Source organism: Bernardetia sp., assembly GCF_020630935.1.
GTDB lineage: Bacteria > Bacteroidota > Bacteroidia > Cytophagales > Bernardetiaceae > Bernardetia.
The window spans coordinates 6,590-61,947 of sequence record NZ_JAHDIG010000016.1 but is presented as its reverse complement, the minus strand read 5'-3'; the positions used below and the strand labels follow the sequence as shown (position 1 = coordinate 61,947).

The window sequence follows — 55,358 nt, the reverse complement described above, 5'->3', positions numbered from 1 at the left end:
CTGAACTTCCACCATCTACTTGCGTACCTACGATAGAAACGTTTCCAGAAGCATCCAATTGAACTGTAATGTCTTGACAAACAGCTACTGGAGGAGCATCGTCTAGTACAGTAACTATTGCAGTACAAGTAGATGAGTTTCCATTTACATCTGTTGCAGTAAGCGTTACTGTATTTGGTCCTATATCGGCAGTAGTAAAAGTACTAGGACTGACTGAAAGCGAAGCAATGGCACAGTTATCTGAACTACCATTATCTACTTGTGATGCTGTAATAGACGCATTTCCAAAATCATCTAACAAAGCAATTATATCTTGGCAGATAACTATAGGAGCTTCTGTATCTGTTACTGTTACATTAAAAGAACATAGACTTGTATTGCCTGATACATCTGTGGCTGTATACTCTATAGTTGTAGTACCTAAAGGAAATGTTGAACCAGAAGAGAGACCTGTTGCATCTGTTTGTACAATTACTGCACCACCTCCACTAACTAATTCGATATTTACTTGACCATTTCCTGTATTTGTAACTCCTACTAAATTGTTTGATAGGGCTATTGGACTAACAAAAGAGCCACCACCACCACCAGCGTAGTTTAAGTAGTAGTCTCTACCACCACCACCACCAGAGTAGCCACCGCCACCACCAGCACCCATATTGTCAGAGCCGCCTCCGCCTCCGCCACCAAAACCTCCATCGCCACCTTGGTCGCCTCCCCAGTCAATCCAACGAATACCACCAAAGCCTCCTTCTAAAGGTCTGCGTCCACCTTGAGCACCTTCAATACCTGGAGTAAAATCATAATTAGTTGCGTTGTTTCCACCCGTTCCATTTGTAAGCCAACCAGTACCTGCACCAGCCCAATAACTATTACCTCCAACATTATTTGTACCTCCATTGCCTAACGTACCTCCATTACCTAATAGGTCGGCAGATTCGTTGCCTTCAGTTGTTAAGTTTGCATCTGCTCCAGCATGAGTTTGGCGTCCACCACCTCCGCCACCACCAGCAGCGACAAGAAGTTCTCCTGTAGTAACATTCCAAACAAAGCTACCACCACCACCACCAGGGGAAGCATTATCTTCGGTCGTTACACGTGTGTCTTCTCCCATTTGACCTACAATAATACGTATTACATCACCTGCTGTTAAGCTAAACTCTCCTTCTACTTCTGCACCCTTTCCACCAGGAAAACCAATAGAATATCTTTGTTTACCTCCTGCTGCACCGATAGCATTAATCAAATATGTTCCTGTTGTAGGTACAACAAACTCTTGAATACCTCCAACTGAAGTTACAGTTCCATCTAAATAGCTACCAGCATAAGCAGCATCAAGTTGTGCTTGTGTTGGTCCTGAAATTCCTACAGCACCTGCATTTGTGAAATTAAGTGGTGGAATGATGACACCCTCACAATTATCAGTTACTGTCAGTGGTATCCAGTTTATAACTGCTCCACATACACCATTATCATTATTTACTGAAATATCAGAAGGACAGTTTGCAATAACAGGGGGAACATTATCTGTAACAACCACATCAAAAGAACAAGTGCTAGAGTTTAAAGCAGCATCTGTAAAGGTGTATGTTACTCTAGTAGTTCCTACAGGAAAAAGATCACCAGGATTATGTGAACGTACTAATGTAGGTGTACTACAATTATCTGTAGCTGTAGGTTCTGTCCAAGTTACAGCAGCTTCACAGGTGGTAGCTCCTACTGCTGTTGTACCAGTTATTGTTCCTGTAGGGCAACCTGAAATGACAGGTGCTTCTGTATCAATTACTGTTACAGTTTGTGTTGCTGTTGTAGTATATCCATTAGAAAATATAGCAGTCCAAGTAATTACTGTAGAACCAAGAGGTAGTGGGTCTGGCGCATCATTCGTCAAGCTAGTAATAGTACAGGTAGCTGTAGTAGTAGGTGTACCTAAAGCAACACTACTAAGTTCTGCTCCACAACCTAATGTAGTAGGTATATTATTTATGTCTGCTGGAGCTGTGATAGTTGGATTTTCTACGACAACTGTAGCTGTGGTAGAGTTTGTACAACCACCTACTACAGTTGCTTCATAAGTTACTGTATAAACACCAGGTGTTGTATAAGCATGAGAAACAGCTCCTCCACTTGTATCTATAGGGCTACCATCCCCAAAATCCCAAGAATGTGCAATTGTACTAACTACTTGATTAGCAAAAATATTATCCAACCCCCAGTTATCAAAACCAGTTCCTGAGTGGTTTGGTTGTATCCAACGAAACATGGTAGAGGTTGTGTGTGCAGCAGGTGGAATAGCTATATTCATTAATACCCAATCATAACCTATTGCTCCACCTGAAATATCTGCAGGGTCAAAGTATTGAATATCAGTCCAATTTGAACCTCCATCAGTAGAATATTGAAGAAATACTCCTTCAGTAGCATCTACATTTTCACAACCAGGTTGAGGGTCATCATCTCCAAAATCAATTTCAAAGATAAGACTTCCCCCTGTCGATACATCTATGGCATTAGTTCGTACAAAACGAGGAACACCCGCTCCACCTGCAGCCGACCAAAAATAATCTGTGCCATCAGGTGCTGGATTAAAACAAGGCTGACCAAGTGTAAAAGCAGAAGCTACCCAACCTGTAGGAAAAGTAGAGCCATTGAAGTCAAAAGCTGTAGCTACACCTAAACCTGAACCTGTAAAGTTTATCGCTTCGTTAGGGCAAGCTGTACCTGTAGGAGTTATAGAAGTGATTTGTGCATTACATTGTGCCTGTGCTTTTTGTGTAGTGCCAATGCTACAACAAAGAAAAATTAGGCTTGTAAGAAATATAAAAAGTTTATTTATAGAGTACATTTGTTTCAAAAATATTTTGTTTAGAGAATGAAAACCTTAAAAAACTCAAGTGTAATATTTGTCAGAGCTGTAGGAACAATTTTACCACGTTGTCCTGTAAAACGATAGTGGAGTGCTAGAAAGCTTCCTTCTTTTGCTGTTGGTAGATATCCTTCTGTGTGTTGTCCTGCTTTTATGATAAGCCCTACATGATGCTCACCACTTTTAGGGTCATAAATCTCTGTGCCATTGTTATACTTTAAACGATAATCCCAATTTACAGCTACATCATGGGAATTAGTGTTTTTTACACGCAATACATAATATTCAGATTGATTTTGTTGATGGTTACGTATTTGATACTCTACACGAACACCTTCTGTTTCTTTGAGAAGTCTCCAATCTGGTTGTTGAGCATAGGTGTGGGTAATAAAAGCTATAAATAGCAGTATACTGAAAGTTAGGTTTTTTTTCATAAAATATTTATAAGATGGATGTTTAAGGAAATCTAATAATAGATGTAATTAGGATATGGCTTTTGAAATTAAATAGCTTACTTTAAAGAATGTAAAGGTTGATGTATTTTAAATGTGTATACTTTGTAATTTTCTTTGTTTTAAATTTTATTTTTTTTGTTATTCTTGTGATAATTTAATAATTAATTCAACTCTTGAAAGGGATTGGTAAATGTAATTTTTTACTGTCAAGGTGCAAAGGTATGAAAAAAAATGTGATTAAGAGTTAAAATGTGAGATATTTAAAAGTATTACCTTTAGTATTTACAGATTACTCAATTATAAGTGTATGAAGTACTTAGTAAGTTTTTTTACTTATTTTTATTTTCGAAATTCAGCTGAAACACTAATTTCTATTTAATATTAGGCAAGGATAGAGTTAGGTTTATTTTTTATAATTTCGCCTTAATTTTTACAAGTAAGTACTCAGATTAAATATAAAATAGTGGTGTCTTTGTAATTAAGACGTAAGAAGTTATATTATACGGATTCTTGAAACGCTTTTTTATTTTGCATATCAAAGTGATAGTGTTTTGTAAATATGCTAAATAGTAATAAGCTATAAAGACACAGGTGTAAAAATTAGAGAAAATCCATTTTTATTTACAAAATTCTAATCCTATTTTTGTCTGAATTATGTCCTCAATCTTTTTTTTAGCCCAATCCTCTCATAAAAAGTGAATCGTCAAGAACTTATCTCTCAAATAAAAACTAAAAAATCGTATCTCTGTGTTGGTTTAGATAGCGATATTCAAAAAATTCCCGCTCATCTTTTGAATGCACAAGACCCTATTTTTGAGTTCAATCAGCGCATTATTGATGCAACAGAAAAGTATGCAGTGTCTTACAAACTCAATACAGCATTTTATGAAGCCTTAGGAACAAAAGGTTGGGAGAGTCTCCAAAAGACGATTGAATACTTGCCAAAAGATGTTTTTATAATTGCTGATGCCAAACGTGGCGATATTGGAAATACATCTTCACAATATGCTAAGGCTTTTTTTGAGAACTTGAATAGCGATGCTGTTACAGTTGCTCCTTATATGGGTGAAGATTCTGTAAAACCGTTCCTAGAAATAGAAAATAAATGGACAATTTTGCTTGCTCTTACTTCCAATATAGGAGCGCAAGATTTTGAAATGCTAGAACTCAAAAATGGCAAGAAACTCTATGAAGAAGTCTTAGAAAAAAGTCAGCAGTGGGGGACAGAAGACAATCTAATGTACGTAGTGGGTGCAACAAAAGCAGAATATATTGCCAATATTAGAAAAATTATTCCAAACCATTTTCTTTTAGTTCCAGGGGTAGGAGCGCAAGGAGGAAGCCTAGAAGAAGTTTCAAAAGCTGGAATGACAAAAGACTGTGGACTTCTCATCAACTCTTCTCGCCAAATTATTTATGCCAGCAAGGATAGAGATTTTGCAGAAATGGCTGCCCAAAAAGCAAAGCAAATGCAGCAGGAAATGGCTTTACAGTTAGCAGTAACCAGTTAGCAGTAACCAGTTTTATGACTTGGTCGCCATTGTATTTTTCATTCATCACTAATCACTAAACACTAATCACTAATCATTTAAAACATTACCAAATTGATAAAGAGAAATGGGACAAATGTATTTCTAATTCAAAAGAAAATGTTGTTTATGCTTTTTCGTGGTATTTAGATTGTGTTGCCCCTAGCTGGGAAGCTCTTATTTTAGAAAAAAATAACGAATACGTAGCTGTATTGCCTTTGCCTGTTCGAAAAAAGTACGATATTTCGTTTTTAGAACAACCTCTTTTTGCCCAGCAGTTGGGTGTTTTTTCTACTCAAAAACTTTCTGATTCGGAATTTGAAATTTTTCTAATTTTACTCAAAAAGAAATTCAAACTTGTTTCAAATTACCCTTTCAGTATTTCAAATTATCAAGAGTATAGAAACTCATTTGATAAAATCTTTGAAAAGCAATCATTAAAAAAATATTGTACGCATCATCTTTCTTTGCTACAAGAGTATGCCCAGATTCGTCAGAAATATAGCCGAGATACAAAGTACAGAATTAATCAAGCTCAGAAACAAAATTTTGAGGTTTTGGAAAGCAGTGATATAGATTTACTTTATACCTTTTTTGAAAGAAGCGTTTTTTTAGAAGATGGAATTTCTAAAGAAGCAAAGCCAATACTCAAAAATTTGTTTGATGTTTTAAACAATAAGAATATGACAACCTTATGTTATGTCAGAAACCAAAATAAGGAAATATTGAGTGGCGTTTTGTTTGTAAAAGATAAAACGATATATCAAAATAAAACCATTATAAAGTGGATTTATCTCTTCAACGCAGCTAATACTAATATAAAAGAAAGAAATGAGAGCAGAAGATGGTTTTTAGACAAATTTATTAGAGAAAACAGCTATCAAAAAGATAATTTTGGAAGCGAAAAAGTCAATAAGGAGAATATTTTAGATTTTGAGTCAGCACAAGAGCCAAAAGTAGCTCGTTTTTATGCGAGTTTTGGAAGTGAAGAAAAAGTGTTTTATGTTTTGAACTACAACAATCTGTCTGCCTTTATTAAGATTGCTCAAAGAATAGTTCAATTTATTAAAAATAAAATACTATAATAAAGATTTTGCAAGATTAATTTTTTAACTTTTTTCATATTTACTCATCTTTATTACGCTTTACACCTTTTTTTTTCTATTTTTGTAGTGGTTCAAATCAATATCTACTTTGCCAAATTCTTTGGCTATTCCCTTAGTTTACGTGCTGATTAGCCTATGAACAAAAATTTTACTTGTCTTTTATTTCGTGAAAAATAGTGTATCAGAAAATAATATTTTGTCTAACTAAAGAGTGATACCTTTCAAGTAAAAAAGATATGATGAGGCTTAGTCCCTTCAGCTTTCAAAACTAAATATATATTTGAAATTTTATTTTATAAAACTAAATAATTGTATGCAAATACGTAAAGTTCTTGCAGCCATTTTAGGTTGCTTTGTAGTGAGTTTTCTCTACTCCAATTATAATACTTCATTAGCTCAAATTGGCTTAGATTCTACTGGTCGTAGAGTAATCACAACGGCAGTTCCTATCCTACTTGTAGGACCTGACTCTCGTGCTGCTGGTATGGGCGATTTGGGCGCAGCTACTTCTCCAGATGCAAATGCAGCACATTGGAATCCTTCAAAATTAGCTTTTATAGAAAATGACTGGTCGTTTGGCGTTTCATATTCTCCATGGTTACAGAAATTGGTAAATGATATGTGGTTAGGTTATGTGAGTGGTGTAAAACGCATTTCCAAAACACAGACTGTAGGAGTTTCTTTCCGTTATTTTGATATGGGAAATCTTCAGTTTACAAATGATAGAGGTGAGCCTTTGCAAGATTTTAATCCTCGTGAAGCAGCCATTGATGCCACTTTTGCACAACAGCTTTCTAAAAAATTAAGTATTGCTGGTACGTTTCGTTTTATTCATTCCAATTTAGCAGGAAATGTAACCAATGGAACGCCTAACACAAATACTCGTCCAGCCAACACAGGTGCAGTAGATGTTTCGATGTTTTATAAAAGCAAACTTAATTTTAAGAGCTTTGAAGGCGACTGGGCATTGGGTGCAAATATCTCAAATATTGGTGCGCCAGTTACTTACAACGATGCCTCACAACAAGACTATTTACCTGCTAATTTGCGTATCGGAACAGCTTTCAACGGACAGTTTGACGAGTTTAACAAACTTACTCTAGCCTTTGATATAAGCAAACTCCTTGTACCAACACCTGAAAATACGGCTTCAAATGGAGCAAACGACCCTGTTTTATCTTCTATTTTTAAATCTTTTGGAGATGCGCCAGATGGATTTGGTGAAGAAGTAAAGGAAATGATTTTTGCTGTGGGTGCTGAATATTGGTATGCCGATTTGATTGCTCTTCGTGGTGGTTATTTTCACGAAAACCAAGAAAAAGGAAATCGTCGTTATTTTACAGTAGGTTTAGGCTTGCGTTACCAAGTATTTGGTTTTGATTTCGCTTACCTTATTCCAAACCAACAACAACATCCTTTGGCTGACACTATTCGTTTTTCTCTTTTATTCAATATCAATAAAGGAGATAAAATAGATACTCCCGAAGACGGAGCTGCTAACTAAAAATGATACAACCAAGTTTCTATCTTGATAGAAACTTGGTTTTTTCTATCATAGAACTTGTTTAAGAATGATTTTCCAGTGCAAGATTTCATCTTGTGCTTACTTTTTCGTCAGCATATGCTGACAAAAAAGTGTATCCAAGCATAATGCTTGAACGATAAACAATAAAACAAAACCCATTCTATACCTAATTAAAGGTACTTTTTCTATTGGCTTCGCCGACTTTCAGGTCTTAAACAACTTTATAAAAAAAATCAACATTCACAGTCTATGAATTAAAATTTACTTGAATTATAAAAAACAACTTCCGAATTATCATAATCAACCCTTTCGTCTGATTAATTCATTTTTTTATTTCTGATTTAAGTAAATTATGCAAGCAATTAAAATTTGGTGTATTCTTTCTATTGTATTTTTTCTCTCTATTTTCCTTGAAGTGAAAGCTCAAGTAGTTACAAATCCAACCAACCAGCAAATTATAACTGCTGTTCCTTCGTTATGTTTCTCCCCTGATGCTCGTGCCAGTGGAATGGGAAATACAGGTATTGCAACCTCTGCTGATATAAATGCTACTTTTTGGAATCCGTCAAAACTAACTTCTCTTGAAAAAGAGTGGAACTTTGGAGCTTCTTATTCGCCTATGTTAAGGCGTATAGTGGATGATATTTGGTTAGGGTATTTTTCAGCAGCCAAAAAACTAAATGAGAAACAAACTATTGCCATTTCTTCTCGTTATTTTGGAAAAGGAGATATTATTTATAACAATTCATTAGGACAGACACAAGAGCTTTCATTAGGGCGTGACTTAGCTATTGATGCAACTTTTGCTCAAAAAGTATCTAAAAAATTAAGCCTTGCAGGAACATTCCGATATATCAATTCTGAACAAGCTATATTTGATACACAAGGAAATCCTTCTGTTGAATCACATCATACAGGAGCAGTAGATATTTCGGCTCTTTATGAAAGTGGATTTACGATAAAAGAAAAACAAGTAGATTGGAATTTTGGCGTAAATATTTCAAATATCGGTGCGCCTATCGTAGTTCAATCTGTTGTGAAAGAATACCTGCCTGCTAACTTAGGTATCGGAACAGCTTTTACCAATCATCTGAATCAAGATAATCTACTCACGTTTACGTTTGATGTAAATAAGCTGTTAGTCCCTACACCAAATCCTTCTAATCCAACGCCAACACAAAGTGTATTTTCTTCTATTTTTAGTTCTTTTTCTGATGCGCCCAATGGCTTTAGAGAAGAAATGCAAGAACTTATTTTGTCTTTAGGAACAGAATATTCTTACAAAGATAAATTAAAACTAAGAGGTGGATATTATCAAGAAAGTAGAAACAAAGGCAACAATCGTTTTGTCAGTTTGGGAACTGGTTATGAACATAAATTTATCGAATTAAATGTTTCTTTTATAAAAGCAACAACAGACAATTCTATCTATGATGAAACGTTTCAAGTTTCTATGATTTGTTCTTTTGATTCAAAAAAGAAAACACTATAAGCTCAAATACCATACTACTAGGTAAAACGATAATGTTAAAACGGTCTGCCCTTTGGGACTGACCTATTTATTCAGAAAATGTCTGGTAGTATGTTCAAATATATCAAAAAAGCCATTTCTAATTGCTAGAAATGGCTTTTTTTAATTTTGTAGAATACAAATATCTATCTCAAACGGTCTGCACTGCGTACCATATCTTCATCTCTTTTGATAGCACGAATCGCCATCCAGTTGAGCAAGATTGCACCAACAGGTAAGAAAAATCCATAAGCAAAATTACCACCTACTTCTGGAGCAAAAGCTGCTTGCCCTTGAAAAGTTAAGAATACTTCAACAGCAATAAAAACTGCAATGAGAAGTGTACAGAAAAGACCAATTTTCATTTGAAAACGACGATTTTTAAAATTAAAAACATTCCAAAGAGCTAAGAGGGCTGTCAGTCCTGCAATGATGGCAAGATAAACGGTCGTTTGTTCTGATACTACTTCTCCTGAGGAGAGTTCTACCATGTGCATTGTATCTATTTCAATTCGGTTTGTGCCGTCTGATTTTCCCCAAAGTGGTAAAAAAATAGTAACTCCCATCAGAATAGAAACTAAAAACAAAAAAATACTTTGAATACGCTGAATCATAATTTTATGAATTGATTATTAAATAATTTACTTTTGTGGCTGCAAAATTACAGAACTTACCCTTAAAAGTAGTACCTAACCTCAAAACTTTGCCATTTTGTCGGTAAAACTATTCTTCTGAACTATAAAAACACCTTTACTTTATGACTATCAAACTTTTTGAACGAAACCCATCAGAAAACCTAGACGCAGCCTTTTCTATTCGCAGAACTGTTTTTATTGAAGGACAAAATGTTCCAGAAGAAGATGATTTTGATGGATTAGATGAAATAGCAACTCATATTTTAGCCATAAATGAAGAAGACAAAGCTGTCGGTACGGCTCGTTTTAGAGTAACAGAAAAACATAAAGATAGTACGCCAAAGAAAATAAAACTAGAGCGTTTTGCTGTTTTGGAAGAATACCGAGGGCACAAGATAGGACAAAAAATGGTAGAGTTTGCACTTCAAAAAATTAAAGAAAAAGAAGAATACAAGACTGTAGAAAAAATCTATTTACACGCACAACTTGCAGCAGTTTCGCTCTATGAACGTTGTGGATTTGAAAAAGAGGGGGATGTTTTTGAAGAAAGTGGTATTATGCACTACAAGATGATATACAAATTATGATTTGAGAGTTTGTTTAGAAAAAATCGCCTAAAAAACATCTATTCTACTCATCTTTACTTGAATAGAAAAGTAAGCCATTGTTGAATCTTTTGTTGAAAGGGTAAACTTAGTCTCTAGTGGGTTGTGAGACCTTCTAACCATTTCTATAAAGCCAATATTTCCTCCGTAACGTCCATCATCACGAGTAGCACGACGCTGCGAACGATAAAAACTTCTTAGTTTTTTACTATTGAGAGAGTTGATATGTTCACAGTGTTTTTTCATTTTTTCTATTTTGCTGGTCTTTATTTTATTAGCTGCCGTAAAAATATACTCTGTATCTGTTTTTTGTACCACCAACATTCCACAGCCTACTTCTCTTCTGTCAGCAATAGAAAACTCTCTTTTTTCAGAATAATGATTGATATTTTGTCCTAATTCTATAATGATTGCAAAAAGACGTTTACTAATCAAATAATCTTCTTCTGTCTCACGCAAAGGCAACGCCATGGTAGCCAAGATAGTTTGAGACATAGCACCTTGATACATCAGAATAACGTCTTTTTGTGTTAGAGAAGGGTATAAATCAAGCATTTTTCAGTGTTCAGTTAGCAGTAATTAGTTACCAGTGAAAGATGTGTAAGCTAGAAGAAATGTATTTATTTTATGTTTAAAGTATTTTTCATTCATCATTTATCACTAACCATTGACCATTATCAATTATAGTCTAATTCCGATAAGAGTAATATCATCTCTCTGTTTTTGATTTCCTTGATGACGAGCCAAATCTTCTTCTAAAATAGTTTTTTGTTCACTCATATCAAAATCTGCATTCTGATTTAAGAGCTGATGTAGTCGTTTCGAACCATATTTTGCTCCTGCTACATTGTTTTGGTCAGTAATTCCATCAGTAAATAAATAAAGTGCATCGCCTTTTTTAGCTGTCATTTGTAGTTGGATAAACGGACGTTTTTTGTTTTTTCTCCATCCACCAATAGATTTTTTATCGCCTTTCAAAATATGAGATTCACCTCTGCTTACCCAAACGGCATGGCGTTTTGCTCCTGCAAAAACAATTTCTCTTTCTAGGGTATCTTCCTCTAAAGCATCTATTCTACATAGAGAAACATCCATTCCATCATCGTTTTTAGAGTCTTCTTGCTTGAGAGCATTTTTTAGGCGCACATGCAATTCATCCAAAATTTTGGCTGGTTCTAAAACATTGGCTTCATTAATAATTTCATTTAATAATCTACTTCCAATCATTGACATAAATGCCCCTGGAACGCCATGTCCCGTACAATCCACAGAGGCAATAAAAGTACGACCATCAATTTCTCTAAGCCAGTAAAAATCTCCAGAAACAACGTCTTTAGGCTGAAACATAATGAAAGAATCATCAAAATTGTTCTCAAACATATCTTGTGTTGGCAAAATTGCCTCTTGAATTGTTTGAGCATAGCGCAGACTGTCCATAATGCGAACACTACTTTCTTGAATCAAATTTTTAGCCTCGCCCAGTTCAGAATAGTTGTGAATATTGTCTAGTGCAATAGAAACATACGAAGCAAGCCCTTTTAGCAATGTCAGATGACGGTCTGAATATGTGTTTTTTTGTAATGATTGTACGGTCAAAACTCCCACAGGACGGTTTTTGATTGCCAAAGGCAGATAAATCAATGATTTTGGAATGGTATTTCCCACAGCCACCACTTCGCCAGCAACATACTTGGCGTATTCGCTTTGCAAATCTCCTATTTTTACTTCTTTTTGGTTGCGAATTGCCCAAGCAGAAAGTAAAGTCTTGTCTCTCGCAGCATTAAAATCGTAATTGAGTTGGCTTCCTTCAACAGAATATCCTCTAAATTCAATAAGATTACTCTTTTCATTCAAAACACCAATACCAAAACCTGGAGCATCCATTAATGTATTGACGTGCTGATAAAGAACAGACACCATTTGGTCAAAATCTAAGGTTGCCGTAACTTGCTGACCAATATCTGAAAGTACACGAACATTCTGATACGAATTTTCTATTTCATTTCTTTGCTTTGAAAGGTCGTCTCGTTGTGCCATTACTTCGGCTTGTTTTTGCTTCAAAACGGCATTCATATCCAAAATCTGACGGCTTTGGCTAGATATTTCATTATAAGCAATTTGTAATTTTTCTTTTTCTTGCTCTAGCTCGTTGGTTCTCTGATGTACTTCTAATGAAAGACGACTTTTTTGCTTTTGCATTTCTCCATTTCTCCAAAACCAAAACGAGGCTATCGCACTCATAAAAAGCATTGCTAAGGCAATTTTAAACCATATAGCTTCCCAGTAAGGAGGTTTTATATAAATGCGTAAGGTTGCGCCACTTTCATTCCAATAGCCATCACTATTTGCAGCTTTTACCCTCAAAATATATTCTCTTCCTTCGGGTAAATTGGTGTAAGAAGCTGTATGATTTCTATATGAAGTATAGTGCCACTCATCATCGAAACCTTCTAGTTTGTACATATAGACTGTCTTTTTAGGAAGACGATAATTTAGAGCAACAAAATCTACTGTAAAGCTATTTTGTCCATGAGAAAGGGTTATCATATCTGTTTGAGCAATATTTCTACTCAAAATGCCTGTCTCGTCGTTAGCACGAATATCTCTTCCCAAAATTTTGAGATTTGTAAGATAAACAGGTGGAATATAGTTGTTGTCTTTGATGCTATCTGGATGAAAGACTGTAATTCCGTAGGTTGTTCCAAAGATAAGTTCTCCATTTTTTGTTCTCTCTACTGCATTATGATTGAAACGATTACTAGGTAATCCGTCGTTGGCATCGTAGTTTCTAAATACTTGTGTATCGATATTAAATCTTGAAAGTCCTCGGTTGGTACTAATCCACAAATGACGACTATTATCTTGTTCGATAGCATAAATAACACCATCAGGCAATCCGTCTTTTTCTGTATAATGCGTAAAATTATCAGCTTCTTTATGAAAACGGTTCAGACCTCCTCCGTGCGTACCAGCCCAAAGCACGCCTGTTTCATCTTCAAAAAGCGTAACAATATAGCCATTGCTCAAACCACCCGTATTATCATTAGCTTGATTATAGGTAAGAAAATCATTGCTTTGCTTTCTAAAACGGTTTAGTCCATTACTTGTTCCTACCCAAAGAATACCATAACGGTCTTGTAATAATGCCCAAATTGAGTTATCACTCAAGCCAGAACCATCTCTTTCAGTATATTTATGAACCTCTTCCGATTTGTCTTTTATGGCATATAATCCATTATTTGTTCCTACCCAAATATCGTTATACGTATCTTGCATCATTGTCCAAATACTATTTTCTGCCAGTTGAGGGTCAGTCTTTGAAGGTTTGTTAGCAAGTTGAGTGAGGTCAAAAGGAATTGCTTCAGAGGTAGAGTTACCAGCCGAACCAAGCGATTTGAGAGAATATTTATACAATCCATCTTGTAATGTCCCTATCCATAAATTTCCTTTTTTATCTTCTAAAAGACTAAGAATATGTTTGCCACGAAGTCCTATTTTATCACTAATCTTGATAAGTTCCCACTGAGTAGATTCAGGTTTGGGCATGTAAACATACAATCCATTTTCTGTTCCTAGCCATGTATTGCCCAAATAATCTTGTTCTATTGCCCATATTTCTTTCTGTAAATTGTGAGCTACATACTGCAATGGAATAGGATAATTGTAGAAAACTTCTTTTTCCTCATCATATTTATTTAATCCATCATACGTTCCTATCCATATAATTCCACTTCGGTCGTGATAAATGGTTTGTACAATATCATCACTCAACGAATATTGTTCAGCATCATTTTTTTGAATATGTATAACCTGATTGGTTTTGGCAACAATACGATTGATTCCTCCTCCGTACGTGCCTATCCAAATATCTCCTTTTTGGTCTTGTGCTATTGTTTTTACAATATCGTTGCTAAGAGGATATGGAGTAGTTTTGGTAGAATATTTTTGGAATTTTTCTCTTTTTGCATCCAGTCTGAATGCTCCTTCTTGTGTTCCAATCCAAAGATTTCTCTTTTTATCTTCAAAAAAAGTATAGACAGGAAATTGTGTAATTTGTTCATCATTGATGAATACAGAAGTAAATGCTCTACGTTTTCTATCTAGTTGGTAAAGTCCACTTTCTGTACCTACCCAAAGCGTACTGTCATAATCTTCATAAAGAGCCAACACAGGAGCATCTGTCAAGCCATTATATTCTTGAGAATATTCTATGCTATTATTCAGTTTATCATAAATCTTGATTCCATTTTCTGTTCCTACCCAAAGAATGCCATAACTATCTTGAAAGATACTTCTGACAGTACGCATATTCAGATTAGAAATTCTACTTTCTTTTAGTCTATATTGTACAAAACGGTCTTGAGTGAAGTCATATTTATTAATTCCATTTGTTGTACCAACCCAAAGCACTCCGTTAGCATCTTGATGTAGAGCTGTTACCATTCCACCCGAAAGAGAGGAAGAATCTTCTGCAACGTGTGTATAATTTTTGAACTCATATCCATCATAACGACTAAGTCCATCGCCTGTACCTACCCACAAAAAGCCACGAGTATCTTGCAATATAGTTGTAACATTGTTTTGAGCAAGTCCATCATCGGAATTGAATTTCTTAAAGCGCAAGTTCATCATGGCTTGTGCCTGTTGCATTTGCTGAACTTGAAGGTTTTGAGAAGAAAGTTGTTGAGCAAATGAGAAGGTGCTATTTCCAAAGAAGAAAAATAGTATAAGGAAAAAATATTCAGCAGATAAAAATAATAGAATGCTATTAAAATGCTTTTGTAATTTTATAGAAGAAGATAGCAATTTCATGATTCAAATAATTAGTTGCGAGTAGGCTCGTAGGAAATAGGATATTTAGTATCTTTTATCCAGTACTTTTCAAACTTATAGCCATAAAGACACCATACAATCTATATGCTCGGTAAATAATCTGAAATAATCGACGAAAAAAAAGACGATAACTATTTGTAAACTAGCTACTTTTTACAAGTTGCTTCCCTAAAAAGGCAAGTTATTTGCTACAATTTGATTATATCATTAATATACAACAAATTGAGCAAAACAGCGTTCAATAAACAAATTTCATATACTTACAATTTGTTATGGAGTTTTTATGTAATTTTGCAATGCTAGTGTTTGCAATCATCAGACTCAAACTAAAGATATTTCATACTTCTAAAATTCTACTCCTATGAAAATTACTTCAATCAAAAATCTTCGCAGAGCTTCAGCAATCATTGGTTGTCTTTTAGTAATTACGGCTAGTTCTTGTGCTTCTTACAAAACATGTCCTACTTATGCTAAAAAAACAACTACAACTGTTCAAGATTCTGCAATAAATAGCTAGTCTTATCACATTAGCTTACAAAATACAATCGAAAATCCTTGCTTTACAAAAAAGTAAGGATTTTTTTATTGTCTTATTTTTAGGCTATGTGACTGACAAAACGACATTTTAAAGGAGTGTTTTTAACACTATATTTTATAATCCGTCTTAAAAAATGACTGCTTTTTGTTTATTTTTATTAGCGATTCTTAGAAATTGTTAATCTGTTTGGCAGTATTTGGAATTAGTACGACTTTAGCAATACAGACAGTGAATTAAGTAACTTAATTAGTTAATTTCAGAACTAAATATACGTAAGGCAGTTAATAGCAAAATAATCTACTGTCCAAATTTATACATCTATCAATTAAAAAATTTAAGTAAACTAACTAAAACATTATGAAACAAATAGGATTATTCTTTCTAGCTCTGCTTTCTGCCATTGTGGGTGGAGGCGTTGCTTTAGGTGTTTATTTGAGCTTTTATGCACCAGAACAGCAAGTCAATTTTACGACGACAAACCAGCCAGTTGTTCAGACAGGATTTGGTAATCCCGACCCTGTTAGTCCGACGTTTTCTCCTCAAAGTATCAATTTTGTAGAAGCTGCCAAACGAGCTACACCAGCCGTAGTACATATCCAGACTTTTGGAAATCCTAGTCAAATGAGTAACCGTCAGCAACAGTCTATGGAAGATCTTTTTAGAGACTTTTTTGGAGAACAAATGCCAGATAGAAACAGAAATAATAGTGGAGAAGTAAGAATGGGTTCTGGTTCGGGAGTAATTATTCAAGACAATGGATATATCGTTACCAATAATCACGTAGTAGAAAATGCTACTCGTATTGATGTTGTGATGAATAATCAACAAAGTTATACTGCCGAACTTATCGGTACAGACCCAAGCACTGATTTAGCACTTTTAAAAATTGAAGCAAACGAGAAATTACAAAGCGTAGATTTTGGCAACTCTGATGCCTTGCAAGTAGGCGAATGGGTACTTGCTGTGGGAAATCCGTTTGACCTTACTTCTACTGTAACAGCTGGGATTGTGAGTGCTAAAGCGAGAAATATCAATATTTTGCGTCGCCGAGATGGATTAGGCATTGAAGCATTTATTCAGACAGATGCTGCTGTAAACCCAGGAAATAGTGGAGGCGCACTTGTAAATGCAAAAGGCGAGCTTGTTGGAATCAATACAGCGATTGCTTCTACTACTGGTTCATTTGCAGGTTATTCATTTGCTGTTCCGACAGCTATTGTTAAAAAAGTAGTAGCTGATTTGAAAGAGCATGGTATTGTTCAGCGTGGACTTTTAGGTGTTCAGATTAGAGATGTTACAGCAGAACTTGCCAAACAAGAAGACCTCTCTGTAGTACGTGGAATTTATATTGCTGGTGTAACAGAGAATAGTGGTGCAATAGAGGCTGGCTTAGAAAAAGGAGATGTAATCATTGAAGTAGATGGCGTACAAGTAAATACTTCAGCACAGCTTCAAGAGCGCATTGCACGTAAGCGTCCAGGAGATAAAGTAGAAGTAGTTTATCTTAGAGCAGGAAAAGAGAAGAGTGCAAATGTAGAACTCAAAAACCGTTTGGGAACTACCGAACTGGTTACTAATGAGGCAGGAAAACTTATGAAAATTGAAACTTTAGGCATAGAAATTCAAGATATTTCTGCTGAAGAAGCTACTGAAATAGGAATGAATGGTGTGAAAATAGCTTCTATTAAAAATGGAAAGTTTCAAGAAGCAAGAGTGCCAGAAGGTTTTGTGATCACGCATATAGATAAAGAAAAAGTAGATACTTCGGCAGATGTAATCCGTCTGTTAGAAGGAAAAACAGGAGGTGTTTTGATTGAAGGCTTCCATCCAACAGGCAGAAGAGGATTTTTTGCGATTGCGATGTAAAGTTTAGTTTTTTATCTATAAGAATAAATCTCCTACTTAATGACTTTTAAGTAGGAGATTTTTGATTATGTAATAGTAGTATTTCAGTTACTTAAACTGAGTTTTTCTATACTTTTTCCAACAACGTTGATACTTTCCATATTTTGAATTGTTAGTTTCGTATCCGTGTGGAAAACAAAAAGAACAACCTCTGGTATTACCATTTAGTATGCGTGATATTCTTACATTTGATATTTTGATAGGATAATCAATCATTCCAAATTCGTTGATTCCAAAGGCTTTTTTGAGTGATTTTTTATTTTTCATAATGCTATTGTATTGGTTTAGAACTCAATACAAAGCACCTTTTAAGTAGTTGAGTAGTACAATTTAGTTTATAAAAACTATTGTCAAGGTCTGTTTTTTTCTTCGAAAAGATCCTTGACAAAGTTAAAATTCAACTTTTTATAAAATTGCACTAGCTTTTGAAAATAACAAAATTATACCAGCTAACTACTTAAAAGGGAAAAAGCTGATTTCATATTTTTTAGTGTATGCTATCCCCAACAGAGACTATCACAAAACAGTTCAGTATCATACTCTACTCAATCCTCCCACGTTCTTCTTCGGTAGCCGTCTTATGCTTTCTAGCAGACTTTACTTACTTGCTACCAAAGTTGTAGCTCAAATTGATTCTGAACTGACTAATTTATTTTACATTTTGTAACATTGATAGCTTTTCGAATAAAAAATTGTTTTTTGATAACTTGTATCCTCACAGGCTTACAAAGCAAACAAAAAACTCTTTCTAAATCAATAGAAAGAGTTTTGTAGTAGTAGCATATCTTTTAAAATAAGAGTGCTATAATTTTTATTTCTTCACAAGACGTTTCCACGTATCAGTACGTCCAAACATAGACACACCAATATAACCACGCCCATCTACAATGTCAGTATTTTTCTTGTCCATTGTCATTTCAAAGCTATAATCAGAGCCATTATTAGGGTCATAAATGCTTCCATTTTCCCACTTTAGCTCATTAGCAGTACCTGTAAACTCTAAATCTCTCATGTTTGTCATACCTAATATTTTTTGAGAGCGTTTTGATTCGTCTGGGTTATTTACGTCTAAACGAGGAGTTCCGTCATCATTATTTTTTTCTTTGAGCCATACGATACGACCATAATATTTGTCTGGAGATTGTCCTTTACCTTTATCGCCTTTTGAGATACGAATAACAGAACGTCCATTGCTTGGCTTCCAGTTACCCACTAAAATATCACCTGGACTTTCGTCGCCTGTTGGTGAGTAGTATTCAACGGCTGTCCAGCTAGTCATAACAAACAAAGAAGCAAAAAGAGCGATGAATAAGATATGAAGTTTTTTCATAATGAGATTTAAAATTAAAGTGTTGTCTGAATAGGTTTTAATTAAAAACAGTATTTAATAAACTGTATAAAGTAATAATTTAACTGATTTATATATGAAAAATCCAAAAACTGTGCCGTTACGAAAAAACACAGTTTTTGGTAAAATAAATTATTATAAATCAAGGACTTACAAAGTTAAGACCAATACGGAAATACATTGGTAAGCCTAAACTTCCCACAGAAACTTGGTTGCCATCGTTACTACCATCATCTTCCAAATCGAAGCGATAAGCTGGAGCTACACCTGCTTGTAAATTTAGGCGAATAAAGCTAGAAAGAGCTTGGTTGAGCATAATACGACCACGAATTTCAGACTTTCTAAGTTCGTAGTTGTTTGTTGGGAAAAGGTCTGATGCACTAGGAGAGTTTTGTAATAAATAGCTTTGTCCTTCCAATTCATATCCGAAGTTGATAGAAGAAAGAGCAGAGAAGTTGTAACGAATACCACCACGGGCAGGTAACAACAATTCCATTCCCCATTTTTTGTTAAAGGTTTTGTTCCAAAGGAAAATAGGAATATGTAGCAGACGTCCACCACGATACGTACGAGTAATACCAATAGCAATATTTTGATTATCACTTTTCTTCCAACCATAAAGAACAGAAGCTGTATATTTCATCTTGCCAAAGTCTGGCTCAACTTCTCCGAAATCATAAGTTCCGAAAGTATAATTTCCGTTGAGTGAAGTAGCTGCTTGAAAAATCAAGAAGTGTTTTTCATCCAAAGGTTTGAAAGCCAAAAGTCCTAAGGTAGCCGTACGAAGACCATTATTGTTCAATGCAACAGCTAGAGGGTCTCTTCTATCTACGGTTTCAAAATCATAACGACTTTCCCAGTAAGAAAAAGTTGCATTCAGAATGATATTACTTTTAGAAACTAAAGGAACATTAGCATCTAAACGAACGCCATGATTTAAGTTGATAGGAGAATTATAAGTAAATGTGCTGTCGCTATCATCTGAGTTGGTAGATTCTAGTTCTGCACCAAACATAAAATCATAACTCAAACCAATAAGTGTAGTCGGATTGAGGTTATTGATTTTGTTGTTACAAAAAACTTTGATTTCAGTATCGTCAGCCTCTTCAAAGCCTTCCATGTCAAACTCGTCTAGCTCATCGTCAGCTTCAATAACGTCGCCTGTATCTACTTGAGCAGTTGCTATAAAGGGGCTGCTCCAAAAACAAAAGCAGCACAAAAAGGCAATAGCGAAAAAACGGTATCTTTTATTCATTTTTATAAGGTTTGTGTGTAATTTTGTAATAATTAAAATAAGAACTTGTTTAAGAATGGTTTTCTAGCGCAAGATTCCATCTTGTGCTTGCCGTTTCGTCAGCATATGCTGACGAAAAAGTGCGTCCAAGCAGAATGCTTGAACGAGAAATAATAAATAAAATTTACTCTATACTTCATTCAAGCTACTTTTTTCCATTCTTAAACAACTTCTAAGTAAGAACAAAACTCATTTCAGAATTAGTAATTATCTCACTAATATATTAACATTTCTTTAAAAAACTACTACTAAAAATAAAATTTCGCAAAACGTGTTTCTAGCCAAACAACAAATCAATAGATTAAGATAGGATAAATGAATCATTGGTAGAGACACTGACAAGAGTAGAAAACAACAACAGAAAAACAAGGAAAATCTGTTACTATACAGAGTTGAAATTATTCATTTTTAAATTATCCATCATTCATTGAGTACCATTTTTATAATCATCTTTACGCTTTCTCTTATCCTCATCAATACACTGGTGGGAGTCTATGTAGAGCGAAAAGTTTCTGCTTTTATACAAGACCGTATCGGACCTACCGAAACAGGCAAATTCGGACTTTTACAAACGTTTGCTGATGTAGTGAAGCTGCTTTTTAAGGAAGATGTTATAAGCAAAAATACAAATCGTTTTTTGTTTAAGTTTGCCCCTATTTTGGTTTTTATGGCTGTTTTTGCAGGGTTTGCAATTGTTCCTTTCTCTGTAAACTCTGAAAGTAAAATGCCACTAGGAATTTTGATTTGGCTAGGCATTGTAGCTTTAGATGTAATAGGAATTTTGATGGCAGGTTGGGCTTCTAGCAATAAATTTTCGCTCTATGGTGCTGTACGTTCGCTTGCTCAAATGGTTTCTTATGAGTTGCCTCTAGGTCTTTCCATTCTTTGTGTGGTAGTTTGGAATGGCTCTTTAGACTTGCAAGAAATTAGCCTTAGGCAAGGCATTTTTTCAGACATCACAACACATTTATTTGGTATTTCATTTTTAGGAATAGAAACACAAACTATTGGAGGAATTTTGTCTTGGAACATAATCTCTATGCCTTTTTTCTTTATTGTATTTCTTATCTTTTTTATCTCTGGACTGGCACAAGCCAACCGAACACCTTTTGATATTCCAGAAGCAGAATCGGAATTAGTGGCAGGTTTTCAAACGGAATATTCGGGTATGCGATGGGCATTTTTAATGTTGGCAGAATACGGAATGATGCTTTTGATAGGACTTTTGACAAGCATTCTGTTTTTTGGAGGATGGAACAGTCCTTTTCCGAATATTGGAAGTTTTGAGTTAGCGAATTACACCACTGGAGAAGTCGGACATTTTTCATCATATCTTTGGTCGTTTTTTTGGCTGATGAGCAAAACCTTTATTTTTATCTTGATTCAGATGTGGATTCGTTGGAGTTTTCCTCGTTTGCGTGTCGACCAACTGATGACGATGTGTTGGAAATATTTACTTCCTTTTTCTCTTGGAATGCTTCTTTTGACGGCTTTTTGGAAAGTGTTTTTATAAATACATAGTAGATACATTTTCAATAATAAAAACTAAAATTACAATGCCTATATCAATTAAAGACCATTTCAAATAATTTATTTTTACTTTAAAAATTAAAATTCCTAGACCAAGTCCTATTGAAAACAATATTGCTGAAGTAAATAAAACTGTATCAGGTAATCTTACTATAAAACATATGAAGTGGGGACTAAAATGGTATTTATAAAATAAGTGAATAGTATGTGTCAAGAAAAATAGATTACAAACCACCATAGAACTACCTACAATCTTAGGAGCATACTTTTTAAAAAATATTTCTGTATTTATCATTACTTAATAATTTAAAACTTTACTTTCGTATAGAATAGCTTTTGTATCATAAAAAACGTTTATCACGTTTATAATGCAAGAACTTTCTAATTTTTTTTGAAGAAGAATAAGAATTACTTGATAAAATATGAAGCAAATAATAGTTTTGATTATACTATTTTGGGTAACTATTCCTTTTTGTATTGCACAAATAGGCTACGATGAAAAAGAATATTTCTTAAATGGAAAAGAAGATTATAAAACAGGAAAATATAGAAGCGCACTCTACTATTTTGAAGAAATAAAATCTAAAAATACATCTAATCAAGAAGCAAAATATTATGCTGCCCTCTGTAAATTGCATTTACATTTACAAGAAAAAGCCTTAGAAGAACTTAAAGATGTAGATGCGTCTGAACTCAAGGAAGATGCTCATTATTTTTATTGGCTCTCGGAAGCCTATTTTTTAAACGAACAGTTTGGAAATACCTTAGACGTATTGAAAGTGTATGCTAACGAATACTCTAAAAATAGAATTAAGACATACGATAATCTTCTTACAAACTTGAGAGTTGCTTTAGAGCTCTATCAGACTCCTGCAAATTATATAGTTAGAAATTTAGGACAACATATCAATTCACCCTTTCACGATTTTGGGGTGAGTAAAATACCTTCTTCAAATCATTTGTTGTATAGCAGTAACCGACTAACATTTAAGGAGAAAATCACTGACCGTTACAACACCGAAATTTTTACGCTCTATAATGCTAAAGTAGAAGATAATGGAGCAATAAAAGAGATAGAACAATGGAACAAATCGGAGTCTTTAGATTCGCAATTTAGCGTATTACAGATTTTGAAATATGAGCTTACCAGTAGTGATAAAACATTTCTAATTTCGCAAAATGGCAATTTAAAAATACTGAAACGTAAGAAAGGGGTTTGGCAAACACCAGAGCTCTTTTCACAAACTTTGAGCAATGAAAAAGGTATTCAAGAGTATGCTTACTTATCTAAAGATAAAAAAATATTGGTATTTGCTTCCGATTACAAGTCAAAAGGAAATTATGAATTGTTTGTTGCTACAAGAGAAGATGAAAAAAGTGATTTTGACGAGCCAAAAATCCTGTCTAAACTCAATTCAAAATCAAGTGAAATAACCCCTTTTTTAGATAGAAACAATACACTTTATTTCAGCTCAAATAGAGAAAATACAGCAGGAGGTTTTGATATTTTTAAGGCTGAATACGATACAGCTTCTAAAACGTGGACAGAACCTGTGCTTTTACCCTATCCAATAAATAGTGTTGCAGATGAGTTGTATTTTAGTATTGATGAATCAGAAAGCAGAACCAATCAGTTAGGGTATTTTGTCTCTAACCGTATTGGAGGACAAGGTGGAGATGATATTTATGAAGTGTTCTTTTTTGATTCAGTAGAAGTACAAGGACAGTTTAGTGAGCGTACATTGGAAAAGAATCCAATACAAGATGCAACCATTATACTTAGAAGTAAGAATTATAAGGCAGATAGTACAATGTTTCAAATAAAAACAAATGCTGAAGGTAAATATAGTGTTAATATTCCAATAATTTTGAAAAACAAAGCTAATTCCTATTCTCAAAATTCCTCTAACTATTTGACAGGACAGAATAAAGAAACAGTTTTTGATATGGAAATTCGTTATCAAAACAGATTAGCGTATCAAGACCAAATTGCATTGAATCCGTATTTTTTAGCGCAACGAAATACTAGGAATTATATAATTAATGCTTATTTGTATGTAGAAGAGGAAGGAGTTTACAATGAAAATGAATCTTCTGTCAATAAGAAATTACTACAAAAGTTAATAGATAACTCTAGTAAAAGCATTGTCTTGAAAAATATTTATTTCGAAGCGGGTAAAGCTATTTTGAAGCAGGAATCATATAAAGCATTAGAAAATGTGGCAGCATTTTTAGTAGAAAATAGAAATATTTCACTAGAAATAATTGGGCATACAGATAACATAGGAACAGCAGCTGGAAATCTTACACTTTCTAAGCAAAGAGCGCAATCTGTTATAAATTTCTTAGTAGAAAAAGGAGTAAGTAAAGATAGATTAAAAGCGAATGGTTATGGACAAGAGCGTCCGATTGCCAGCAACGATGACGAAAAAGAAGGGAGGGAATTTAATCGAAGAATTGAAGTGAGAGTATTGGACTAATATAAAAACTATTTTGTTCTGTTTCGTCAGTCTGCTCTATGAGGCTGACCGATGCGATTTTTAGATGTAGTTTACTTTTTATTTTGGTATTATATCTTTCCTTGCCTAATAGAAAAAGTAAAGGTCGTACCTTCTCCTTCTTTGCTTTCTACCCAAATTTTGCCGTTTTGTTTTTCTACAAACTCCTTACAAACCATCAAACCCAAGCCAGTTCCTTTTTCATTGGCTGTACCTCTAGTGGTAACGTGTTCTGATTTGACAAATATTTTTCTTGCTGTTTCTTCGCTCATTCCAACCCCCGTATCTTTGACTGAAATATGAATCATTTTATCGGTTTTGGTATCAAGTTTTGCGCTTACTGTTACTGTGCCTTGTTGTTCTGTAAATTTTATAGCATTACTGATAAGGTTGCGAAGAATAAAATTGAGCAAGTTAGGGTCTGCTTCGGCAATAAGCTCTTCTTTGATTTCAGAAACCTGTAAGTTTATTTTTTTATTTTTTGCTGTGGGTAACAACAACTCAATATTTTTCTGAACATAATCTGTAATCAAGAGAGGTTGTAGTTCTGTTTCCAGATGTCCCATTTGCGCCCTAGACCACTGCAACAGGTTTTCTAAAAGGTCACCTACATTACTCAAAGACTTATCAATATCTCTTGTTACTTTGTTTATTTCTTCTTCTGTAAACGCATTTCTATATGAAATAAACATCTTTAAGAAATTTTGTAGAGTAGCCAAAGGAGAACGCAAGTCGTGAGAAATAATTGAAAACATACGGTCTTTTATGCTATTAGACTGTGAGAGTTCGTTTTCAGATTCTTTTAATAATGAGTTAGTGTTTTCTAAGGCTTCGTTCTGATGAGTTAGTTTTTTAGTTTGTTTTTTTACTTCTAACTCTAGTTTCTGTCTTTGTTTTTCTAAAGAGTTGGTTCGCCAACGAACATAGCTTACCAAAAGCATAAAACCTAAAAATACTAGAAAAACTATAAACCATGTTCTTTTCCAAATAGGTGTAGCAATAGAAAATGAGTAAGTAGCTGGCGTACTAGCCCAAATTCCATCATCATTAGTTGCTAATACTTCAAAGTCGTATTCGCCGTCTTCTAAATGAGAATAATAAGCAAAAGTTTGGCTTGTTGTTTCTGACCAGTTTTTATCAAAACCATTTAATCGGTATTTGAACTTTACTTTTTCTGGATAACGAAATGTAATGGTTTTAAAATCAAAACGTAAGCTATAATCTTCATAAGGCAATACTAAGTTTTCTTCGAAATTACGTTCTTCTCCAAAAATACGAAAACCACTCAAAACAACTTTTGGACGAACTAAATTGATATGGTCGTTTTGTCCTATGTAATGGATAAGTCCTCTAGTTGTGCCAAACCACAAATCGCCATTCATATCTTTTTCTACTGCACTTCTGTTGGCTTCTGTTCCTATAAGCCCATCAGATTTATGATATATTTTTGCTAAGTCATCTTTTGGACGTAACCTCGTAATTCCTTTTCTTGAACCAATCCAGATATTGTAATTTCTGTCAGCAGCAATAAAATAGGAATAGTTGGAAGCCAATCCGTTTGCTGTTGTATATTTTTTTATTGCTTGAGCAGAATAAGCAAACACACCAGAGCCTTCTGAGCCAATCCAAAGGGTGTTTTCAGCATCTTCTGCAAAACAAGTAGCTTTTACTTGGCTAAACTCTGGAATAGCATCCAAAACAGTAAGTTTGTCGTCTTTCCAATAAGAGAGTGTATAGTCTGAAGAGGCTATCCAAATACGATTTTCTCTATCTTTATAAATATTTTGAATACGACTCAACTGTACGGTTTTGGTAGGAAGAATTTGTACGAAACGTTGTTCGTTCTTAACATATTTGAAAAGCCCCCAAGAATTAGTAGCTATCCAAATATTGCCATCATCATCGGCTGTGATTTTATTGATAGTCTTGTCAGGAACATCTCTAACAGAAGACAAAGAATTGGTAGTAGGGTTGTAGATAAAAAGTCCTCTTTTTTCTGTACCTATCCATATTTTCCCCAAAGAATCTTTATATAAAGTTCGGACAGAGGCTTGAGATAGAGAGCTAAGGTAAGGGGAAAAAGTAGTTGAATCTTCCTGTGTTGTAAAAGAAGTAATGCCTTGGTCTGTGCCTAAAAGAAGACTTTTTTCGTTTAGACGAAGAATAGATAAAATATTTTCACTTTTTAATCCGTGTGTATAAGTATAAATTTCAAACATTTCATTGAGCATCTGAATCAGTCCATCGTTTTCTGTACCTATCCAAATACTGCCCTCATAGTCTTGCAAAATACAAGAAATAGTAGAGCTAGGCAGTCCGTTTTTTTGTGTATAATGTTCAATATTTACAACTTTTTCCTCTTTTTTTGTTGATTCTACTCTAAAAAGTCCATCATTTTTTGTTCCTATCCATAGTTTACCCCGTTTATCTTCCAAAATGGAGGTAATATCTGCATTACTAATTTCTTCTCTATTTAAAAACGCCTTTGTTACATCGTTGGCAGAGAAAAAATTATAAATTCCGTGGTTTTTTGTGCCAATCCAAAAACCAATTTGATTTTGTTTTTTTCTTGTAATGGAATGGACTTGAATACCTTTTAATTCTGGAATGTGCTGTGTGAAAATAAATTTTTCGTCTTTGACAGAAGCAACAAAAAGACCACTGTCTGTACCTACCAGAAACTCATTATTAGATAGTTTCTCAAAGACATTACATCTTTCTGTATGAGAGTTTCCTAAAGGAAAATAGGAACTTTGATACTCAAAAGAAGAAGTGTTTTCTTGTGGACTTTCAATATTATTTTCTATATCGTCAAAACTGATTCTGAAAACGCCCTCTCTCTCCGTCAAAGCCCACACTTGCTTTCTATCCACACAAATTTGTTGAATCCTGCTGAGTAGGTTTTGTGTTGGCAAATTGATAATTAGAAGAGAATCGTTTTGTTTGTTGTGATAGGAGAGCAATCCTTGTGGATGTCCGAGCCATGTTCCATTTCTAAGGGAATCTGAGGCGATAGCAGTAATGAAATTATCTGCCAATCCATCGTTTTGAGTGAAAGGTTGCATATCGTGTCCATCAAAACGAGAAAGCCCATTTCCTGTAGCTATCCATAAAAAACCATCCTCATCTTGTGTAATACCATAAATATCTCCTTGTGGAAGTCCTTCATCTACATCATAATGACGCAAACCAATAGACTGTCCATGAGAATATTGTACAGAATTGCAGAACAGTAGTAGAAAGAGAAAGACAAAAGAATGTTTCATGTATTGATATTTAACACAACTATCAAAACTATTCATTTTTTATTAAAATGCAAATACTATTTCTACATAAACATCACATTATAAAATATTACATAACTTTTGTTACTAATTAGTTCTGATATAGCCCCTTAGCTTCTTGAGGTTTTCTATGGAAGAGGCATATTTAAAAATACCATGTCTTTGTTCAAAAGGTAATTCTAAAATAGTAGAGTAGTCTAAATATTCTATTGAAGTAATGATTTGTTGGTTGCCTTGCTCTGGGTCAGAGCCTATTTTTAGCTCTCCTCCAACAGCCCGAACAGCAAAAAACAATTCTACTGCGTGGATAGGCAAATGCACATGCTCATACACACACATAAAATAATCAATTTGGATATGAAGTCCTGTTTCCTCCAAAAATTCTCTTTTGAGAGCATCAGTAGCTGTTTCGCCGAGTTCTACCCCACCCCCAACAGGAGCATAAAAAGGCTGGTTTTGTTCTATACTAGAACTAATACCCCTCATATTTACAGTCAGTAAGTGCCCCTTTTCATTCACACAAATTCCACAAACTCGTGTTCTGACTTTGTTGCCATACAGTTTTTCTAAAGAAGAATCCATTTTTTTATTAGAATTACGAATTTTTATCATTGACTGACTAAAGTTCAAAACAATTATTTCAGAGTGCAATTCCTCACTAATCACTAATCACTAATCACTAATCACTAATCACTAATCACTAATCACTAATTTTACTTCTCCACAACAAAAATCATTCTTTCAGAAATATCTTCTTCAAACTCAGATAAGTCATAATCTCCAAAAATACGTGCTACTGTAAGCCCTGCATCACGAAAATAGCGTAAAAAATCATTTGCTGGAATAGCTTTTACTCGTTCTTGGAAGTGGAAGTTTTTTCCTTGGTCTTTAAATTTAATGTCTTTTACAATAAAGCCGTTTTCAATAGATTTAGATATTTTGAAAGTAATGCCTGCAATTACTTTTTCTTCGTATTCTACAAGCGTTTCAATTACTTTTTTTGTGTTGAAAAAATCTAATACAATTCTACCCTCATTTTGTAATCCTTTTGCCATAGCTGTAATGGCCTGTTGGTTTTCTTTGTCTGTCGGAAAGTATCCAAAACTGGTGAAAAAATTAAGAATGAAATCGAAATGATTGCTTTTATAGACTTCTCTCATGTCGTGTTGTGTAAATTTCAATCTTTCGTTTTCAAATTGTTTGGCATATTGAATGCTCTCCTCCGATAAATCTATTCCTTCTACTGAAAGTCCTTTCTGATTTAGATAAATAGAATGACGACCTTTTCCACAAGCCAAATCCAATATTTTATCGTTTGGCAAAAAGTTGAGGTACAGACTAATATTGTCTATAAACATACGAGCCTCTGTGTCGTCTCTGTCTTTGTAAAGAATGTGGTAGTAGTGAGAGTCAAACCACGTTTTGAACCACTCATTAGAAGAATTGTTTTTATCTGAATTATAATTTGACACGTCTATAAGATAAGTATAAAATAAAGGGTATATGTTTTTCTATTTTTATGTCAATCAAGTAAAAAGAGGCAAAACATCCTAATGAATCATCTCAATATTATATTCCATTGATTACATATTTGTTTGGGAATTGTGCTTTTGTGTTTGTTTTTAGGCAAAAAACAGTTAGTTTAGACTATATTTTTCTAGTGTTTATTTGTCAAGGGGAAAGTAGAAAAAATAAAACGCTGTTCTTTCATTTGGTCAATACTTTTTCACGAGTATTGATACATTTTGCAAATTTATATGAAACAAACCTATCCACCAATAGTTTTTTTAACTTCTACCACTGAAAAATCAGCTTTTTTGGCTGCTGATGCTTCGCTATCTGCACCTCAACGTAAAGGGACGTGCGAACTCATAATGGCATCAGAGAATATTTTTTCAGAAGTATTTCAGCGTTTGGATGAGAAAGAATTTAGTGAAAGGCTATTTATTTTTCACTGGGTAGGTGATTTTAATGATTCTACTTTTATAGAACAACTGATTCGCCGTCTTTCAACGATGCCAAATTTGGCGTGTTTAGTTTTAGAAGATATTTTAGTTCCTCCTTCGGCTACTATCGCACATTTGTTGCCCATTACGATTGCTATTTCTAAAAATCAAGATAACGACGAGAATGCCATTTTTAGCAGTTATTTTTATGAACAACTAGCACAAAACAATTCTATAAAAGAAGCCTATAACTACGCATCACGAAAACTTCCCAACACAACTTCGACAATGTTTGTCAAGCCAAGTGCCGAACACACACTTGATTTTACATTTCTACAAACAAAGAAAGAAGAAGAAACTCCCAAAACACCAGAACAAGAAAAAATTGAACGTTTCAAAAAAATTATATCACAAAAATCTCGTTTTTCAGCCTTTTCTAAGCCAGAACTATTACTTTCTGAAAGAGAAATAAAACTCTTTGAAGAATATAAATTTGAGCTTGCTCCACTTTCAGATATAGAAAATCAGCTTTATCATAGAAGTGTTAAAAAACTAAATCAGAAAAAAAGACAAAGAAGGTATTTATACAGAACTATCTTTTTCTTAACATTTTTTCTAATGCTTGCTGGACTAGGATTTTGGTTACAACATAGAGAATACCAACGCCAAGCAGAGGCATATAAAATACAAACACGACAACAACAAGCCAATTTTCTGACGTATTTGGGAGACAATATGCAAAAAGAAGATGCCACAAAGGCAATCAGAATGATAGAAAAGGCTGTAAGAGAATACCCAACTCATGCAGCACAAGGTGCGCTATATTCTCATTTTTATACACCAAGCCTATATTATTCTGCTAGAGTTGTTATTGATACTACTGATCCATCAAAAAATGGAGACGCAAATCATACTGTTTCTTCAGACGGACAGTGGTTAGCATATTTTGAGAATGGAAAAGAAAAAAGTGCAATTTTTATACGTTCGTTGCAAGGCGATGTAATAAAGAAAATAGAGAGAAATATAGGAGTAGAAACTATAACATTTTCAAATAGTCTTCCTTATCGTTTGGCTGTGGGGTTTGCAAGTGGGAAAGTAGAAATTTTAGATGTTTATGGGAAAAATTTGTTAGAAATGCAGGCGCATAAAGATACTATTTCTAAGATTTCTTTTTCTAAAGATGATACAAGACTGATTTCTGCTGCCGACACAATGGCTCTTATTTGGACAACATCAGGAGAAGTTTTGGATACGATTAGTGGAAACCGTAGCAAAATTTTGAAAATGCGATTTTCGCCCAACCAAAATACTCTTTTTACAGAGTCGAAAGACAGTGTAGTGGCTGTTTGGGAAGGCTCAAGTTTGCTCTCTACCTTTGAAGGAACACATGCCAAATGGCTTTCTGAAAACTATCTACTTCTTAAAAGTATAGAAAAAAAATCAACTGAAAGGACACTGAAAAAATCAGAAGAAAGTAGTTCGGAGAATAATTTAAAATGGAAAGTTTGGGATATTTCTAACAATAAAATTAAAAAAGAACTTCAAAATCCAAAGAAAATAATTCCTCAAGATTCGACTTCTTTTTGGGTAATCGATGATAAAAATACGCTTACAAGACATTATTTTGAAAACGATTCGGTTACGTTATGGCAAAGAGACGTAGCTTATTTTGCAATGCACAAGGGCGTTGCTACCAACAAATGGGCTACTATTTCTGAAAAAGGGTTGTGTACCATGCATTTTTCTGATGGTAGTGAAATAACAACGAAACTAGAAGATTTACCTCTGAAAGAACCTTATTTCACACAAGATGGAAATTATTTTATTACTCAAATGGTAGATAATATTACTTTTTGGAGAGCTGTTTCACCACAAATACGTTTTTCAGATAAGGAAAGAGGAGAAAAATGGATAGCTGAAAATGCTACTCCAAAGATGCAGAGCAACGCAGAAAAAGATGTACAATTAGTATATTATTCTGGCAATATTTATCGCTTAACTGACCAAAATGAAAATGCAAAAGCCGAGTTTGCAGCTGATAAAGTATTTTTACACCCTTCTCAAAATTATGTTTTGAGTATAAAAAATCTTGTCGTTACGTTGGATGAATTTGATAAATCTAACTTGGCTTTTAAAGACAGACCTTTCAAAATCAAGAATTTGTTTACTACAAAATCGCAGTATAAAAATGCAGGTTTTGCAGAACAAGGAAGTTTTATTTGGGCAATTACAGAAAAAAATGAACTTCATTTGTTGGATTTGCAGGGAAAAATTGTTCATCGCCAAACAGTAAAGCCAAATACAGAGGTGGTTTGTTCTCAAGATGATAAGCATTTAGGATTGGCTCAAAATATAGCAGGCAGTCTGAAACCTTATAGAATCTTTCATATAGAAACTCAACAAGGTTATGAGTTGGATACTCGCTTAGAACGTGCCAATATCACGTCTCTTTTCTTTTCTCCTGTACAGAATGGGCAGCCTCCTTATTTGGTTTCTGCTTCTGATTTTTGGACAGACTTTTGGGATATGAAAGGGCGTAGAATGAAGGCTCTAAAAGGTGGAAATCCAATCTATGGAAAGGAAATGATTCTGACATCATCGGAAGATAATTTTTATATTGCTACTTTGGGAGTAGATAGAGTGTATCATCAAAAAATAGAAAATCTTCAAAAAGCAGTATTAAGTCCAGATAAAAACTATATCATTTTGCATTTTGAAGATGAGTTGCAAATTTGGAGAACATCGCCTTTTGGAATCATTAAGTGGCTAGAAAAAAACAAAATTTATCAACTCTCTACTCAAGAAGAAAAACAATTATTGCTTAGATAACGTATATAATTGTATGAAGTCAGTTTTTTAAATTAAAAGTAGAAAGCTAGGTTTTCAAATTTATTGATTTCTTTCATTTTTTAAACTAAATACATAAAATGCTTACAGTTTTTTTAGCAAATGCCCTCAATGTTTTGAGTAGTGGTGTAGGTGGTATATTATCACTTCTTCACCTTATTTTAATAGTATATTGTTTTTACAGAGTTTGGACTTCTGCTAGTGCTATGAGTACGAAGGTGCTTTGGTCTTTAGCTATTTTCTTCTTACCTCTTCTTGGTCCAATACTTTATCTTTTACTAGGAGACTAAATCAAAATAAAAGTCATTATATTCAAAAATGCCCCAAGTTAAGACTTAGGGCATTTTTTTTACATAAAATGTTTGTGATTGAACTATATCTATTTTTGCTCAATAGCTGGCACAACAAAATTGTTCATTATCTCATCTGTATAGTTATGGGCATTTCGATTGCCATAATTTTTTGTTGTGATGACTACACTGATATTAAGCTCTGGCAAGGCTAAGATTTTTTGTCCTCCATTTCCAGACATATAGAAAGATTTATACAATTTATCTTGTCCAAAACGTTTGAGCCAAAAGAAATATCCATATTCCATATTTTCGAAAACTTGTACTTTGGGTGTAGTGGCTTTTTCTAACCACGATTTTTCTATGATTTGCTGATTATTCCATTTTCCTCCATTCAAACACATCTGAATAATTTTTAAAAAATCTCTACTTCTATATTCGCTTCCTCCTGCTGTGTTGAGTGTGTTTTGTGGTGTATAATGTAACGTATAATTTTCAATGCCTAAAGGGGCAAAAAGATGTTTCTTAGCAAATATATCTAACTTCATTCTTATGCTAGATTGCACAACTTCTGCCATCGTTGCTGCACCAGCCGAACAGTAACTAAACGACCTTCCGTAAGGCTGCTCTTTTGGTTTTGGGTTGAAAGTATAGGCACGAATAGGTAAGTCAAGATAAAAACTTGTCCAGTCCTCTATCAAATACATTCTCTCTTCGTTGCCTCTTGAAAAACTATTAAAATCGTTGCATTCTACTACCGAACTCATCGTCAAGACATCTTCTATTGTGATATTTTCTTTTCTCTTGTCTGGATTCTGAACAGGCAACTTGTGTTTGAGATACTTGAAAATCTTATCTTTTTCTGATTGAATATAGCCATTTTTTATGGCAATACCTGTGAGCAGAGTAGCCATTGTTTTGGTAGCCGAACGAGTATTATGAGTGGAATTAGAATCAGAACCATTATAGTATTTTTCAAAAATAACTTTTCCATTTTTGGCTACCAATATGCTTGTGATTTGCTCGTACTTTCCTGCTAAAATAGTGCTATCCAATTTTGAAAAATAAGAACTAGAACTAATATGTTCTGCTGAAAAATCTAACTGGGCAAACAATGCTTGAATAATAAAGAAATAACAGAATAGAGTTACAATACTTTTGTACATACAGACTTTTATTTGATGATAACTGATTTAAAACTGTAAATCTAAAGGCTTATTTTTAGACAAAATAGAACCAAATTAACATCCAAAAATTTTATTATAAAATCTGTTTGCTAAACTGATGAGGAGTGCTGTTCAAATACATTTTAAAAGTACGTATAAAATGACTTTGGTCTGAAAAGCCACACAAATAAGCAATTTCAGTAAGAGAGTATTGTTTTGAGAAAATCAAACCCACTGCTTTTTTTATTTTCTGCCTTCGAATATAATCTCCCAATGAGCTTCCAAAATATTTAGGAACAGCTCTTGAAATATGAACTGGGTGGATTCCTAATTTATCAGACAAAGAAGTAAGACTAAGGTCTTCTGTATCTTCGTTGAGGATTTGTCGTAGTATATCAATCCAATTGGGTTGTTTTGTCTTTTCAGAAAATTCAATTTTTTCTATGCTTTCACAAAGGTTAAGCACCAAAAGCTCAGTAGAAAGTGGGGAGTATTTATCTCCACATTTAAACTCAAAATAGAGTTTGGCAAGAATATGATGTGATGTTGGATTGTTTATGAGCCTACTACCTTCCCAAAGGTTGTGGTCTAGTTTTTTTTGCTCAAACCAAATTCTAGGAAATTCTATATGAAAACCTCTTGCTTTTGTAGTTGCTTTTTCGTTATAATGCGTTTCTTGCCAGTTATGGAAAATAAGACTTCCTGCTTGGCAATGTGAAGTTCTCTTTTTATTTGTGTCGTACAGATTACCTTGCAAGACGTACATAAAGTACGGGTTTTCGTGGTAGTGCCAATCCGTACGAGCAGACAAATAATCGTATTCTGACAAGATGAGCTTACTGATATTAATTTCAGCTTCTTTTGCTCCATAATATTTGCCAGAAGTTAAGATTTTCATACATAAAGATACGAGTTATGCCTCAATATGTTATTTGTTACTGTAGAGGAAGATAAAAATACGTTTCTCTTTTGCACAAACCCTATTATTTTCAGACTTTTGTATAATAATTCTACATTCTAAAATCATAAATCACAATTTATGTCCTCTCGTTATGCACAACGTGGCGTTTCTGCCCAAAAAGAAGATGTACACGCAGCTATTAAATCTGTTGATAAAGGAATTTTTCCAAAAGCATTTTGTAAGATTATTCCAGATATTTTGGGAGCAGATGAAGAGTATTGCAACATTATGCACGCAGATGGTGCAGGTACAAAGTCATCTTTGGCATATTTGTATTGGAAAGAAACTGGTGATTTGTCGGTTTGGAAAGGAATTGCACAAGATGCTGTCATTATGAATGTAGATGATTTGATTTGTGTGGGAGCGACAGATAATATTTTACTTTCTTCTACCATCGGACGTAATAAAAATCTCATTACAGGTGAAGTCATAGCAGCTATCATCAACGGAACAGAAGAGCTTTTAAAAAATCTTAGAGAGCAAGGCATAACCATTTTCAGTACAGGAGGAGAAACGGCAGACGTAGGCGATTTAGTCAGAACCATTATCGTCGATAGCACCGTAACGGCACGAATGAAACGAAGCGAAGTAATTAGCACAGATAAAATTTCGGAAGGCGACGTAATTGTAGGTTTGGAGTCTTTCGGGCAAGCTACTTACGAATCAGAATATAACGGAGGAATGGGAAGTAATGGCTTAACTTCTGCAAGGCATGATGTTTTGAATAAAAAATATGCAGAGAAATACCCAGAGAGTTTTGATAATGCTGTTCCTACAGATTTAGTGTATAGTGGAACGAGAAGCCTAACAGATATTTATGAAAACCTGCCAAAAGACGTTAGGGTAGATATTGGAAAGCTGATTTTGTCGCCTACACGCACGTATGCGCCAGTAGTGAAAGAACTTTTGAGTAAAATTAGAGAGCATATAAACGGAATGATTCATTGTTCTGGTGGAGCGCAAACCAAAATTCTTCACTTCATAGACGATGCTCAAAACCTTCACATCATAAAAGATAATTTATTCGACACGCCATCACTTTTCAAGCTCATTCAATCGGAAAGTAAAACGGATTGGAAAGAAATGTATCAAGTTTTTAATATGGGACACCGTTTGGAGATTTATCTTCCCAAAGAACATGCTCAAACGGTTATTGATATTTCAAAATCTTTTGGTATTGATGCAAAAATCATAGGGCGAGTAGAAAAAAATGCAGATGAAGGCAAGAAACTGACCATTTCTTCGGCTCATGGAGAGTTTGTTTATTAAACTAAGATATCAGAAATGAAAAAAGCAGATAAACTATCTTTATTTTTTGCCAATGAATTTCCTTTTAATAAGGAAGGATTGGAGGAGTTTACGAATGCTTTTAATAGTTTGTCATATAAAAAAGGAGATATTATTTTAAGAAACGGAGCTATTGAAAATGAGCTAAGGTTCTTAGATAAGGGTATTGTCAGAGAGTATTATTCTACAAAGGATAAAGAGAAAAATATTAATTTTTACACACAAGAAGGATTTATAACAGACTTCTTTTCATTCATGCATTCATCTGATACACGAAAAAATCAAGAGTGTTTGACTGATATTGAAATCAGAACACTGTCAAAAACAGATTTTTTAGTATTTCTTGATAAGTATGACTGTGGAAAAGAGTTTGTAAATACTATTTTTCAAAGAGTAGTGGCTCAAAAAGAAGCTGAGGAGTTTAATCATTTTATTAATACGGCTGAAGAATTATATCTTGACATAATGAATTCCCAACCCAATTGGCTACTTCATATACCTCAATACCATATTGCTTCTTATCTAGGAATTACGCCCGAAACTTTGAGCAGGATTAGAAAACGCATTTCTTGATTTGAATCAATGGAAATGGCTTTAGGATTTCACAATTTTGTATTTTCAATAAAAACTTATACTGAATTAACAAGAAAATGAAAATACATCATTTACGAAATGCCACGATGGTTATAGAAACGGAAGAAAAGGTTATTCTAATAGACCCTATGCTTGGTAAAAAAGGAACTGCTGGTCCTACTTTTACGCTATTTCGTTTTAAACCACAGCGAAACCCTATTGTTGATTTGCCAACTAATGCACAAAAACTGATTGAGAAAACTACTCACTGTCTGATAACTCATCTACACCCAGACCATTTGGATAAAGTAGCAGAAAATTTCCTTCGTAGCAAACAAACTCCTGTAATATGTAGCTATAAAGACGAAGCAACTCTAAAAAAGAGGGGGTTGAATATTACTCAAACAGTAGAGTATTGGAAAGAAAGTAATTTTTTAGGAGGTAAAATTCAAGGTATTCCTGCCGTTCATGGATATGGATTTGTGGCAAAACCAATGGGTAATGTGATGGGTTATTATATTAATTTACCGAATGAAAAATCTATTTACTTAAGTTCAGACACTGTTTATACAGACGATGTTGATAAAGCACTTACGCAACTAAAACCAGATATAGCTGTCGTAGCTTCTGGAACTGCACAACTAGATATTTTTCAGCCGTTATTAATGCGTATGAGCGACATCTTGAAATTTATCAGAAATGCTCCTAACAAAGTTATTGCTAATCATATGGAAGCAGTAAATCATTGTCCTACTACACGAGAAGAATTGAAAAAAGAAGTATCTAAGAACGGATTTACTGACAAAGTCTTCATACCTAACGATGGAGATAGTAAAGTGTACTAAATTATATTTGCTCATTTCTAAACACTTCCTCCTTAAAATAGGTAATAATATTCATTTTGAGGAGTTTTTCTTGGTCTTCTATTTTCAAAATGGGTAAAGGCTTGATAAGTTTCCAATGCACCCAACCGTCCTCATCTTTGCCTTCTAGTTCATAATATCCTGCATAGCTAAGAGCTTTACACGTTGCCATGTGCATAAGGTCTTGTTTTTCGTCTTTAGAAAACGTACGAATGCCCTGTCCGAGTTCTTGTATTCCCATTAAGAACAAAATCCCGTTGAGGTCTGGTTTTTTATCAAAATGACTTTGTAGTTTTCTACATAATCTAAACCATTCCGTTTCTATGTCTTTGTCTTCATTCCATTTCATCTCGTAGCCTGATATCTTGTAAGGACAATGCATGCATTGTCCCTACCAATAAGAATCCCTAATTATTTTATACTTTTTTTACGCCTTCTTTTTTCTGATGTTTCTCAGCAAACTCAATAGCTTCTTGCCTTGCTTTGCTTGAAAATGAACGCACAAAAAATACTGTTCCCACCACAATAAAAGGAATACTCAAAAGCTGTCCCATATTGATACCATACGTAGCTACCATATCAATTTCCCACGCTTCTTGTACATTTTTTACGAACTCAATAAGAAAACGTGCGCCAAAAAGTAGCATCAAAAACTGTCCAAAAATACGTCCTCTCGGAACGTAGCGTTTCATTTGTAGATATGAAAACATTAAATAAAGGAAAATCAAAACATAAGAGCCAGCTTCATAGAGCTGTGTAGGGTGTTTTGGTATTGTTTCTCCATTTTGAAGGAAAATAAATCCCCAAGGCAAATCTGTTGCGCCTCCATAAATTTCAGAGTTCATAAGGTTGCCTAAGCGAATAAATGCGCCTGCAAGTGCAATCGGAATTACAATTCTGTCTAAAAGCCATAAATACGGCTGGTCTGGATGTCTTCTTGAATATAAAAACAAAGCTATCAAAAGTCCGATAGTTCCACCATGAGAAGCTAGTCCACCCTTCCAAATTTTGAAAATTTCTAATGGATTAGAAAGATAATACACAGGGTCATAGAACAAACAATGTCCTAAGCGAGAGCCGATTACAGTTGCAATAACCATATAGGTAAGCAGTGTTTCTAAATCTTCTTGTGGTTTGCCCTCTATTTTATAGATTTTTGAAAAAATAAAATAACCTACAATAAAGCCAGTAGCAAACAAGAGTCCGTACCAACGGAGATTAATAAATTTCCATTGCAAAATCTCTGGGCTTACATCCCATGAAATTGCAGCAAGAGCGTTGAGAAAGTCTAACATATTTTTTTAAGTAGCCAACATTTTTTAGATGTTGATGGATAAATTAGAATACGTTTCTAATAATAAAAATTGATGTAAAGATAACGTAATTCTTTTGGAGGGTACAAGTTATGAGGCTACTTTATAGTTTTTTAAACAGCAAAACCAATAACCAAAATGTCATCTACTTGGCGAGTTTGGCGCATCCAGTCTTTCAAAATATGATTTAAAATATCTTTTTGTTCTGAAAATGGATATTTATGGACTTTATGAAGAAGTTTACGAAAACGTTTTGCCATAAATTTACTGTGCATCCCACTACTAAACTGGTCTTGATAACCGTCTGAATAGATGTAAAACGGAGTAGGTTCGTCTGTAAGTTCGACAGTATGTGTTGTGAAATTTACTTCTGTGCTTCTTCCACCAATTGAAGCTGTATCGCCTTTTATCCTAACAACTTCACCATCACGAATATAAACCAACGGATTTTTTGCTCCTGCAAACTTCAAAGTTTTGGCTTTTTTATCGATTACACAGATAGAAATATCCATTCCATCACGATTTTGTGTAGCATCTTGTTTGAGTGCATTGCGTATAGACTCATGAAGCTGACTAAGAATTTGATTAGGCTCAATAATTCCCATAACGCCTATTACTTGATTGAGATACGTATCTCCTAACATAGACATAAATGCTCCTGGAACGCCGTGTCCAGTACAATCAACGGCAGCAATCACTACTTTTTCATCTTTCTCACAAAACCAGTAAAAATCACCACTCACTACATCACGAGGTTTGTAGAGAATGAAGGAATCTTTAATAAAGTTTTGTAATGAAGCTGTAGGCTGTAAGAGTGCATCTTGTATGCGCTTGGCATATTTGATACTACTCATGATTTTGTCGTTCTTTTTTTCTATTTCATCAAAGGCTGCTTCTAATTTTTTAGTTTTTTCTTGAATTTCATCTTTTTGAGCAATAATTTGCTTGTAAGATGTAACCAGTTGAAGTGCAGAATTGACACGAGCCAAGAGTTCTACCTCATCGATAGGTTTTCTGACATAATCTATTGCACCAGCTTGAAGGGCTGTTTCCAAGTGTTCCGACGAAGTAAAAGCCGTCGTCATGATAATTGGAATGTGTTGTGTATCTTTTCGTGCTTTGAGCTTTCTAACAGCTTCTATTCCTGTCATTTGAGGCATTTCCCAATCCATTATGATTAAGTCTGGCGACTCAGAAATAGCTGTTTCATAAGCTGCTAATCCGTCGTGAGCATAGATGATTTCGAATACTTGTCCAGATTCTTCGAAGATACTCTCAATGACAGCTAAGTTGCTATCATAATCATCTGCCACCAATATTTTATAAGAAGTAGGACGTGCAGCCACAGTTATTTTTAAGGAAATAAAAAGGGATTATAAACTTACTATCAATCAGAAAAATACTAATTTTTAGAGTATTTATTGAGCAAAAGTAAAAAAGATAAGCTAATATACTATAACTAAATGGACAATGAAAAATTAACAATGAAAAATTTATGAAAGCAATAACTACTCTCAAACAAATAATCTATTATATTAATCATATCCGATTACTTATATTACATAGTCAGAACTGAAATTATCAAAAATGAAACCATACTTTCGAAACTCTCATTTTGATAGATGAATGCCTACTTTTCTTCTTTGAATAGGTTTTTTAAGCACTCAAGTATCGAACTTCTATGTTTAGAGCAATTACCTTATTGCATATTATTCCTATAAGTAGATTTGGAAAGTTTTTTGTTAATTTTGATAGTGTAAAGAATCTCAATTTAGAATTACTCAAAATGCTATGAATAAATTTTTAACTTCTCTTCCTTATTTATTTCTTATTTCTTTGTTTGGTTTGACACTTTTTAGTTTTACCAATAAAAGCTCTACTAATTTTACGGTTGTGATAGATGCAGGACACGGAGGAAAAGACCCTGGGTGTTCGGGTAGCAAGACCAAAGAAAAAGATGTTGCACTTGCTGTAGCTTTAAAAGTAGGAAATTATATCAAAGAAAATCTCAAAGACGTGAAAGTAGTCTATACTAGAGACGATGATACTTTTGTAGAACTAGATGAGCGCACAGCTATTGCCAACCGAAATAAAGCTGATTTGTTTATCTCCATTCATTGCAATGCAGCAGATAACAAAAAAGTATTTGGTGCAGAAACCTATACTATCGGAATGCACAAGACAGAAGGAAATTTGGATGTTGCGATGCGTGAGAATGCCGTTATTTTGAAGGAAGAAAATCACAAACAAAAATATCAGTTTGACCCTTATAGCATCATTTCTTATATCAAAATGTCAAATTTTCAGAGTGCTAATCAGACAAAGAGTATCGATTTTGCTACTAAAGTCCAACATCAATTTGAAAAACGTGTGATGAGAGAAAACCGAGGCGTCAAGCAAAGTGGTTTTTTAGTATTGTGGAAAACAGCAATGCCAGCAGCACTTATAGAAATTGGTTTTCTGACTAATGTAAAAGAAGAAGGGTATCTCAAAACGGATAACGGACAGTCTTATATTGCATCTGGAATTTATCGTGCTTTTAAAGAATATAAAAGTGAAATTTCAGCAAAATAAATTTATAAGAGCAAAAACCTCTTACAAACAAAAACGGCTTCAAATTCTATATTTGAAGCCGTTTTTTATTAAAAAGTAAATTTTAGCTTGCTTTTACTTGCTCAACAGCACCACGAAGGGCAGCCGTGATTTCACTAATTTCTCCTACACCTTCAATAACGTGTAGTTTATCCTGTTTTTTATAATAGTCTGCTACAACTTCTGTTTCATTGCGATATACTTGCACACGATTACGTATAAGTTCTTCTTTTTGGTCATCTACTCTTCCAGAAGTTTTTCCTCTTTCCAAAAGACGTTTTACCAATTCTTCTTCTGCTACTTCTAGCGAAAGAACAGCATCAATCGTTTCACCGTGAGAAGTCAGAAGTTTGTCTAATGCTTCTGCTTGATTAGTTGTGCGAGGAAAGCCATCAAAAATAATTCCTTTTGCTCCTGTATTTTCTTTGAGCTTATTTTCTATCATTCCAATCACTACTTCGTCAGGAACTAAATTTCCTTTTGTCATATATTCTTCGGCTTTTTTGCCTAATGGTGTACCTGCTTTTCGCTCTGCACGAAGCAAATCTCCAGTCGAAATATGTATCAAATTATAATGCTCTACCAAATGTTGGCTTTGTGTTCCTTTTCCTGCACCCGGAGGGCCAAATAAAACTAAATTTAGCATAGTCTGACTATTTTATAAGGTGTTTTTATTATTTTTATATTAGATTATCCACTTACTAAGCTCAAACAGATTTAATTTAATCAAAAAGTAAAATGCTATCCTTTCATAATTTAAAGTTAGGATAACATGAAAATTGAGTGTAACTGAATCATATAAATCAACATAACGTTAGATTTTTAAAAGCTAAATGTAAGAAGCAAGTGCCTTAAATCCAAATATTGCACTTGAAATTAGCACAAATACTGTTCTATCAAGTTTAATCTATGATTTTCTTTGTAAAATTATCCATGTTTGTTTTTATTTCTTCCGAAATTTCATCCTTTTCTATCCAAGTAAAAATGCTGCCTTGGTAGCTCATTCCCAAATAGGTAGCACTTGCCCTAAAAGGCATTTCAAATTCATTTTGTATTGCCAAAACAGCTTCTTTGTCTGACCCACAACAAACCATTGCCATAGATTTTCCTCGCAGTTTTCGTCCTGTCTCTTTTTCTATTTTGAGACAATCTGTAATTCTATCAAAAAAGTTTTTCATCAGTCCAGACATAGCATACCAATAGACAGGTGTAGCGAAAATAATCAAGTCGTATTCTACAATTTCTCTCATAAGAGGTAAAAAATCATCGTTTCTATTCCTGCCTTCATAATCGTATCCAGAAAAAGAATAGCCTTTCAAATCTATGAAATCACAATCTAGTTTTTCTTGCAGATAATTTACAATCTTATTGGTATTACCATATTTGCGTGAGCTTCCTTGAACAATAACTGTTTTCATTTTTTAGAATAAGGACTAATATCAAAATTAATTTTCTGAAATTTACGATAAAAAAAAGCAGTTATAAAATCATATAACTGCTTGAGGTGTAAAAAATAACATATCACTTCTTTTTGTGTAATCTTAATTTAATCTTGAACGAAGTTCTTCTATTTGGTCTTTCAGTTTGGGTTGAAAGGGGTGGATTTTATAGAGCCTTTCAAGTGTATTGAGTACACCATGTTCGTCTCCTATTTCAGAATAAATAGTTGCCAACCCTGCCAATGCTCCAAAGTGGCGATTTTCTAAGTATAATGTTTGGTAAATATCATCAATAGCTGCCTTATAATTTCCTCTCAAGTAAAAGGCTGTGGCTCTTTTATTCCACCCTTCTGCAAAGCTAGGGTCTCTTTCTACCACCTGTGTAAATACATTTATAGCTTCTGTATATTCTCCTTTGGAAAGGCTTTCTGTTCCTAATCGTACTAATGTATTCATTTCTACATTACCTGTATTAAGCCAAATATTCCAAATTTGTGTCAGAATAGCCTCTATACGAGCTGTTGAGCGTGCTGTCTGAAGCTGTGTAAATAATCGGTCTAATATTTTATTGTCTTGTTTCATAATTGATATTGTTTTGTAAAAGTATATTCATTTTTTTCATGTGTATTTTTTGTTATTAAACCAAATCTTCAGCCAAAAAGTTGTGAATATTTAGAATAATTGTTTTTTTTGTTAGGAAAAGTATAATTTTTTGGAAGTTTTCTATTTATTTTTAGAATTTATCTGAGAATGAAAAAATAACTGTCATTGAGGCTCAAAATACAGCCGTCAATCAAGGATAAATTTCCCTAAACGACGGTTTAAAATCTCGTTTAGGATTGAGAAAATACATTCTTATCACACACTTTTTAGTATAAAGCTATGAATTAATTTAGAATTTAACTTTTTTAAAACAAAATAGCTTGACATTAATTTGTATGCCAAAAACAAGACTAGGATTAATAATTTTATTAAGATTCTACTGAACTGTTTGGCTTAAAAAAAGGCATTTCTCAAAAATATATTTACTTTTATCGAAGATAATTGAATTTATATGTGTAAAGTCTTGATATATTTTTTAATTTTGCCCTCAATTATTCTTGCAGACTTGCAGAATCAAAAATATATGAATCATTAGGTAGTAGCCAAGTACAATGAACATAAAAACTCGTAAAGGATTCGACATCAACCTTGTAGGCAAAGCTGCTCTACAAATTGGAAATGCCGAACAGTCCGAAACATTTGCCATAAAGCCTACTGACTTTGTAGGAATGCACCGTCCGAAAGTAGTCGTAAAAGAGGGCGATGTAGTAAAAGCTGGAACGCCTCTTTTCTTTGACAAAAAATTAGAAAAAGCACTTTATACTTCGCCTGTAAGTGGAGAAGTTGTGGAGGTAAAGCGTGGTGCAAAACGCAAACTTTTAGAAATCAAGATTTTAGCAGACAAACAAATCGAATACGAAAACTTTACAAAGTATAGCGTATCTGATATGGCTAATCTGAGAGGAGAAGATATAAAAGAATCTCTTCTTAAAAGTGGTGCTTGGATAAATATCATCCAACGCCCTTATGGCATTGTCGCTAATCCAGAAGATGCTCCTCGTGCTATATTTATTTCAGCCTTTGATTCTAATCCTTTAGCTCCAGACTATGATTTCCTTTATAAAAATGAAGGACAATACTTCCAAGCAGGTATTGATGCGCTAAAGAAAATGGTAGATGCTCCTATTCATCTCACTACAAATGGCAAGGCAGAAGTTTCTGCTATTTTCCAAAATGTTCGCAATGTAGAACAACACACTATTTCAGGACCTCACCCAGCAGGAAATGTTGGTGTTCAGATTCACCATATCGAACCTATCAACAGAGGTGAAGTAGTTTGGACAATACATCCTTATGGAGTTATTCAGATAGGAAAACTCTTTTTAGAAGGTCGTTATGATGCGTCTAAGAAAATTGCACTTGTAGGTTCTGAGGTAACTACTCCTCAATATTATGAAACCTATATTGGTGCTAACGTAAGCAAATTCTTGAAGAATAATCTCAAACAAGACCACGTTAGAGTAATTTCTGGAAATATCTTGACAGGAACAGCAATTGAGAAAGACAACTACGTTGGTTTTTATGATAACGTTGTTACGGTATTGCCAGAAGGTGATAGACCTCGTTTCTTCTTGAGCGATGGTTGGCTTGCGCCTACTTCTCGTTTGAGCTACCACCGTGCCTTAGGTCTTTTGTCTTTCCTTAATCCTAAAAAAGAACGTGTCATTGATACGAGTTTGAACGGAGAAGAAAGAGCCTTTGTAGAAACAGGTGTTATGGAACAAGTAATTCCGATGGATATTTTGCCTTTACAATTAGTAAAATCTATTATGGCAAAAGATTATGACGGAATGGAAAGCCTAGGAATCTATGAAGTTATTGAAGAAGATGTTGCTCTTTGTGAATTTGTAGATGTTTCGAAGCACCGTATCCAAAAAATTATCCGTGATGGTATCGAACTGTTGCGTGAAGGGTAATTTGCTAGATTAGGAAAATAAAAATGATTTAGCACGCCTAAATCCATTTATAATAAATTTAAAAATAAATTTGGTTCATTTATACCTTATAAATTCGTAAGTATGAAGTTCTTACACGATATATTAGAAAAACAAAAACCAATGTTTGAAAAAGGAGGAAAACTAGAGAAGTTTTACTACCTTTTTGAAGCAGGTGAGTCGTTTGCCTTTACTCCCTCTACTACAACGCCAGCAAAGGGCGCACACATCCGTGATGCCATTGACTTGAAGCGTATGATGATGACAGTTGTTATCGCTATGATTCCAGCTTTGCTTTTTGGTATTTGGAATGTAGGTTATCAACATTTCTTAGCAACAGGAAATCCTAATGCTGAATTATTAGACATTATCATGATAGGTACAATTCAAGTTTTACCTATTGTTATTGTTTCTTATACGGCTGGGGGTATTGTAGAAGTTATTTTTGGAATTGTCCGAAAACACCCTATTAATGAAGGGTTTTTAGTAACAGGAATGCTTATTCCTCTCACTATGCCACCAGATATTCCACTTTGGCAAGTTGCTGTAGCTACTATTTTTGCTGTTGTAATTGCAAAAGAAGCCTTTGGAGGAACTGGAATGAATATTTTGAATGTGGCTCTTACAGCTCGTGCTTTCCTTTATTTTGCTTATCCGACAGATATTTCTGGTACTGTTTGGACATATTTAGGAGATAAAGCAGCCGTAGATGGCTATACAGGTGCAACAGCATTATCTATTGCAGCAGAAGCAAAAACAGGTACTGTAACAGCAGCCTTAGATGGAGCAACAGCGAATTGGGCTGGAGCAGAAAGTTTATTTAGCTTCAATAATATGCTTATCGGAGTAATTCCAGGTTCTATTGGCGAAACATCTGCTTTGATGGCACTTATTGGTGCAATTATTTTAGTTGTCGCTGGTGTGGCAAGTTGGAAAATTATGGTAAGTGGTGTAGTTGGTGCATTAGTAATGGGACTTATCTTTAACCTTGCTGGTTCTACTCCTTTTATGCAAATGATGCCTCATTATCACTTAATTATGGGTGGTTTTGCTTTCGGAATTGTATTTATGGCAACTGACCCAGTATCGGCAGCACAAACAGAAACAGGAAAATGGGTTTACGGATTTTTTATTGGTCTCTTGACTGTTCTTATCCGTGTCTTCAACCCTGCTTATCCAGAAGGAATTATGTTGGCAATTCTTCTTATGAATGTATTTGCTCCTCTCATAGATTTTTATGTAATTCAAGCTAATAAAAACCGTAGATTAAAGAGAATCCATGTCTAAAGAATCAAACGCATATATCGTAACATTTTCAATAGGGATGATACTTGTCATCGCTATTGTATTGGGGCTTGTAAAAGAATTTACTAAAGATGCTCAAAGACAAGCCGTAGAGCTAGATACTCAAAAGCAAATTTTGAGTGCTATTGTTCCTCTTGATAAAATAGGTCAAACAGGTGCAGAAATAAATGCCTATTATGAAAAGCACATCGAATCTATTGCAGTAGATGTTAATGGCGATGAGAAAACCACAAATCAAGAAGGTGAAAAAATTATTCCTGAAAAAGTAAGCATCCGTAAGGAATTTAAGAAGAAGGAAAAAAGTGAAAAAATTCTTCCTGTTTTTAAATTTAAAGATGATGCTGGTAAAGTAACAGCTTATATCCTTCCTGTTTATGGTAATGGGCTTTGGGATAATATTTGGGGATATATAGCTCTTGAACCAGATATGAAAACTGTAAAAGGAGCTGTATTTGACCACAAAGGAGAAACTCCTGGATTGGGCGCACGTATCGCCGATTCAGAAGTGGAAAACCGTTACAAGGGAAAAACTGTTTCAGATGAAACAGGTAAACTTGTGGGGATACAAATGATTAAGGGAGAAGGCAATGTAGAACCAGGTGCATTGACAAAAAATGAAGTAGATGGTCTTTCTGGAGCAACAATTACTGCTCGTGGTGTTAATGCAATGCTTGAAAATTACTTAGGTTTGTATGAAAACTACATTCAAAAGGTAAAGAAATCTTCTGCTGATAACTCTTCTGAACTTGAAGAAATTGCTTTAGTGAAGTAATTCTGTTAAAGAAATTAATCTCTAAAATTAAATATCATAAAAATATTTGTTGAGTAATTATTCAATAAATTAAAATATATAACCCTATGGCAACAGAAACTGCTACATCTATGGAAGCGACCGTAGTAAAGAAGAAGTCGGAAGATTTGTTCTCAAAGCGTCGTCGTCGTTTGGTAGCCGACCCATTAGATGATTCTAACCCAATTACTGTACAGGTACTAGGAATTTGTTCGGCTCTTGCCGTTACTGCCAAAATTGCTCCTACTCTTGTTATGGCGACTGCTGTAATGATTGTAGTTATTGGCTCAAACGTAATTGTATCTCTTTTACGTAATGTTATACCAGGACGTATTCGTATCATTGTTCAGCTTGGTATCGTAGCAATGCTCGTTATTTTAGTTGACCAAGTTTTGAGAGCCTATTTTTATGACCTTGCCAAAATTGTAGGGGTTTATGTAGGACTCATCATTACCAACTGTATCATTATGGGACGTTTGGAAGCCTTTGCGATGGGTAATAAGCCTTATGATTCTGCCCTAGATGGCTTTGGTAGTGGTTTAGGCTACGCTTGGGTTATCTTAGTAGTTGCTTTTTTTAGAGAGCTTTTTGGTTCAGGAACGCTTTTAGATATTCCTATTGTAGCCCCTCTTGGTGAAGCATTAGGTATAACAATTCCTAATAATGGACTTATGACTAACCCAGTAGGTGCGTTTATCATTATCGGAATTATTATTTGGGTACAACGTTATTTCAATGGTTATGTAGAAGACCATTAATTTATATCCTTAAATTTTAATCAAAAAATAACTACATAACTTCATTTTATAAAATGGACTACATAAATATATTTATCCGTTCGGTTTTTATCGAAAACATGGTTTTCGCTTACTTCTTAGGAATGTGTTCTTACTTGGCAGTTTCTAAAAAAGTATCGACAGCTATGGGACTTGGACTTGCAGTAATCTTTGTTTTGGGAGTTACTTGTCCAGTAAACTATTTAATTCAAGAATATTTACTCAAAGAAGGAGCTTTAGCCACTACGTTTGGCTTAGGTGAAGAGTTTGCAAAAGTAGATTTGACCTTCTTACAGTTTATTACGTTTATTGCCGTAATTGCTTCTATCGTACAGCTTGTAGAAATGGTTATTGAGCGTTTTTCTCCATCACTTTATGGCGCATTGGGAATTTTTCTTCCTCTAATTGCTGTAAACTGTGCTATCTTGGGTGGCTCACTTTTTATGGTACAGAAAGAATATGACCTTGCTCAATCGGTAGTTTATGGTCTTGGTTCTGGTGTTGGGTGGTGGATTGCTATCATTGCACTTGCTGCTATTCGTGAGAAAATGAGATACTCAAATGTTCCTGCTCCTTTACGTGGTCTTGGTATTACGTTTATCATTACAGGACTTATGGGACTTGCATTTATGTCGTTTATGGGAATCACTCTATAAAGACATAAGTACAAACACATTCTTAAAACTCTCTTTCTATACATTTTAGAAAGAGAGTTTTTTATGGGCTAGTCTTTAGTTGAAATGATAGATGTTTTGTTTATATAATACTTTTATAGCAAAATTTTGTATTTTTGTGGCTAAAATGCTCAATGATAAGAATGTAGGGAAAATGAGCAGTTAATCATACAATTTCAGTAAAAATATACAAAGTTGGATATTCAAAAAGATGTTGTTACTGTTACAGCAAACAGTACTACAAATGGTCAATCACAGCAAGAAGAACAGCAGCGAGCAGTAAGAAAAAACTCTCAATCTATACTTTTAGATAGTAAAAAGGATAGTTTTAGCCCTAAGAAAATACTTTATACACTCTGGAAAAATAAATTCTTTATTGCTTTTTGTGTAGGAGTAGCTCTTTCTATTGCATGGTGGAAGACCTATTATGCCACACCTATATACACAATAGGTGCATCACTTCAAATCAAAGAAAATAGAAAAGGCTCTTCACCTGTGGCTTTGCTTTATTCTGAAGATATGTTTGGAGGAAGTAAGCGTCTGTCTGCTGAAATAAAGTTTATACGTTCTTATCCATTCATAAAAAGAGTTTGCGAAAAAATGGATATGCGAGTGTATTATTATCAAGAGGGTAGCATTCGTACCACAGAGATTTACCCAGAAAAAAATACTCCTTTTGAGGTAATTATAAATATCGATGCAGACAGTGTTTTGAAAGAACTTCCTAATTATAAGATTAAGTTTGAAGATGAAAAAACATTTTTACTTATCAATTCCTATGAGGAATGGGAGCAAGCTCGTACCTATAAGTTTGGGGAAACAATCGCTGAAAGTTCTACTACTTTCAAAATTTTGAATAAAAATTTAATAAAAGGAAGTGTTTATGGATTCCGATTTACAAATCCAACGTCATTAGCTAGAAATTTTTCGAAGCGTTTGTCTGCCTATGCAGAAGAAGATGCCTCTATTATTCGTCTCAATGTAGTATCTTCTGTTCCAGAACGTGCTAAAGACTTTATTAATGCTGTTATGCAAGAGTATATTGCATACGGTTTAGAGGATAAAAATCTAGAAGCTGTACGTACTATAGGTTTTATAGATGAGCAACTTGCTCAAATCAGAGATTCGTTATTTTTGATAGAAGATAAAATACAAAATTTTAGGACTAATAATAAGTTTATTGTTGGAGAAAATGCTGTTGGGCGCAACCTAGAGCAATATACTTACTTAGAGGAGGAACAGAGAAAACTACAAATGAAAGGTAAGTATCTTGACTACTTAATAACTTATATTAAGGATAATGACAACTATAAAGGAATAACAACACCTGCAGCAGTAGGAGTAGAAGATGGAATTGCAAATACACTCATTAGTAGATTAGTAGATTTACAAATTCAAAGAGAAGTATATTTGGAAAAAGGAAGTAGCAAAAACCCTTTCTTATTAGAAATCAATATAGAAATAGATAAAGTAAAAGAATCACTTTTAGAGCATTTGAAAAATACTAAGTCGAATGATAAGATTGCAGCTCAAGATTTAGAAAGTAGAATAAGCGAATTAAATAGGCAAATAAGTTCTTTGCCTAGTGCAGAACGCAAATTAGTAAATATCAATAGGCTATACACAATCAATGAGGAGATTTATATTTTACTTCTCAATAAACGAATGGAGGCAAGTATAGCACAAGCTGCAGCTAGAGAAGAAAGTCAAATATTAGAGCCTCCTTTCAATTATGGTGCAATATCACCTAATGCAAAACAAAATTATATTATGGCATTAGTTCTAGGCTTGCTCCTTCCTATTGGACTTATACAGGTCAGAAACTATTTTAGAAGTACTATTGAAACACTAGAAGAAGTAAAAGATATTTCTAGCGTACCTATACTGGGTGTAGTAATGCACTCTAAGAAGAAAAAGAAACAAAATCATGCGCCTTTATTTCATGAGCAACCTAAATCATCTTTAGCAGAGGCATTTCGTTCAATACGATCAAATCTATTATTTTTGATGGGGCGTGTAGATAGAGCCAAAACTCTAATGATTAGTTCATCTATATCTGGAGAAGGAAAATCTTTTTGTTCTGCAAATATATCTATTTCTTTAGCATCAACAGGAAAACGTGCTATTTTAATAGTGGCAGATATGAGAAAACCTCAAATGTATTTGCCTATGCCAAATGGAGAGTATAGCAAAGATGGACTGAGTACCTATCTGATAGGAAGTAAAGAATTAGATGAAGTGATTCAACCAACAGCCATAGATAACTTAGATGTAATTGCAGCAGGTTTAGTGCCTCCAAATCCAGCTGAGTTATTAATGGGAAATACTATGGACGAACTTATTAGTGAGTTGAAGAAAAGATATGATTATGTAGTTATTGATACTCCTCCTCTAGGTTTGGTAAGTGATGCGCTTATTTTAGGAAAATATGCTGATGCTTCTGTTTATATTGTTCGACAAGACAGAACTCCAATCGAAAAATTAAAAGGATTAGAACGCATTTATGCAGAAGAAATGCTACAACATGTAGGAATTATCTTCAATGATGTGAAAGCTCAAGCTATGGGAGTATATGGCTATGGTTCGTATGGTGGATATGGTTCGTATGGATATTATGAAACAGACGATATGAATATGTCGTGGTGGAGAAGAATTGTAAGTAAAATTAAGAGGTAAATAACACTAAAGTACTGAACAGGAAATAAAAAGTTGTTGGTGTCACTACACCAAAACACCAACGAACATTACTTTTTCCCTGTTCTGTGGGTCACAGAATAGCAAATATCTATTAATCTGCAGTCCTCTAAAATAACGTTCTCTTTAATCGAAATAATGGATAGTATTACCTTCAAATTTGTTACTTGTAATTTGTAAAAATTAAGAGGAGTTCGTATCTTTGCGCTCCATATAGGTTCAGATGTGAGCCTATAACAAACCTTTAAAGGTTTATCCAAAAGAAATCAATTCAAAAAATCGTTTTTAAAACGAATAATCAAGAAAAGTAATTTCTGAATATTTCAAAAATTGCTTTTCATCAGAATTTTATTTTATTCCTCTCATAAAATAAGAGTTCTGTAATTTAATAATAAGATTGCTCTATTTTTATTAAATTTAGGATTGAAATTAGATTTTTTTCCTTGTATTAGTATTACTCAATAAATATTGATACTCACTCAAAAAATTCTTTTTAATCTGATGTTTTTTTAAGATTAGAAACTCATCAAAAATAGTTTAAAATTAAATGGCAAATCATAAATCAGCTCTTAAGCGCATTCGTTCAAATGAAGCTAAACGTCTTCGTAACCGTTACCAGTTAAAAACGACACGTACTTTCATGAAGCGTTTGAAAAATACTACTGATGCAACAGAAGCAAAAGAATTGCTTCCTAAAGTAGTAGCGATGGTAGATAAATTGGCAAAACGCAATATCATCCACAAGAAAAATGCTGCTAACAAAAAATCTAAATTGATGAAATATGTAAACAGTCTTTCTGCATAATTTGTAGTAAATTCTGAATACTCTTTTATTAGCAAAAAGGCAACTTTAAAATGATTAAAGTTGCCTTTTTTTAATTTACAAGCTACTTCAACGATGGCTTGAACTTCGTTGAGAGTTCATGACTCATAAAAACCGTCAAGAATGCCTATTCCTAAGCAAAATATTGTAGAACTAGAACAAAAATGTAAAGAACTACGTCAATTTATTATCGAACATGTAGCAAAAAACGGTGGGCATTTGGGAGCAACTTTGGGCGTAATTGAGCTAACAGTGGCTCTGCATGAGGTTTTTCAATTTTTAGGAACAGAGCCATCTGACAAGCTCGTTTGGGATGTGGGGCATCAAGCCTATGCTCACAAGCTATTGACAGGGCGCAAGGAAAATTTCCATACCATCCGACAAGCAAACGGTCTTTCTGGCTTTCCATCCATCAAAGAAAGCAAATTTGACGACTTCGGAACAGGACATTCTTCTACTTCCATTTCAGCTATTTTGGGAATGGCTGTGGCGTCAAGTTTTTCTAGTGATGAGCAAATCAAAAACCGTTGGCATATAGCTGTGATTGGAGATGGAGCTTTTACAGCAGGACTTCCCTTTGAAGCTCTCAATAATCTTCAAAATAACATAGAGAATGGAATAAAGCCAAATATTTTGGTAATTTTGAATGATAATGGAATGTCTATTGACCCTAATGTAGGCACACTTAAAAGTCATTTTTATCAGCTTTCCAAACAGAAATGGAAAAAAAACAAATCAAGACAAGACATACAAAATGAATTTCAACCACCCTCTATTTTTGAGTTTTTTGGAGGGTATTTTCATGGTTCTATCGATGGACACAACTTAGAAAGTTTGCTTGATTTTTTTGAAGAACTAAAACAAAACACAGAGCAAAATTTATATTCAAATAACGTTCACTTTCTGCATATCAAAACTATAAAAGGAAAAGGAATTGTCGAAAATGCAGCATTGAGCAAAGAAATAGAAGCGCAATATAATTCGTGGCATGCTCCAGCCAAATTTGAAACTAAAACAGGAAAACTTCTCCCCTCAACACCCCAAAAAGAAAAAAAACAGTTTCTCAAATTTCAAGATGTTTTTGGAAAAACAATTACACAACTAGCCAAACAAAACCCTAAAATTGTAGCCATTACGCCAGCAATGGCGTCTGGAAGTTCGCTCATAGATTTTCAAAAGCAGTTTCCCCATCGACTTTTTGATGTCGGAATTGCAGAACAACACGCTGTTACATTTTCGGCAGGTTTGGCTACACAAAAAATGCTACCTTTTTGTGTGATTTATTCTACTTTTTTACAGCGCAGTTACGACCAAATTATTCATGATGTTTGTTTACAAGAACTCAAAGTTATATTTTGTATAGACAGAGCAGGACTTGTTGGAAATGATGGTGCAACACATCAAGGTGTTTATGATATAGCTTACCTCCGTCCGATTCCAAACCTTGTTTTGGCAGCTCCAATGGATGAAATTGAGTTTCAAAATATGCTTTTTTCTGCTCAATTAGATAAAAATAAGACAGCTTTTGCAATTCGTTATCCTCGTGGAGAGGGTTTTTTATTAGAAAAGAATGACTTGAAATACGATTTTGAAGAAATAGAAGTGGGAAAAGCAAGAGCTATCAAAGAAGTAAATAAACAGAGTAAAATTGTACTTCTTTCCTACGGAATTGTTGGAAATTTCGCCAAAGATGCTATTAATATTTTAGAACAAGAAGAAAAATATAGAAACAAAATAGCACATTACGATATGCGTTTTTGTAAACCTTTAGATGAGGATATTTTACACAAAATTTTGACTTTTGAGAGTGTCAAAAATATTATTACAATAGAAGATGGGAGTAAAATAGGAGGTTTTGGAAGTGCTATTTTAGAATTTCTGAATGAGAACAATTATACAAAGAGATTAGAAAGTATTGATATTTTAGGCATCCCAGACCAAATTATTTCACACGCCTCACAACAAGAACAGTATAGTTTTTGTGGAATAGATAAAAAGGCTGTAACTAGAGTTATTGAAAATATTATTTTGCGGATAAAAGGTTAGTATATAATAAAATTTGTCTTTTGTCGAAAAAAACAACATATTATAGCTCAAAAATAGTTATATTGTTTTTATGTATTAATTAAAAGGGTTGGTGTTAGATAACTAGAAAGATACACTTTACTAAATGCTTATCTTTTGTCAAAAAAGAAGTTTAGAGCAAACCCAAATACTTTTTAAAATTAGATAAAAAAACTATCCTAATTCACACAAAATAGTCTTTTGCCAACAAAACCTGTCAAAAGTCATAGTGTAACCTGTACTTTATCATATTTTAGTTACATCTTATCTACTAAATTGTTAGACTAGAGTGAGTTTTCCTTTGCTTACATTAAATGTATTTAATAGAAAAATAAAAAACTCAAAGCTTCCCACTCTAAGGCAATTTAGAATCTTTTAAGGAAAATAATACACTCAAAACCAAATGCCTTATGACTATCTATGAACAACTAGAAAACTGTCAAAATCAATTACAATCCTTAGTAGATGCCATTGATAGAAGTGCTATTGTATCGATAGCTGACAAAGAAGGAAAAATTCTGAAAGTAAATGAAGAGTTTTGTCAAGTCTCTAAATATAAAGAGGAAGAACTCTTGGGAAAAGACCATAAAATTGTAAATTCTGGGCATCATCCAAAGGAATTTTGGAAAGAAATGTGGCGAGATATTGCTAGAGGCAAAACGTGGAGAGCAGAGGTGAAAAATAAAGCCAAAGATGGGTCTTACTATTGGGTAGATACTGTTATCAATCCAATGTTTGACGACAATAAAAAAATTACTAGCTATCTTTCTATTCGCTATCTGATTACAGATAAGAAAGAACAAGAGTTTGAAATCCAAACCAAACACGAACAGCTACAAGCGACAGAAGAAGAATTAAGACAAAATTTAGAAGAATTAAATGCTACACAAGAACAATTACAAGAAACATTCTTGCTCAATAAATCTCAGCTAGACGCTATCAGTACTAGCTTTGGTT

The 55,358-nt window shown here is 34.0% G+C and carries 43 protein-coding genes; 24 read left to right on the top strand and 19 right to left on the bottom strand.

Going from position 1 to position 55,358, the window contains the following annotated elements:
• Both QZ659_RS06595 and QZ659_RS06590 read right to left on the bottom strand, forming a co-directional pair.
• Nucleotides 1-2,845, bottom strand: a 2,845-nt coding sequence (locus QZ659_RS06595) for an HYR domain-containing protein (RefSeq protein WP_291723797.1), incomplete at its 3' end; no start/stop codon positions are given.
• A 20-nt stretch (nt 2,846-2,865) separates the two neighbouring features.
• Nucleotides 2,866-3,300, bottom strand: coding sequence for a hypothetical protein (locus tag QZ659_RS06590; RefSeq protein ID WP_291723794.1), 435 nt, complete (start codon nt 3,298-3,300; stop codon nt 2,866-2,868).
• Nucleotides 3,301-4,016: 716 nt separating this feature from the next.
• Here QZ659_RS06590 and pyrF point away from each other — a divergent pair.
• The 4 genes from pyrF (at nt 4,017) to porV (QZ659_RS06570) (ending at nt 8,973) form a co-directional block, all read left to right on the top strand.
• Nucleotides 4,017-4,832, top strand: a complete 816-nt coding sequence (gene pyrF, locus QZ659_RS06585; RefSeq protein ID WP_291723791.1) for an orotidine-5'-phosphate decarboxylase — start codon at nt 4,017-4,019, stop codon at nt 4,830-4,832.
• 236 nt (nt 4,833-5,068) lie between these two features.
• Nucleotides 5,069-5,935 (top strand): hypothetical protein, encoded by an 867-nt coding sequence (locus QZ659_RS06580; protein ID WP_291723787.1) that lies wholly within the window; start codon nt 5,069-5,071, stop codon nt 5,933-5,935.
• Nucleotides 5,936-6,269: 334 nt separating this feature from the next.
• On the top strand, nt 6,270-7,460 hold the full coding sequence (porV, locus tag QZ659_RS06575; RefSeq protein WP_291723784.1) for a type IX secretion system outer membrane channel protein PorV: 1,191 nt from the start codon (nt 6,270-6,272) through the stop codon (nt 7,458-7,460).
• A 373-nt stretch (nt 7,461-7,833) separates the two neighbouring features.
• Entirely contained in the window at nt 7,834-8,973 is a 1,140-nt protein-coding gene (gene porV / locus QZ659_RS06570) for a type IX secretion system outer membrane channel protein PorV (protein ID WP_291723781.1), read from the top strand.
• Between the two features lie 164 nt (nt 8,974-9,137).
• Here the strand turns inward: porV (QZ659_RS06570) and QZ659_RS06565 are convergent, their stop codons facing one another.
• Nucleotides 9,138-9,605 carry a DUF4293 domain-containing protein gene (locus QZ659_RS06565; RefSeq protein WP_291723778.1) on the bottom strand — a complete coding sequence of 156 codons (468 nt, stop codon included), beginning with the start codon at nt 9,603-9,605 and terminating at the stop codon, nt 9,138-9,140.
• Between the two features lie 143 nt (nt 9,606-9,748).
• Here QZ659_RS06565 and QZ659_RS06560 point away from each other — a divergent pair, with 143 nt between their 5' ends.
• Complete coding sequence (locus QZ659_RS06560; protein WP_291723775.1) at nt 9,749-10,213, top strand: GNAT family N-acetyltransferase; 465 nt, start codon at nt 9,749-9,751, stop codon at nt 10,211-10,213.
• A 27-nt stretch (nt 10,214-10,240) separates the two neighbouring features.
• On the opposite strand, the gene QZ659_RS06555 is transcribed toward QZ659_RS06560, so the two are convergent.
• Both QZ659_RS06555 and QZ659_RS06550 read right to left on the bottom strand, forming a co-directional pair.
• Entirely contained in the window at nt 10,241-10,786 is a 546-nt protein-coding gene (locus tag QZ659_RS06555; protein ID WP_291723772.1) for a SiaB family protein kinase, read from the bottom strand.
• Between the two features lie 126 nt (nt 10,787-10,912).
• On the bottom strand, nt 10,913-15,043 hold the full coding sequence (locus tag QZ659_RS06550; protein ID WP_291723769.1) for a two-component regulator propeller domain-containing protein: 4,131 nt from the start codon (nt 15,041-15,043) through the stop codon (nt 10,913-10,915).
• A 382-nt stretch (nt 15,044-15,425) separates the two neighbouring features.
• On the opposite strand from QZ659_RS06550, the gene QZ659_RS06545 reads away from it, so the two are divergent.
• On the top strand, nt 15,426-15,581 hold the full coding sequence (locus tag QZ659_RS06545; RefSeq protein WP_291723764.1) for a hypothetical protein: 156 nt from the start codon (nt 15,426-15,428) through the stop codon (nt 15,579-15,581).
• Between the two features lie 378 nt (nt 15,582-15,959).
• The gene (locus QZ659_RS06540) at nt 15,960-17,468 is read left to right on the top strand and encodes a Do family serine endopeptidase (RefSeq protein WP_291723761.1); all 1,509 of its coding nucleotides are present in this window, start codon (nt 15,960-15,962) and stop codon (nt 17,466-17,468) included.
• Between the two features lie 87 nt (nt 17,469-17,555).
• Here QZ659_RS06540 and QZ659_RS06535 read toward each other — a convergent pair whose 3' ends face one another.
• The 3 genes from QZ659_RS06535 to QZ659_RS06525 all read right to left on the bottom strand — a co-directional run bounded on the left by QZ659_RS06535 (nt 17,556) and on the right by QZ659_RS06525 (nt 20,110).
• Nucleotides 17,556-17,774 carry a hypothetical protein gene (locus QZ659_RS06535; protein WP_291723758.1) on the bottom strand — a complete coding sequence of 73 codons (219 nt, stop codon included), beginning with the start codon at nt 17,772-17,774 and terminating at the stop codon, nt 17,556-17,558.
• A 544-nt stretch (nt 17,775-18,318) separates the two neighbouring features.
• Nucleotides 18,319-18,837: a DUF2147 domain-containing protein gene (locus tag QZ659_RS06530; protein ID WP_291723755.1), complete on the bottom strand. Its 519-nt coding sequence runs from the start codon at nt 18,835-18,837 to the stop codon at nt 18,319-18,321.
• Nucleotides 18,838-18,997: 160 nt separating this feature from the next.
• Nucleotides 18,998-20,110 (bottom strand): hypothetical protein, encoded by a 1,113-nt coding sequence (locus QZ659_RS06525; RefSeq protein ID WP_291723752.1) that lies wholly within the window; start codon nt 20,108-20,110, stop codon nt 18,998-19,000.
• Between the two features lie 466 nt (nt 20,111-20,576).
• On the opposite strand from QZ659_RS06525, the gene QZ659_RS06520 reads away from it, so the two are divergent.
• Entirely contained in the window at nt 20,577-21,662 is a 1,086-nt protein-coding gene (locus tag QZ659_RS06520) for a complex I subunit 1/NuoH family protein (RefSeq protein WP_291723749.1), read from the top strand.
• A gap of 439 nt (nt 21,663-22,101) precedes the next feature.
• Nucleotides 22,102-24,159: an OmpA family protein gene (locus tag QZ659_RS06515; RefSeq protein ID WP_291723746.1), complete on the top strand. Its 2,058-nt coding sequence runs from the start codon at nt 22,102-22,104 to the stop codon at nt 24,157-24,159.
• A gap of 89 nt (nt 24,160-24,248) precedes the next feature.
• Here QZ659_RS06515 and QZ659_RS06510 read toward each other — a convergent pair whose 3' ends face one another.
• From QZ659_RS06510 to QZ659_RS06500, 3 genes are all read right to left on the bottom strand, one after another.
• Nucleotides 24,249-27,443 (bottom strand): two-component regulator propeller domain-containing protein, encoded by a 3,195-nt coding sequence (locus QZ659_RS06510; RefSeq protein WP_291723743.1) that lies wholly within the window; start codon nt 27,441-27,443, stop codon nt 24,249-24,251.
• Nucleotides 27,444-27,548: 105 nt separating this feature from the next.
• The gene (locus QZ659_RS06505) at nt 27,549-28,043 is read right to left on the bottom strand and encodes an NUDIX domain-containing protein (protein ID WP_291723740.1); all 495 of its coding nucleotides are present in this window, start codon (nt 28,041-28,043) and stop codon (nt 27,549-27,551) included.
• A 131-nt stretch (nt 28,044-28,174) separates the two neighbouring features.
• Complete coding sequence (locus QZ659_RS06500; protein WP_291723737.1) at nt 28,175-28,933, bottom strand: SAM-dependent methyltransferase; 759 nt, start codon at nt 28,931-28,933, stop codon at nt 28,175-28,177.
• Between the two features lie 285 nt (nt 28,934-29,218).
• Between QZ659_RS06500 and QZ659_RS06495 the strand changes: the two genes are divergently transcribed.
• Nucleotides 29,219-32,236 carry a WD40 repeat domain-containing protein gene (locus tag QZ659_RS06495; RefSeq protein ID WP_291723734.1) on the top strand — a complete coding sequence of 1,006 codons (3,018 nt, stop codon included), beginning with the start codon at nt 29,219-29,221 and terminating at the stop codon, nt 32,234-32,236.
• Nucleotides 32,237-32,334: 98 nt separating this feature from the next.
• On the top strand, nt 32,335-32,544 hold the full coding sequence (locus tag QZ659_RS06490) for a PLDc N-terminal domain-containing protein (RefSeq protein ID WP_291723731.1): 210 nt from the start codon (nt 32,335-32,337) through the stop codon (nt 32,542-32,544).
• An 89-nt stretch (nt 32,545-32,633) separates the two neighbouring features.
• Here QZ659_RS06490 and QZ659_RS06485 read toward each other — a convergent pair whose 3' ends face one another.
• A complete protein-coding gene (locus QZ659_RS06485; RefSeq protein WP_291723727.1) occupies nt 32,634-33,710 on the bottom strand; it encodes a serine hydrolase domain-containing protein in 1,077 nt (358 codons plus the stop codon).
• Between the two features lie 94 nt (nt 33,711-33,804).
• Nucleotides 33,805-34,608 (bottom strand): AraC family transcriptional regulator, encoded by an 804-nt coding sequence (locus QZ659_RS06480; protein ID WP_291723724.1) that lies wholly within the window; start codon nt 34,606-34,608, stop codon nt 33,805-33,807.
• A 141-nt stretch (nt 34,609-34,749) separates the two neighbouring features.
• Here QZ659_RS06480 and QZ659_RS06475 point away from each other — a divergent pair, with 141 nt between their 5' ends.
• The 3 genes from QZ659_RS06475 (at nt 34,750) to QZ659_RS06465 (ending at nt 37,376) form a co-directional block, all read left to right on the top strand.
• Complete coding sequence (locus QZ659_RS06475) at nt 34,750-35,940, top strand: AIR synthase related protein (RefSeq protein WP_291723721.1); 1,191 nt, start codon at nt 34,750-34,752, stop codon at nt 35,938-35,940.
• A gap of 15 nt (nt 35,941-35,955) precedes the next feature.
• Nucleotides 35,956-36,531 (top strand): Crp/Fnr family transcriptional regulator, encoded by a 576-nt coding sequence (locus QZ659_RS06470; RefSeq protein ID WP_291723718.1) that lies wholly within the window; start codon nt 35,956-35,958, stop codon nt 36,529-36,531.
• 77 nt (nt 36,532-36,608) lie between these two features.
• Complete coding sequence (locus QZ659_RS06465; protein ID WP_291723715.1) at nt 36,609-37,376, top strand: MBL fold metallo-hydrolase; 768 nt, start codon at nt 36,609-36,611, stop codon at nt 37,374-37,376.
• A 1-nt stretch (nt 37,377) separates the two neighbouring features.
• On the opposite strand, the gene QZ659_RS06460 is transcribed toward QZ659_RS06465, so the two are convergent.
• The 3 genes from QZ659_RS06460 to QZ659_RS06450 form a co-directional block, all read right to left on the bottom strand.
• Nucleotides 37,378-37,743, bottom strand: a complete 366-nt coding sequence (locus QZ659_RS06460) for a hypothetical protein (protein ID WP_291723712.1) — start codon at nt 37,741-37,743, stop codon at nt 37,378-37,380.
• A gap of 67 nt (nt 37,744-37,810) precedes the next feature.
• Complete coding sequence (gene lgt, locus QZ659_RS06455; protein WP_291723709.1) at nt 37,811-38,689, bottom strand: prolipoprotein diacylglyceryl transferase; 879 nt, start codon at nt 38,687-38,689, stop codon at nt 37,811-37,813.
• Nucleotides 38,690-38,820: 131 nt separating this feature from the next.
• Nucleotides 38,821-40,053 (bottom strand): PP2C family protein-serine/threonine phosphatase, encoded by a 1,233-nt coding sequence (locus QZ659_RS06450; protein WP_291723706.1) that lies wholly within the window; start codon nt 40,051-40,053, stop codon nt 38,821-38,823.
• Nucleotides 40,054-40,498: 445 nt separating this feature from the next.
• On the opposite strand from QZ659_RS06450, the gene QZ659_RS06445 reads away from it, so the two are divergent.
• The gene (locus tag QZ659_RS06445; protein ID WP_291723704.1) at nt 40,499-41,281 is read left to right on the top strand and encodes an N-acetylmuramoyl-L-alanine amidase family protein; all 783 of its coding nucleotides are present in this window, start codon (nt 40,499-40,501) and stop codon (nt 41,279-41,281) included.
• 82 nt (nt 41,282-41,363) lie between these two features.
• On the opposite strand, the gene QZ659_RS06440 is transcribed toward QZ659_RS06445, so the two are convergent.
• The 3 genes from QZ659_RS06440 to QZ659_RS06430 all read right to left on the bottom strand — a co-directional run bounded on the left by QZ659_RS06440 (nt 41,364) and on the right by QZ659_RS06430 (nt 43,320).
• The gene (locus QZ659_RS06440) at nt 41,364-41,945 is read right to left on the bottom strand and encodes an adenylate kinase (protein ID WP_291723701.1); all 582 of its coding nucleotides are present in this window, start codon (nt 41,943-41,945) and stop codon (nt 41,364-41,366) included.
• 256 nt (nt 41,946-42,201) lie between these two features.
• A complete protein-coding gene (locus QZ659_RS06435) occupies nt 42,202-42,717 on the bottom strand; it encodes a flavodoxin family protein (protein ID WP_291723698.1) in 516 nt (171 codons plus the stop codon).
• Nucleotides 42,718-42,840: 123 nt separating this feature from the next.
• On the bottom strand, nt 42,841-43,320 hold the full coding sequence (locus QZ659_RS06430) for a tetratricopeptide repeat protein (RefSeq protein ID WP_291723695.1): 480 nt from the start codon (nt 43,318-43,320) through the stop codon (nt 42,841-42,843).
• Between the two features lie 572 nt (nt 43,321-43,892).
• Between QZ659_RS06430 and QZ659_RS06425 the strand changes: the two genes are divergently transcribed.
• The 9 genes from QZ659_RS06425 to QZ659_RS06385 all read left to right on the top strand — a co-directional run.
• Complete coding sequence (locus QZ659_RS06425) at nt 43,893-45,257, top strand: Na(+)-translocating NADH-quinone reductase subunit A (protein ID WP_291723693.1); 1,365 nt, start codon at nt 43,893-43,895, stop codon at nt 45,255-45,257.
• A gap of 102 nt (nt 45,258-45,359) precedes the next feature.
• Nucleotides 45,360-46,562, top strand: coding sequence for an NADH:ubiquinone reductase (Na(+)-transporting) subunit B (locus QZ659_RS06420; RefSeq protein ID WP_291723690.1), 1,203 nt, complete (start codon nt 45,360-45,362; stop codon nt 46,560-46,562).
• The gene (gene nqrC, locus QZ659_RS06415; RefSeq protein ID WP_291723687.1) at nt 46,555-47,352 is read left to right on the top strand and encodes an NADH:ubiquinone reductase (Na(+)-transporting) subunit C; all 798 of its coding nucleotides are present in this window, start codon (nt 46,555-46,557) and stop codon (nt 47,350-47,352) included. Before QZ659_RS06420 ends, nqrC begins: the two co-directional genes overlap by 8 nt.
• Before the next feature lie 86 nt (nt 47,353-47,438).
• The gene (locus QZ659_RS06410) at nt 47,439-48,128 is read left to right on the top strand and encodes an NADH:ubiquinone reductase (Na(+)-transporting) subunit D (protein ID WP_291723684.1); all 690 of its coding nucleotides are present in this window, start codon (nt 47,439-47,441) and stop codon (nt 48,126-48,128) included.
• A 53-nt stretch (nt 48,129-48,181) separates the two neighbouring features.
• Nucleotides 48,182-48,802 (top strand): NADH:ubiquinone reductase (Na(+)-transporting) subunit E, encoded by a 621-nt coding sequence (gene nqrE / locus QZ659_RS06405; RefSeq protein ID WP_291723681.1) that lies wholly within the window; start codon nt 48,182-48,184, stop codon nt 48,800-48,802.
• 213 nt (nt 48,803-49,015) lie between these two features.
• On the top strand, nt 49,016-51,496 hold the full coding sequence (locus QZ659_RS06400) for a GumC family protein (protein WP_291723678.1): 2,481 nt from the start codon (nt 49,016-49,018) through the stop codon (nt 51,494-51,496).
• Between the two features lie 565 nt (nt 51,497-52,061).
• Nucleotides 52,062-52,319 carry a 30S ribosomal protein S20 gene (gene rpsT / locus QZ659_RS06395; protein WP_291723675.1) on the top strand — a complete coding sequence of 86 codons (258 nt, stop codon included), beginning with the start codon at nt 52,062-52,064 and terminating at the stop codon, nt 52,317-52,319.
• A gap of 141 nt (nt 52,320-52,460) precedes the next feature.
• Nucleotides 52,461-54,383, top strand: a complete 1,923-nt coding sequence (locus QZ659_RS06390) for a 1-deoxy-D-xylulose-5-phosphate synthase (protein ID WP_291723672.1) — start codon at nt 52,461-52,463, stop codon at nt 54,381-54,383.
• Nucleotides 54,384-54,811: 428 nt separating this feature from the next.
• The coding region (locus QZ659_RS06385; protein ID WP_291723668.1) for a PAS domain-containing protein at nt 54,812-55,358 on the top strand (547 nt) is incomplete at its 3' end.

Excerpts from the sequence above, each read along its gene's own strand:
- QZ659_RS06590 (WP_291723794.1), bottom strand. The coding sequence starts at position 3,300 with ATGAAAAAAAACCTAACTTTCAGTATACTGCTATTTATAGCTTTTATT.
- porV (WP_291723784.1), top strand. The coding sequence starts at position 6,270 with ATGCAAATACGTAAAGTTCTTGCAGCCATTTTAGGTTGCTTTGTAGTG.
- porV (WP_291723781.1), top strand. The coding sequence starts at position 7,834 with ATGCAAGCAATTAAAATTTGGTGTATTCTTTCTATTGTATTTTTTCTC.
- QZ659_RS06565 (WP_291723778.1), bottom strand. The coding sequence starts at position 9,605 with ATGATTCAGCGTATTCAAAGTATTTTTTTGTTTTTAGTTTCTATTCTG.
- QZ659_RS06560 (WP_291723775.1), top strand. The coding sequence starts at position 9,749 with ATGACTATCAAACTTTTTGAACGAAACCCATCAGAAAACCTAGACGCA.
- QZ659_RS06555 (WP_291723772.1), bottom strand. The coding sequence starts at position 10,786 with ATGCTTGATTTATACCCTTCTCTAACACAAAAAGACGTTATTCTGATG.
- QZ659_RS06550 (WP_291723769.1), bottom strand. The coding sequence starts at position 15,043 with ATGAAATTGCTATCTTCTTCTATAAAATTACAAAAGCATTTTAATAGC.
- QZ659_RS06545 (WP_291723764.1), top strand. The coding sequence starts at position 15,426 with ATGAAAATTACTTCAATCAAAAATCTTCGCAGAGCTTCAGCAATCATT.
- QZ659_RS06540 (WP_291723761.1), top strand. The coding sequence starts at position 15,960 with ATGAAACAAATAGGATTATTCTTTCTAGCTCTGCTTTCTGCCATTGTG.
- QZ659_RS06535 (WP_291723758.1), bottom strand. The coding sequence starts at position 17,774 with ATGAAAAATAAAAAATCACTCAAAAAAGCCTTTGGAATCAACGAATTT.
- QZ659_RS06530 (WP_291723755.1), bottom strand. The coding sequence starts at position 18,837 with ATGAAAAAACTTCATATCTTATTCATCGCTCTTTTTGCTTCTTTGTTT.
- QZ659_RS06525 (WP_291723752.1), bottom strand. The coding sequence starts at position 20,110 with ATGAATAAAAGATACCGTTTTTTCGCTATTGCCTTTTTGTGCTGCTTT.
- QZ659_RS06515 (WP_291723746.1), top strand. The coding sequence starts at position 22,102 with ATGAAGCAAATAATAGTTTTGATTATACTATTTTGGGTAACTATTCCT.
- QZ659_RS06510 (WP_291723743.1), bottom strand. The coding sequence starts at position 27,443 with ATGAAACATTCTTTTGTCTTTCTCTTTCTACTACTGTTCTGCAATTCT.
- QZ659_RS06505 (WP_291723740.1), bottom strand. The coding sequence starts at position 28,043 with ATGGATTCTTCTTTAGAAAAACTGTATGGCAACAAAGTCAGAACACGA.
- QZ659_RS06495 (WP_291723734.1), top strand. The coding sequence starts at position 29,219 with ATGAAACAAACCTATCCACCAATAGTTTTTTTAACTTCTACCACTGAA.
- QZ659_RS06490 (WP_291723731.1), top strand. The coding sequence starts at position 32,335 with ATGCTTACAGTTTTTTTAGCAAATGCCCTCAATGTTTTGAGTAGTGGT.
- QZ659_RS06485 (WP_291723727.1), bottom strand. The coding sequence starts at position 33,710 with ATGTACAAAAGTATTGTAACTCTATTCTGTTATTTCTTTATTATTCAA.
- QZ659_RS06480 (WP_291723724.1), bottom strand. The coding sequence starts at position 34,608 with ATGAAAATCTTAACTTCTGGCAAATATTATGGAGCAAAAGAAGCTGAA.
- QZ659_RS06475 (WP_291723721.1), top strand. The coding sequence starts at position 34,750 with ATGTCCTCTCGTTATGCACAACGTGGCGTTTCTGCCCAAAAAGAAGAT.
- QZ659_RS06470 (WP_291723718.1), top strand. The coding sequence starts at position 35,956 with ATGAAAAAAGCAGATAAACTATCTTTATTTTTTGCCAATGAATTTCCT.
- QZ659_RS06465 (WP_291723715.1), top strand. The coding sequence starts at position 36,609 with ATGAAAATACATCATTTACGAAATGCCACGATGGTTATAGAAACGGAA.
- QZ659_RS06460 (WP_291723712.1), bottom strand. The coding sequence starts at position 37,743 with ATGAAATGGAATGAAGACAAAGACATAGAAACGGAATGGTTTAGATTA.
- lgt (WP_291723709.1), bottom strand. The coding sequence starts at position 38,689 with ATGTTAGACTTTCTCAACGCTCTTGCTGCAATTTCATGGGATGTAAGC.
- QZ659_RS06445 (WP_291723704.1), top strand. The coding sequence starts at position 40,499 with ATGAATAAATTTTTAACTTCTCTTCCTTATTTATTTCTTATTTCTTTG.
- QZ659_RS06440 (WP_291723701.1), bottom strand. The coding sequence starts at position 41,945 with ATGCTAAATTTAGTTTTATTTGGCCCTCCGGGTGCAGGAAAAGGAACA.
- QZ659_RS06435 (WP_291723698.1), bottom strand. The coding sequence starts at position 42,717 with ATGAAAACAGTTATTGTTCAAGGAAGCTCACGCAAATATGGTAATACC.
- QZ659_RS06430 (WP_291723695.1), bottom strand. The coding sequence starts at position 43,320 with ATGAAACAAGACAATAAAATATTAGACCGATTATTTACACAGCTTCAG.
- QZ659_RS06425 (WP_291723693.1), top strand. The coding sequence starts at position 43,893 with ATGAACATAAAAACTCGTAAAGGATTCGACATCAACCTTGTAGGCAAA.
- QZ659_RS06420 (WP_291723690.1), top strand. The coding sequence starts at position 45,360 with ATGAAGTTCTTACACGATATATTAGAAAAACAAAAACCAATGTTTGAA.
- nqrC (WP_291723687.1), top strand. The coding sequence starts at position 46,555 with ATGTCTAAAGAATCAAACGCATATATCGTAACATTTTCAATAGGGATG.
- QZ659_RS06410 (WP_291723684.1), top strand. The coding sequence starts at position 47,439 with ATGGCAACAGAAACTGCTACATCTATGGAAGCGACCGTAGTAAAGAAG.
- nqrE (WP_291723681.1), top strand. The coding sequence starts at position 48,182 with ATGGACTACATAAATATATTTATCCGTTCGGTTTTTATCGAAAACATG.
- rpsT (WP_291723675.1), top strand. The coding sequence starts at position 52,062 with ATGGCAAATCATAAATCAGCTCTTAAGCGCATTCGTTCAAATGAAGCT.
- QZ659_RS06390 (WP_291723672.1), top strand. The coding sequence starts at position 52,461 with ATGCCTATTCCTAAGCAAAATATTGTAGAACTAGAACAAAAATGTAAA.